This window comes from Marvinbryantia sp., from assembly GCF_047017445.1.
In the GTDB taxonomy this organism is placed as follows: domain Bacteria; phylum Bacillota; class Clostridia; order Lachnospirales; family Lachnospiraceae; genus Marvinbryantia.
Genome location: NZ_JBKXTT010000015.1, coordinates 56,627 through 107,904, shown reverse-complemented (window position 1 = coordinate 107,904; position 51,278 = coordinate 56,627). Strand labels below are relative to the sequence as shown.

51 protein-coding genes and 1 tRNA gene (1 of these 52 cut by a window edge) are annotated in these 51,278 nt (G+C 52.7%); 39 read left to right on the top strand and 13 right to left on the bottom strand.

Annotated features, from left to right (window positions below; all coding sequences use genetic code 11):
* Positions 1-88: 88 nt before the first annotated feature.
* A complete protein-coding gene (locus ACLU9Q_RS15890) occupies positions 89-1,828 on the bottom strand; it encodes an NFACT family protein (RefSeq protein ID WP_296907047.1) in 1,740 nt (579 codons plus the stop codon).
* Between the two features lie 240 nt (positions 1,829-2,068).
* On the opposite strand from ACLU9Q_RS15890, the gene ACLU9Q_RS15885 reads away from it, so the two are divergent.
* The 8 genes from ACLU9Q_RS15885 to ACLU9Q_RS15850 all read left to right on the top strand — a co-directional run bounded on the left by ACLU9Q_RS15885 (position 2,069) and on the right by ACLU9Q_RS15850 (position 8,089).
* A complete protein-coding gene (locus ACLU9Q_RS15885) occupies positions 2,069-2,947 on the top strand; it encodes a YicC/YloC family endoribonuclease (RefSeq protein WP_296907042.1) in 879 nt (292 codons plus the stop codon).
* 12 nt (positions 2,948-2,959) lie between these two features.
* Positions 2,960-3,232 (top strand): DUF370 domain-containing protein, encoded by a 273-nt coding sequence (locus tag ACLU9Q_RS15880; protein ID WP_296907039.1) that lies wholly within the window; start codon positions 2,960-2,962, stop codon positions 3,230-3,232.
* A complete protein-coding gene (gene gmk / locus ACLU9Q_RS15875) occupies positions 3,222-3,845 on the top strand; it encodes a guanylate kinase (RefSeq protein ID WP_296907036.1) in 624 nt (207 codons plus the stop codon). Before ACLU9Q_RS15880 ends, gmk begins: the two co-directional genes overlap by 11 nt.
* A gap of 63 nt (positions 3,846-3,908) precedes the next feature.
* On the top strand, positions 3,909-4,277 hold the full coding sequence (rpoZ, locus tag ACLU9Q_RS15870) for a DNA-directed RNA polymerase subunit omega (RefSeq protein ID WP_412625611.1): 369 nt from the start codon (positions 3,909-3,911) through the stop codon (positions 4,275-4,277).
* A gap of 32 nt (positions 4,278-4,309) precedes the next feature.
* The gene (locus ACLU9Q_RS15865; RefSeq protein ID WP_296834181.1) at positions 4,310-4,969 is read left to right on the top strand and encodes an HdeD family acid-resistance protein; all 660 of its coding nucleotides are present in this window, start codon (positions 4,310-4,312) and stop codon (positions 4,967-4,969) included.
* Positions 4,970-4,971: 2 nt separating this feature from the next.
* A complete protein-coding gene (gene rimO / locus ACLU9Q_RS15860; protein ID WP_296907028.1) occupies positions 4,972-6,309 on the top strand; it encodes a 30S ribosomal protein S12 methylthiotransferase RimO in 1,338 nt (445 codons plus the stop codon).
* A complete protein-coding gene (pgsA, locus tag ACLU9Q_RS15855; RefSeq protein ID WP_296907025.1) occupies positions 6,293-6,829 on the top strand; it encodes a CDP-diacylglycerol--glycerol-3-phosphate 3-phosphatidyltransferase in 537 nt (178 codons plus the stop codon). The genes rimO and pgsA overlap by 17 nt, the downstream gene beginning before the upstream one ends.
* Positions 6,830-6,844: 15 nt before the next feature.
* Entirely contained in the window at positions 6,845-8,089 is a 1,245-nt protein-coding gene (locus tag ACLU9Q_RS15850) for a competence/damage-inducible protein A (RefSeq protein ID WP_296907022.1), read from the top strand.
* Here ACLU9Q_RS15850 and ACLU9Q_RS15845 read toward each other — a convergent pair.
* Together ACLU9Q_RS15845 and ACLU9Q_RS15840 are read right to left on the bottom strand one after the other, a co-directional pair.
* Positions 8,086-8,376 (bottom strand): hypothetical protein, encoded by a 291-nt coding sequence (locus tag ACLU9Q_RS15845; RefSeq protein WP_296834171.1) that lies wholly within the window; start codon positions 8,374-8,376, stop codon positions 8,086-8,088. The genes ACLU9Q_RS15850 and ACLU9Q_RS15845 overlap by 4 nt on opposite strands.
* Positions 8,377-8,385: 9 nt before the next feature.
* The gene (locus ACLU9Q_RS15840) at positions 8,386-8,709 is read right to left on the bottom strand and encodes a hypothetical protein (RefSeq protein ID WP_296907019.1); all 324 of its coding nucleotides are present in this window, start codon (positions 8,707-8,709) and stop codon (positions 8,386-8,388) included.
* A gap of 121 nt (positions 8,710-8,830) precedes the next feature.
* Between ACLU9Q_RS15840 and ACLU9Q_RS15835 the strand changes: the two genes are divergently transcribed.
* Positions 8,831-8,998: a hypothetical protein gene (locus tag ACLU9Q_RS15835; protein WP_296907016.1), complete on the top strand. Its 168-nt coding sequence runs from the start codon at positions 8,831-8,833 to the stop codon at positions 8,996-8,998.
* 143 nt (positions 8,999-9,141) lie between these two features.
* Here the strand turns inward: ACLU9Q_RS15835 and ACLU9Q_RS15830 are convergent, their stop codons facing one another.
* Positions 9,142-9,411 carry a chorion class high-cysteine HCB protein 13 gene (locus ACLU9Q_RS15830; protein WP_296907014.1) on the bottom strand — a complete coding sequence of 90 codons (270 nt, stop codon included), beginning with the start codon at positions 9,409-9,411 and terminating at the stop codon, positions 9,142-9,144.
* Between the two features lie 58 nt (positions 9,412-9,469).
* Entirely contained in the window at positions 9,470-11,185 is a 1,716-nt protein-coding gene (locus ACLU9Q_RS15825) for a S8 family peptidase (protein ID WP_296907011.1), read from the bottom strand.
* A gap of 211 nt (positions 11,186-11,396) precedes the next feature.
* On the opposite strand from ACLU9Q_RS15825, the gene ACLU9Q_RS15820 reads away from it, so the two are divergent.
* Together ACLU9Q_RS15820 and ACLU9Q_RS15815 are read left to right on the top strand one after the other, a co-directional pair.
* The gene (locus ACLU9Q_RS15820) at positions 11,397-12,281 is read left to right on the top strand and encodes a S8 family peptidase (RefSeq protein ID WP_296907008.1); all 885 of its coding nucleotides are present in this window, start codon (positions 11,397-11,399) and stop codon (positions 12,279-12,281) included.
* A 58-nt stretch (positions 12,282-12,339) separates the two neighbouring features.
* The gene (locus ACLU9Q_RS15815) at positions 12,340-13,431 is read left to right on the top strand and encodes a lactonase family protein (protein WP_296834257.1); all 1,092 of its coding nucleotides are present in this window, start codon (positions 12,340-12,342) and stop codon (positions 13,429-13,431) included.
* A 91-nt stretch (positions 13,432-13,522) separates the two neighbouring features.
* Here ACLU9Q_RS15815 and aroC read toward each other — a convergent pair whose 3' ends face one another.
* A complete protein-coding gene (gene aroC, locus ACLU9Q_RS15810) occupies positions 13,523-14,626 on the bottom strand; it encodes a chorismate synthase (RefSeq protein ID WP_296907004.1) in 1,104 nt (367 codons plus the stop codon).
* A 142-nt stretch (positions 14,627-14,768) separates the two neighbouring features.
* On the opposite strand from aroC, the gene ACLU9Q_RS15805 reads away from it, so the two are divergent.
* The 4 genes from ACLU9Q_RS15805 (at position 14,769) to nagA (ending at position 19,485) form a co-directional block, all read left to right on the top strand.
* Positions 14,769-15,623 carry a hypothetical protein gene (locus ACLU9Q_RS15805; RefSeq protein ID WP_296841252.1) on the top strand — a complete coding sequence of 285 codons (855 nt, stop codon included), beginning with the start codon at positions 14,769-14,771 and terminating at the stop codon, positions 15,621-15,623.
* A gap of 29 nt (positions 15,624-15,652) precedes the next feature.
* On the top strand, positions 15,653-17,500 hold the full coding sequence (locus tag ACLU9Q_RS15800; RefSeq protein ID WP_298514780.1) for an LTA synthase family protein: 1,848 nt from the start codon (positions 15,653-15,655) through the stop codon (positions 17,498-17,500).
* A 77-nt stretch (positions 17,501-17,577) separates the two neighbouring features.
* Entirely contained in the window at positions 17,578-18,315 is a 738-nt protein-coding gene (gene nagB / locus ACLU9Q_RS15795; RefSeq protein ID WP_302225800.1) for a glucosamine-6-phosphate deaminase, read from the top strand.
* Between the two features lie 36 nt (positions 18,316-18,351).
* Positions 18,352-19,485: an N-acetylglucosamine-6-phosphate deacetylase gene (gene nagA, locus ACLU9Q_RS15790; RefSeq protein ID WP_302225803.1), complete on the top strand. Its 1,134-nt coding sequence runs from the start codon at positions 18,352-18,354 to the stop codon at positions 19,483-19,485.
* A gap of 93 nt (positions 19,486-19,578) precedes the next feature.
* On the opposite strand, the gene ACLU9Q_RS15785 is transcribed toward nagA, so the two are convergent.
* The gene (locus ACLU9Q_RS15785) at positions 19,579-20,226 is read right to left on the bottom strand and encodes a YczE/YyaS/YitT family protein (RefSeq protein WP_302225805.1); all 648 of its coding nucleotides are present in this window, start codon (positions 20,224-20,226) and stop codon (positions 19,579-19,581) included.
* 274 nt (positions 20,227-20,500) lie between these two features.
* Here ACLU9Q_RS15785 and ACLU9Q_RS15780 point away from each other — a divergent pair, with 274 nt between their 5' ends.
* Positions 20,501-21,784: an O-acetylhomoserine aminocarboxypropyltransferase/cysteine synthase family protein gene (locus ACLU9Q_RS15780; RefSeq protein WP_302225806.1), complete on the top strand. Its 1,284-nt coding sequence runs from the start codon at positions 20,501-20,503 to the stop codon at positions 21,782-21,784.
* A 74-nt stretch (positions 21,785-21,858) separates the two neighbouring features.
* Positions 21,859-21,941: transfer RNA gene (locus ACLU9Q_RS15775), tRNA-Leu, on the top strand.
* A gap of 73 nt (positions 21,942-22,014) precedes the next feature.
* Here the strand turns inward: ACLU9Q_RS15775 and ACLU9Q_RS15770 are convergent.
* Both ACLU9Q_RS15770 and ACLU9Q_RS15765 read right to left on the bottom strand, forming a co-directional pair.
* Positions 22,015-22,407, bottom strand: a complete 393-nt coding sequence (locus ACLU9Q_RS15770; RefSeq protein ID WP_412625610.1) for a helix-turn-helix transcriptional regulator — start codon at positions 22,405-22,407, stop codon at positions 22,015-22,017.
* A gap of 48 nt (positions 22,408-22,455) precedes the next feature.
* Positions 22,456-22,986 carry a hypothetical protein gene (locus ACLU9Q_RS15765; RefSeq protein WP_412625609.1) on the bottom strand — a complete coding sequence of 177 codons (531 nt, stop codon included), beginning with the start codon at positions 22,984-22,986 and terminating at the stop codon, positions 22,456-22,458.
* Between the two features lie 183 nt (positions 22,987-23,169).
* Here ACLU9Q_RS15765 and ACLU9Q_RS15760 point away from each other — a divergent pair, with 183 nt between their 5' ends.
* From ACLU9Q_RS15760 to ACLU9Q_RS15730, 7 genes are all read left to right on the top strand, one after another.
* Positions 23,170-24,489, top strand: coding sequence for an MATE family efflux transporter (locus ACLU9Q_RS15760; protein ID WP_296906998.1), 1,320 nt, complete (start codon positions 23,170-23,172; stop codon positions 24,487-24,489).
* 62 nt (positions 24,490-24,551) lie between these two features.
* Positions 24,552-25,088, top strand: a complete 537-nt coding sequence (locus ACLU9Q_RS15755; RefSeq protein WP_296840413.1) for a zf-HC2 domain-containing protein — start codon at positions 24,552-24,554, stop codon at positions 25,086-25,088.
* A 9-nt stretch (positions 25,089-25,097) separates the two neighbouring features.
* A complete protein-coding gene (polA, locus tag ACLU9Q_RS15750; RefSeq protein ID WP_296840411.1) occupies positions 25,098-27,740 on the top strand; it encodes a DNA polymerase I in 2,643 nt (880 codons plus the stop codon).
* Positions 27,727-28,341 carry a dephospho-CoA kinase gene (coaE, locus tag ACLU9Q_RS15745; protein WP_296840400.1) on the top strand — a complete coding sequence of 205 codons (615 nt, stop codon included), beginning with the start codon at positions 27,727-27,729 and terminating at the stop codon, positions 28,339-28,341. The genes polA and coaE overlap by 14 nt, the downstream gene beginning before the upstream one ends.
* Positions 28,328-29,125 carry an MBL fold metallo-hydrolase gene (locus ACLU9Q_RS15740; RefSeq protein WP_296840386.1) on the top strand — a complete coding sequence of 266 codons (798 nt, stop codon included), beginning with the start codon at positions 28,328-28,330 and terminating at the stop codon, positions 29,123-29,125. The genes coaE and ACLU9Q_RS15740 overlap by 14 nt, the downstream gene beginning before the upstream one ends.
* Positions 29,126-29,198: 73 nt before the next feature.
* Entirely contained in the window at positions 29,199-29,471 is a 273-nt protein-coding gene (locus ACLU9Q_RS15735; protein ID WP_296906995.1) for an ACT domain-containing protein, read from the top strand.
* A gap of 47 nt (positions 29,472-29,518) precedes the next feature.
* Positions 29,519-30,883 carry a PFL family protein gene (locus tag ACLU9Q_RS15730; protein WP_296907111.1) on the top strand — a complete coding sequence of 455 codons (1,365 nt, stop codon included), beginning with the start codon at positions 29,519-29,521 and terminating at the stop codon, positions 30,881-30,883.
* A 23-nt stretch (positions 30,884-30,906) separates the two neighbouring features.
* Here the strand turns inward: ACLU9Q_RS15730 and ACLU9Q_RS15725 are convergent, their stop codons facing one another.
* Both ACLU9Q_RS15725 and ACLU9Q_RS15720 read right to left on the bottom strand, forming a co-directional pair.
* On the bottom strand, positions 30,907-32,205 hold the full coding sequence (locus ACLU9Q_RS15725; RefSeq protein WP_296906992.1) for a nucleotidyltransferase family protein: 1,299 nt from the start codon (positions 32,203-32,205) through the stop codon (positions 30,907-30,909).
* Positions 32,206-32,225: 20 nt separating this feature from the next.
* Complete coding sequence (locus ACLU9Q_RS15720) at positions 32,226-32,945, bottom strand: DUF554 domain-containing protein (RefSeq protein ID WP_296906990.1); 720 nt, start codon at positions 32,943-32,945, stop codon at positions 32,226-32,228.
* A gap of 170 nt (positions 32,946-33,115) precedes the next feature.
* On the opposite strand from ACLU9Q_RS15720, the gene ACLU9Q_RS15715 reads away from it, so the two are divergent.
* From ACLU9Q_RS15715 to ACLU9Q_RS15695, 5 genes are all read left to right on the top strand, one after another.
* Positions 33,116-34,333: an iron-containing alcohol dehydrogenase gene (locus ACLU9Q_RS15715; protein WP_296906987.1), complete on the top strand. Its 1,218-nt coding sequence runs from the start codon at positions 33,116-33,118 to the stop codon at positions 34,331-34,333.
* Positions 34,330-35,706 (top strand): aldehyde dehydrogenase, encoded by a 1,377-nt coding sequence (locus tag ACLU9Q_RS15710; RefSeq protein ID WP_296906984.1) that lies wholly within the window; start codon positions 34,330-34,332, stop codon positions 35,704-35,706. Before ACLU9Q_RS15715 ends, ACLU9Q_RS15710 begins: the two co-directional genes overlap by 4 nt.
* Positions 35,707-35,816: 110 nt before the next feature.
* A complete protein-coding gene (pta, locus tag ACLU9Q_RS15705; RefSeq protein ID WP_296839862.1) occupies positions 35,817-36,815 on the top strand; it encodes a phosphate acetyltransferase in 999 nt (332 codons plus the stop codon).
* 15 nt (positions 36,816-36,830) lie between these two features.
* Entirely contained in the window at positions 36,831-38,021 is a 1,191-nt protein-coding gene (locus ACLU9Q_RS15700; RefSeq protein WP_296839865.1) for an acetate kinase, read from the top strand.
* A 135-nt stretch (positions 38,022-38,156) separates the two neighbouring features.
* The gene (locus ACLU9Q_RS15695) at positions 38,157-39,542 is read left to right on the top strand and encodes an NCS2 family permease (protein WP_296839868.1); all 1,386 of its coding nucleotides are present in this window, start codon (positions 38,157-38,159) and stop codon (positions 39,540-39,542) included.
* A gap of 286 nt (positions 39,543-39,828) precedes the next feature.
* On the opposite strand, the gene ACLU9Q_RS15690 is transcribed toward ACLU9Q_RS15695, so the two are convergent.
* Both ACLU9Q_RS15690 and ACLU9Q_RS15685 read right to left on the bottom strand, forming a co-directional pair.
* Complete coding sequence (locus ACLU9Q_RS15690) at positions 39,829-40,068, bottom strand: hypothetical protein (RefSeq protein WP_412624486.1); 240 nt, start codon at positions 40,066-40,068, stop codon at positions 39,829-39,831.
* Between the two features lie 51 nt (positions 40,069-40,119).
* Positions 40,120-41,502: an ISNCY family transposase gene (locus tag ACLU9Q_RS15685; RefSeq protein ID WP_412624485.1), complete on the bottom strand. Its 1,383-nt coding sequence runs from the start codon at positions 41,500-41,502 to the stop codon at positions 40,120-40,122.
* Positions 41,503-41,701: 199 nt separating this feature from the next.
* On the opposite strand from ACLU9Q_RS15685, the gene ACLU9Q_RS15680 reads away from it, so the two are divergent.
* The 10 genes from ACLU9Q_RS15680 to ffh all read left to right on the top strand — a co-directional run.
* Positions 41,702-42,229: a YceD family protein gene (locus ACLU9Q_RS15680; RefSeq protein WP_296839871.1), complete on the top strand. Its 528-nt coding sequence runs from the start codon at positions 41,702-41,704 to the stop codon at positions 42,227-42,229.
* 3 nt (positions 42,230-42,232) lie between these two features.
* On the top strand, positions 42,233-42,412 hold the full coding sequence (gene rpmF / locus ACLU9Q_RS15675) for a 50S ribosomal protein L32 (RefSeq protein WP_006861188.1): 180 nt from the start codon (positions 42,233-42,235) through the stop codon (positions 42,410-42,412).
* A gap of 186 nt (positions 42,413-42,598) precedes the next feature.
* Complete coding sequence (gene plsX / locus ACLU9Q_RS15670) at positions 42,599-43,615, top strand: phosphate acyltransferase PlsX (protein WP_296839876.1); 1,017 nt, start codon at positions 42,599-42,601, stop codon at positions 43,613-43,615.
* Between the two features lie 11 nt (positions 43,616-43,626).
* Positions 43,627-43,857 carry an acyl carrier protein gene (gene acpP, locus ACLU9Q_RS15665; protein ID WP_296839879.1) on the top strand — a complete coding sequence of 77 codons (231 nt, stop codon included), beginning with the start codon at positions 43,627-43,629 and terminating at the stop codon, positions 43,855-43,857.
* A 66-nt stretch (positions 43,858-43,923) separates the two neighbouring features.
* Entirely contained in the window at positions 43,924-44,616 is a 693-nt protein-coding gene (gene rnc, locus ACLU9Q_RS15660) for a ribonuclease III (protein ID WP_302225813.1), read from the top strand.
* Positions 44,617-44,619: 3 nt separating this feature from the next.
* Positions 44,620-48,180 carry a chromosome segregation protein SMC gene (smc, locus tag ACLU9Q_RS15655; RefSeq protein WP_296906981.1) on the top strand — a complete coding sequence of 1,187 codons (3,561 nt, stop codon included), beginning with the start codon at positions 44,620-44,622 and terminating at the stop codon, positions 48,178-48,180.
* 51 nt (positions 48,181-48,231) lie between these two features.
* Positions 48,232-49,167, top strand: a complete 936-nt coding sequence (gene ftsY, locus ACLU9Q_RS15650; protein WP_296833364.1) for a signal recognition particle-docking protein FtsY — start codon at positions 48,232-48,234, stop codon at positions 49,165-49,167.
* A gap of 15 nt (positions 49,168-49,182) precedes the next feature.
* Complete coding sequence (ilvA, locus tag ACLU9Q_RS15645; RefSeq protein WP_296833367.1) at positions 49,183-50,394, top strand: threonine ammonia-lyase; 1,212 nt, start codon at positions 49,183-49,185, stop codon at positions 50,392-50,394.
* A 99-nt stretch (positions 50,395-50,493) separates the two neighbouring features.
* Positions 50,494-50,811, top strand: a complete 318-nt coding sequence (ylxM, locus tag ACLU9Q_RS15640; protein ID WP_296833424.1) for a YlxM family DNA-binding protein — start codon at positions 50,494-50,496, stop codon at positions 50,809-50,811.
* Positions 50,812-50,813: 2 nt separating this feature from the next.
* A protein-coding gene (gene ffh / locus ACLU9Q_RS15635; RefSeq protein WP_296833427.1) for a signal recognition particle protein crosses the window boundary here: on the top strand, positions 50,814-51,278 show its start. The gene runs 885 nt beyond the window's last position; only the first 465 of its 1,350 coding nucleotides appear in the window; its start codon is at positions 50,814-50,816; its stop codon lies beyond the right edge, outside the window.

Genomic DNA, 51,278 nt, shown 5'->3' with positions numbered 1-51,278 from the left:
CGGGGAACAATACGCTCACTATCTCGAGTTCGGATATTGAGCGCACAGCTCCATAGAAAAAAACCTTGAGAGATCAAGGTTTTTTTCATTATGCTTTCACTTCTTTTATTCCGCGGATATCCGAATCGATCACCATAGAATAGTTGGTATGATAGATGACAAATCCCGGCTTTGCGCCGTTCACTTTTTTTACATGTTTCTTTTCCACATAGTCGATCTCCACCTTTTCCGCCGCGCGGTTTTTGGAATAGTAGGCGGCAAGGCGCGCCGCTTCCTCGAAGGTAGAGTCGGGCGGCATCTCGTTGTTTGCTTTCACGATGACATGCGAGCCGGGAGCGCCCTTTGCGTGGAACCACCAGTCGTTTCCGGTGGCAAATTTGAAGGTGAGCTCCTCGTTCTGATAATTGTTTTTTCCGACGTAGATATGGAAGCCGTCCGAGGAAATATAGTGGAACGGCTTTGAGGTAATTTTCACGCGCTTCGCTCCGGCGTGGCGGCGGATATATCCGTACTGCACCAGCTCTTCTTTTATCTGTACAAGATCCTCCTCCGAGAGTGCGATGTCGAGAGCGGTCGAGATAGACTCCAGATGAGAGATCTCATCCTCCGTCTCGTGGATCAGTCCGCTTAAATGCTCATAGGTACGCTTCTGCTTGCTGTATTTGTCAAAATATTTCTTGGCGTTTTCCTGTGGAGTTAGTGTCTCGTCAAGCGGGATCGTGACCTCCTCGTTTGTGTAGTAATTCAGCGCCGTGAATTTTTTGACGCCCGGCTCCAGCCCGTAGCCGTAGGTGTTAATCAGCTCGCCGTACACGCGGTATTTGTCGCGCTTTTCCGTGTCCTTCAGCTGCTTTTGCTGCAGGTCGTATTTCTTGCGCTCGCGATCCAGAGAGGTCTGCACAATTTTGCGCAGATCGACTGATTTCTGACGGATGCGCGTGATGGTATTCTTCGCCGCGTAGTAAGTCTCCAGCATTTCGGAAACGCTTTCGCAGGGCGTCCCCGGAAGGTCGCTGTACATCGTGAGCGGCAGTACGGAAAATTCGACCGGCTCGCTTCCGCGGGTGAAGATGCAGGGCGTAAACTCATGCTCCTTCACACTGTCTATTAAAAGCTCAAACTGGCGGAACAGATGCAGCAGCTCGTTTTCAGAAAAGCTGTTCGCGCTGCGGGCGGATTCAAGCGAGGCGCGGTGGCATAGCTCTTCGGCGATCAGCGGGCTGATGCCGGTGAAGGTCGTGTAGATTGCCTTTGCAAGCGGCATCGGTTTGCCGGAAACTGCCTGCGTAAAGGCGTCAAGCGTGACGCTGAAGGGATCAAGCTTGCTCTGGGTATCCGGAATAAAATACCGGCGTCCCGGCAGCACCTCGCGCACGGAGCTGACCTGCGAGGAAATATGCTTGATGCTGTCGATGATCGTCCCGTCCGGGCTGCAGAAGATAATATTGCTGTGCTTGCCCATGATCTCCACAGTGAGCGTTTTCTGGCAGACGTCGCCAAGCTCGTTTAAATGCTCGATATCAAAATGAATGATACGCTCCAGACCAGGCTGGCGGACGTCAAGGATTTTTCCGCCGCTGATATGCTTGCGCAGCAGCATACAGAAATTTGGGGCGGTTAAGGGCCCCGGTTTATTTGTCTCGGTAAAATAGATGAGCGGAAGACTTGCGCCCGCGGAGATCAGCAGACGGTAGTTTTTGCGCTCGTTTTTTATGGTAAGCATCAGCTCGTCCGGCTCAGGCTGGGCGATTTTGCTGATCCTTCCGCCAAGAATGCAGCTTTTAAGCTCCTGCACCATCGCAGAGATTACAATTCCATCTAAAGCCATTTTGATTATCCTTTCTAAATAAAACAGAAGGGGTGGAAGATTTCAAGCCCTTCATCTGCATAAAACTTTCATCTTTATAGTGTCGTTTATTATAGCAGATGCACCGGAAACAAGCAAGTTTTTCGTTTACAAAGGTTTTAGAAATGAATGATGATTAGCGATTGACTGAAAAATCAAATTGCCGTATAATGTTTTAGAGTGGTTATTTATGCCATAATACGTAAAAAGGGTACTAAAAAAATGATAAAAAGCATGACAGGGTTCGGCCGCGGGGAAAATCAGCGGGGCGAACGAAAATTTACAGTGGAGATGAAGGCGGTAAATCACCGGTATTTTGACGTCAGCATTAAAATGCCAAAAAAGCTCAGCTTTTTTGAATCGGCAGTCCGCGGATATCTGAAAAACCATATTCAGAGAGGAAAGGTGGACGTCTTTATTTCCTATGAGGACATGACGGAGGAAAACGTTTCCCTGAAATACAACGAGGGGATTGCCGCGGAATATCTCCGGTACTTCCGGCAGATGTCGGAGGTTTTTGGGCTGGAGGACGATATCAGCGTATCCACGCTTGGCAGATGTCCGGAGGTTCTGACGATGGAGGAGCAGGTGGTGGATGAAAAGGAGCTCTGGGCGATCCTGGAGGGTGCGCTGCAGGAAGCATGCGCACAGTTTTCGGAGAGCCGCATCCGCGAGGGCGAAGCTTTAAAGCGCGACCTTTTCGAAAAGCTGGACGGCATGCAAAGCGACGTCAATGCGGTGGAGACGCGCTTCCCGCAGATCATTGCGGCCTACCGCGAGAAGCTGACCGATAAGGTGCACGAGCTTCTGGGAGATACGCAGATCGAGGAGGGCAGGATCGCCGCCGAGGTGGTGCTGTTTGCGGACAAGATCTGCACGGACGAGGAAACGGTTCGTTTAAAGAGCCATATCGACAGTATGCGCGCAGAGCTGGAGCGCGGCGGAGGAGTCGGCAGAAAGCTTGACTTTATCGCGCAGGAGATGAACCGGGAGGCGAATACCATTTTGTCCAAGGCAAACGACCTGGAGACCTCCAACCTGGCGATTAATTTAAAAACAGAAATTGAAAAAGTGAGAGAACAGATCCAGAACATTGAATAGGTGGGAGAGAAGTTGGCTAGATTAATGAATATTGGTTTTGGAAATGTGATAAATACGGCGAAAATCATTGCCGTAGTCGGTCCGGAGGCGGCGCCGGTGAAGCGTATGGTCCAGAATGCCAGACAGCTTGGCAAGGTGATCGACGCCACGCAGGGAAGGCGCACCAAATCCGTCATTGTCACGGAAAACGATTATATTGTCCTGTCCTCGCTGCAGCCGGAGACGCTGGCGAAGCGGTTTCAGACGATGGGAGACGACGGAAAAGGGGAGAACGATGAAGGCTAGAGGAATATTGCTGGTGATTTCCGGGTTTGCCGGAACAGGAAAGGGGACGCTTGTCTCTGCACTGCTGGAAAAATACGACAATTACGCGCTCTCCGTATCGGCGACCACGCGCAGCCCGCGTCCGGGAGAGGTGGACGGTGTACACTATTTTTTTAAGACAAAAGAGGAATTCCAGGAGATGATCCGGGCGGAGGAGCTGATCGAGTACGCGCAGTATGTGGAGAATTTCTACGGCACGCCGCGCGCCTATGTGGAGCAAAAGCTTGCGGAGGGCAAGGATGTTATCCTGGAGATCGAGATGCAGGGCGCATTAAAGATCAAGGAGAAATTCCCGGATACGCTGCTTCTGTTTGTGGTTCCGCCGGATGCGGACACACTGCAGAAACGGCTTACGGGGCGCGGCACGGAGACACTTGATGTCATAAAGAAGCGCCTGCACCGCGCAGTCGAGGAGACGGATTACATTCTGAAATATGATTATCTGGTGGTCAACGACGATATCGACGAGTGCGTGGAGGAGACGCACGCGATCATCCAGAGCGAGCATTTCCGCGTCGGGCGCAATGAGGAATTTGTGAAAGCGCTTCAGGAGGATATGAAAAAATTTAAGTGATGCCGCAGGGGATCACGGAAAATCATCTAAAATAACAGGATTAATTATGAGGAGGAAAAATTTATGTTACATCCATCTTATGCAGAACTGATCAAGGTAGTCAACAGCGAGGCAACTGAAACGGGAGAAGAGCCGGTAGTAAACAGCCGCTATTCGATCGTTCTGGCGACGGCAAAGAGGGCGAGACAGCTTATCGACGGAAGAAAGCCGCTGTCCATGCCGGCGATCAACAAGCCGCTCAGCATTGCGGTAGATGAGCTGAGCAAGGGACTGATTAAGATCCTTCCAGGGGACGCGGCAGAAGAGCTTGAGATTGCTGAGATGCAGGAGACAGACGAAGCATCCGCGGATGTACAGGACGGGGCAGCAGAGGAAACGGAAACGCCGGCATCAGAAGAGTCAGCCGAGGAAGAGCCGGCAGAGGAGCAGTAGGAAAATCTGAGAAAAGTCCAGGAGGACATATTATGGAACAGGTCAGAGAAGTAAAAAAGAGTTTTTGCGTACTGTCGGCAGCTTACATCGTACTTGGACTGGTGCTGCTGATCTGGCCGGATATTTCGGTAAAAACATTTTGCTACGTTTTTGGCGTCGGTATGATCATTTTCGGCTGTGCGCATCTGATCATGTATTTTGTGAAGGATAAGCTGCAGAGCGTAATGCAGATGGATATGGTATGCGGCATCGTCGGCATCGCCACCGGTGTGTACATCCTTTTGAAAATGGAGTATGTGCTGGAGATCATTCCGTTTGCGCTCGGCATTGTGGCGCTTCTCGGGTCTGTCGTAAAGCTGCAGAATGCCTTTGATCTGAAGCGCTTCGGCTCTCACAGATGGTACATTATGCTGATCTTTGCGCTGGCGCTGCTGGTGATCGGCGCGCTGCTGGTCGCAAATCCGTTTGAGGGGCTGGAGGTGATCGTCGTTCTGATCGGCGTGTCGCTGATCGTGGACGGTGTCGGGAATCTTGCCGGTATTTTCTGGATCGGCTATCTGGTGAAGCATCTTCGCAAGGTGACGGAAGCAGCCCGCTGCGATGTGGCGGATGTCCGGGCGGATGCCGTTGACGTGACCGATGAGATTACCGCAGTTGCTCACGCAGACGGGGAAAATGGCAATGGAGAATAACAATGAAAATATTATTTATATCGCTTGGCTGTGATAAAAATCTGGTGGACTCCGAGGAAATGCTCGGTCTCCTTTCCAGAAAGGGTTACACCATGACGGACGATGAGGAGCAGGCGGATATCATTATCATCAACACCTGCTGCTTCATTAACGATGCAAAGGAAGAAAGCGTCCAGACGATCCTGGAGATGGCGGAGTACCGCAAAAAGGGAACCTGTAAGGCGCTGATCGTCACCGGCTGCTTGGCACAGCGGTATCGCGAGGAGATCACGACGGAGATCGGGGAGGTAGACGCCGTGCTTGGCACTTCTTCCTATGATGAAATCGTGGAGACGGTGGAGAGGGTACTGGCGGGGCAGAAATACCTGCACTTTCAGACGCTGGAGCGGCTGCCGATGCCGGATGCGGGACGGGTAGTCACGACCGGAGGACACTATGCGCACTTGAAGATCGCAGAGGGGTGCGACAAGCACTGCACCTACTGCATCATCCCGAAAATCCGCGGCAATTTCCGCAGCGTACCGATGGAGCGGCTGCTGGCGCAGGCGGAGGAGCTTGCGGCGCAGGGTGTAAAGGAGCTGATCCTGGTAGCGCAGGAGACTACGCTGTACGGCGTGGATCTATACGGGAAAAAAAGCCTGCATCTTCTTTTGAGGGAGCTTTGCAAGATAAAGGGCATCCGCTGGATCCGTGTGCTGTACTGTTACCCGGAAGAAATTTACGACGAGCTGATCGAGACGATCCGGGACGAAAAGAAGGTCTGTCATTATCTTGATCTGCCGATCCAGCACGCAAGCAACCGCATTTTAAAGCGGATGGGACGGCGCACCTCAAAGGAGCAGCTTGTGGAAATCATTACAAAGCTGCGCCGGGAGATTCCGGACATCGCGCTGCGCACCACCCTGATCTCCGGTTTTCCGGGGGAGACGCAGGAGGATCACGAGGAGCTGATGGCATTCGTCGATGAGATGGAGTTTGAACGCCTTGGCGTGTTTACCTACTCCCAGGAGGAGGATACCCCGGCTGCCGCGATGGAGGATCAGATCGCGCAGGAGGTAAAGGAAGCGCGCAGGGACGAGCTGATGGAACTGCAGCAGGAGATTGTATTTGAGAAAAACGACGCCTGCCGCGGCAGAGTAGTCACCGCGATGGTGGAGGGGTATCTTACAGACGAAAATGTCTACGTGGCGAGAACGTATGCCGATGCACCAGGAATAGACGGGTATCTGTTTATCGAGACGCAGGAAACACTGATGAGCGGTGATTTTGCGAGGGTTCGCATTACCGGCGCGCTGGAATACGATTTGATAGGAGAGATAGAAAATGAATTTGCCGAATAAACTGACGACTCTTAGAATGATTCTGATCATTCCCTTTGTAATCTGTATGCTGGTTGGAAAATCAGGGAACCTCCGCTTTCTTGCGCTGGCGATCTTTGTGATCGCAAGCATGACGGACTGGCTGGACGGCTACCTGGCAAGAAAAAATCATCTGGTAACGAATTTTGGAAAATTTATGGATCCGCTGGCAGATAAACTGCTGGTAAGCGCCGCAATGATCTGTCTGGTGGAGCTCGGAAGGCTTCCAGCGTGGATCGTCATTATTATCATCAGTCGTGAGTTTGCGATCAGCGGCTTTCGTCTGATCGCCTCTGACAACGGAATCGTGATCGCGGCTGGCTGGTGGGGGAAATTTAAGACCACGGCACAGATGATCATGATCATCCTGCTGATCGCCGATCTCGGTGGAGTGTTTGCCGTGCTTGAGCAGATTTTTATCTGGCTGGCGCTGGCACTGACGATTATTTCACTGGTTGATTATATCTGGAAAAACAAACAGGTTTTGAGTATGCAGTCATAAGCAGAGGAGAAGAACATGATCGTAGAACTGATTTCCGTTGGCACAGAGATTTTACTTGGAAATATTGTGAACACAAACGCGGCGTATCTTTCCGAAAAATGCGCCCTTCTGGGACTGTCGCTTTATTATGAGACGTCCGTGGGAGATAATGAAAAACGTCTGGAGGAGACCTTAAAAACGGCGCTCGGACGTTCGGACGTCGTGATCCTGTCCGGCGGTCTTGGACCGACGCAGGACGACCTCACAAAGGAGACTGCTGCGCGCGTTATGGGGAAAAAGCTTGTGGAAGATAAGCACTCCCGCGAGCTTATTGAGGAGTATTTTAAAAACAGCTCCATGAAGAAGATCACGGAAAATAACTGGAAGCAGGCGATGGTTCCGGAGGGCTGCATCGTGGTGGATAATCACAACGGCACGGCGCCCGGTATCATCATGGAGGAAAACGGGAAATCCGTGATCCTGCTTCCGGGTCCGCCAAATGAGCTGAAGCCGATGTTTGAGCACGATATTTTCCCCTATCTGAACAGGAAGCGTCCGGAGGTTATCTACTCTGTGATGGTGAAGCTGTGCGGCGTGGGCGAGAGCGCGGTGGAGACACAGATCAAGGATCTGATCGACAGTCAGACAAATCCGACGATCGCCACTTACGCAAAGACCGGAGAGGTGCACCTGCGGGTGACTGCGAGCGCGCCGGATGAAAAAGAAGCAAAGCGGCTGATCAAGCCGATGGTCAAGGAGCTGAAAAACCGCTTTGGCAATGCCATCTACACGATGGATGAACAGGTGACCTTAGAGCAGGCGGTGCTTCAGATGATGCGCGCGCGGGAGCTGACGCTCACAACGGCGGAGTCTGTCACGGGCGGAATGCTGGCGGCGCGGCTGACCAATGTTCCGGGATCCTCCGATGTTTTTAAGCAGGGGCTTGTCACGTACTGCAACCGCGCCAAGAGGAAGCTGCTTGATGTGAAGAAGACGACGCTGAAGGATTACGGTGCAGTCAGCGAAAAAACGGCAAAGGAAATGGCGAAGAACGGCGCGTTCATCACCGGCTCCGACGTCTGTATCTCTCTGACGGGTCTTGCCGGTCCGGCAGCGGAGGAAGATAAACCGGTCGGACTTGTTTATATGGCATGTTCCTATCGTGGAAAGATTACCGTGAAGGAATTCCATTTTAAGGGGGAGCGCGCAAAGATCCGCGAGAGTGCGGTGGTAAAGGCGCTGACGATGCTGCGCGAGTGTATTCTTGAGGAAGAGAGCTAACGCATCTGCTTCATTTTTTGCACGAGTGATACCATTTGCTCGATTTTGGCGGTTTCTTCTGGAGATTTTCCCTGCTTCAGGACCTCCAGGATCAGATTCGTTTCATCATTTGTAAAGGAATTGCCGCTTGATTTTGCCTGAGATGCTGCTGTCATGAGAAATGGCAGCAGCTCTTTTTGTGATTTGCCCTTTCCCTGGTTTGCGAGCGTCATAAGCATCTGCAGCTTCGCCGCATCGATATTTTTCAGCGCCGGATTATTCATCCAGCTAAAATCATTATTTGCCATGGTCTATCCTCACATTTTCTGAATTTCCTGATACATTTTTAAAGTGTTTATTAAGCTTACCGCCTGGTCGATCGTCTGGCGCTGTGCGTCGGTGCAGTACGGAAGAATATCGTTTAAGATCTCCTCCGGGCTTGCGGACGGCGCGCTGCAGGCGTGCACCGGATTATTATAATAGGAAAGAATATTGGAAACCTCCATCATTTTGATATAAACAGAAAAAGCTTTCTGGATGGAACCGGGCAGATAGGGGATTGCCGCTTTTGCCATCTGAAGCCCTTCTCCGTCCGCGATCCGGTCCACGGCAGTCAGCGGCGTTTTTGAAGCGTCTTCCATAGAAAACTCCTAACCTTCTTTTCCACCATGTATATGCCGGTATGGGCAGCTTTATGCCGGAATACACAAATCGGATAAATCGAACATAACGTAGAATAGGAAATCGAAGAAAGGAGCTTATATGAAAAGTCATATTGTGATAGACGGCAATGCGTTTTACGAGGTGGATGAGGAGTGTCTGCTGCGAAAGCAGAAAGGCATGGAAGGCATACAGGCGACAAAAGGGAAACAGATAAAGAGTAAACAAAAAAATACGGTGCGTATGCGCCGGGGCGGCCCGCGGACATAGTGCCGCCCTTTTTCCCGCGAGCACCGACCAAAGTGAAACGCAGACCTGCCGCGAGAGCAGGATGCCTGTGGAATCAACGACGCCATAAAAAGCCCGGCTGTTATGCCGGGCTTTTTGGGGCGTTCACTGAACCTGAGGATAGCTTAGCAGCCGCATCCGCCGAAGCCAAAGCCGTTGCCGTTTCCGCAGAAGAGCAGCAGAAGGATGATGATCCAGCAGCAGTTGTTATTGTTGTCACAGCCGTTGTCGCAGCCGCATCCGCCAAAACCGTTGCCGAAAATGGATAACAGGATCAGAATCCAAAGGATTGAGCATCCGCAGTCTCCGCCGAAAATAGAACGTCCGTTTCCGCAGCCGTTATCACAGCTGTTGTCACATCCGCATCCACAGTTTGTAGCTGTTAAATCACTCATGATAAATCCTCCATGAATTTTCTTTACACTTCAAGATATGCAGATATGCTTTGGTGTGTTACATAAGAGTTTCGAAAATGCGATAAAGATTTAAAGCGCCGTAGCCCCACTCGCGGTTCGGGTAGACGACGCCATTCTGTCGGACGGCTCCGCGCGTCAGATAATCTTTTACCGAGCGGTTGGTGATAAATTGCGGAGAGGGCTGATCCTGATTCCAATTTAAAAGCAGCGCGACCGCACCCGCCGTAATGGCCGCCGCTATGGAGGAGCCGGTACGTCGGATGTAAGGATTTAGGGGCGGCAGATTACTGAAAGGATTTGTTGCCGGACCAAAGACGCCGACGCCCGGCGCGGCGATGTCGGGCTTGATCATGCCGGTGCGCGTGTTGCCGCGGCTGGAATTGATAAACAGGCTGCCCGTGTAGGCGTCGTAGGTGCTCGTCGTGATGACAGCTTCATCTGTCGCCGGAACGGTGAGCGTGGTGTAAGGGTTCGGATTTAAAAAGACTGTGCCGGGGGAGAGAAAGCCGTCTACCGGAAGCCACATATGAAAAGAACCGAGCGGAGTTTGCGCGCTGGAGACGCTGATCCGCCAGATGCCGGGCGTGGGGCGCAGAAAACGCAGGACGATAAGCTGCGCGCCGGAGGTATACTCGGCGATTTCGTAGGAGACCTCCAGAACCGTGCGCTCGGCGATGAAGCTGTAGGTGCTGCGTGTGCCCAGCCTGGGCGGAATGCGCGGGATCGTCTCTCCGAGCGGGGAAGTGATGGAAACGCCGTATAGATCTGGGGAATCCGCCCAGATTTCCAGAAATACGCCGTCGGTGTCCTCGTCTACCAGAAGCTCCGTTGCGGGCGCGGCCGGAGAAGTGGACTGTGCCTGGTAAAAATGATGGGCAAGACCGGCTTCGTTGCCCGCCGCCGTCACGCAGAAGCAGCCAAGATAATCAAGAATAAAGGAGAGATAGCGCTCAAGCGGGGAATTTCCGCTGTGGTCGCCCTGGTTTGTGCCGAGACTGATGCAGATGACGAGCGGAAGATCGTAGCTTACGGCGAGGGAGAGCAGGTAGCGCAGCCCCATCATGATGTCGGATTCCTGGAAGGCGACGGCATCGTCGCGGATGAGAAAAAAATCGCGCAGATTTTGTTTCGCGGGCTTTAGTTTTACCATGGCAATCTGACAGGCTGGCGCAGCGCCGATAAAGCTGCCGGAAACGTCCTCGCTCCCGGCGGCAATGCCTGCTACGAAGGTGCCGTGCCCGTCCTCATCTTTCTGCTGTACAATATCGTAGGGAGCGTCGGAGCGCAGGGCGCGGTTAATATCCTCATAGGTGTATTCCGTTCCGTAGCCGATGTCGAAGGGCGGGCTGTCGGAGGGACGCGTCTGATCCCAGATACCGAGAATGCGCGTATCGCCGGAGGGCGAGCGGAAAGCCTTCAGCGTATAGTCGATGCCCGTATCCAGAAAGCCGAGAATGACGCCCTCGCCCCGGTAGCCGAGAGAGGGCTGCGTCTGCACGCGCAGGATACCGGACACCTCCAGGCTGGTGGTGTCCAGCGGGGTGAAAAGCTTTGGTGTCAGGGAGTAATTGATGCCCTGCGGCAGACTGCCGGGGACATTGCGCAGGTGGATCATGCCGAAGCGCGCGCCAAGGAGCTGCGCGCCGAGATGCGCATAGGTGTCCAGAAAATTCTGGTTGGAAATGGTGACGGGCAGGATCGCGTCAAAATAATCATTCGAATATATTTTATCCTGCAGGGAAGGCTGCGGCATAGGTTGTCTCCTTCATATTTGCTTTCTATATAATAATCTATACGTCCACGCGCGGATTTGGTGACAGCATTTTTTGAACAGTAACGGCTGTCCCGGGCAGAAACAATCGTTTCCCTGCTTCATATAGTAATTTATAGCTCCCACAGACGGCAGCATGCGTTTAAGGGAGCATTGGAAAAGAAACGATGAACTATGCGGGCAGGAGGATTCCATGAACAGAGCGAGAAAGATCATTCATGCGGAGGAAGCGTGGGTGCGGGGGATCACCGGACGGGGAATCACGGCGGCGGTGCTGGATACCGGCGCGGCGCGTCACCCGGATTTTGCCGACCGCCTGGTCTGTTTCCGGGACTTTATTGGCGGACGCACATCGCCGTATGACGACTACGGACATGGAACACATGTGACCGGGATCCTCGCGGGAAATGGCGCACTGTCAAAAAATTACCGGGGCATCGCGCCGGAGACGAGGATCGTGAGTCTGAAGGTGCTGGACCGGAACGGAAACGGCAGGCGGAGTGATGTCATAAATGGCATCCGCTGGGTGATTCGGCATCGGGAAGAGTACGGTATCCGGGTAATGAATATTTCTGTCGGCACGGTAAAGGAGGGCGACAGCAGGGACGCGCTTCTGGTGCAGGCGGTGGAGGAGGCGTGGGACGCCGGGCTGGTGGTCGTGGTAGCCGCCGGAAATATGGGACCGATGCCGCAGACCATCACAGCGCCCGGCAACAGCCGCAAGGTGATCACGGTTGGCTCCTCGGATGATTCCGCGCCGGTATATTCCGGCAGAGGGCCGACAAAAAACTGCGTCTGCAAGCCGGATGTGGTAGCTCCCGGCTCCGGCATCGTCTCCTGCTCTGCCCTGTGGCAGAGAGGGCAGGCGTATTGCAGAAAAAGCGGCACCTCCATGGCGACGCCGATGGTTTCCGGGGCGGCGGCGCTGCTTTTATCGCAGGAGCCATGGCTGACAAATGTGGAGGTAAAAATGCGGCTGATGGAAACCACAGATGATCTCGGACGGCCGCACAGCAGGCAGGGCTGGGGGCTTCTGAATATCGGCAGATTTTGCAGAATCTTCTTAACAAACAGATAAAAATATGTTATATTTATCAAAGGAAGCCGCGCGAAGCGGCGGAAAGGACGGGCGGTTTATGGACAAAGAAAAATATGTGGCGTATGTCGGAACCTACACGCATGGCAGCAGTGTGGGCGTTCATGTATACGATCTGGATGTAGAAAACGGTTACATGACGGAGCGCGATGTCGTTCCGGTGAACAATGCATCGCATCTCACCAAATCAGATAACGGAAAATATTTATACTCCATCGCGGATGAGGGCGTGGAGGTATTAAAGATAGATCCCGAAACGGGTGATCTCACGCCGATCAACAAGGTCGGCATCGACGGCATGAGAGGATGCTTCCTCTCGACGGACCATCGCGGCAAATTCCTGTTTGTGGCGGGTTATCACGACGGCAAGGTGACGGTTGTCCACACACACCGGGACGGCCGTCTGGGCAGCGTGATGGACGGTATCTTCCACAAAGGGCTTTTCAGCGTAGCGGAGCGCAACTTCCGTCCACATATCAGCTGCGTCATGCCGACGCCGGATCAGAAATTCCTCTGTGTAGTGGACTGCGGTATCGACCACATCAATATTTATAAGGTAAACCCAACCAGCGGCAAATTAAAGCTGCTGGATGTGGTGCGCTGTGAGCTGGAATCCGGTCCGCGTCTCATCCGTTTCAGCAAGGACGGCAGATTTGCCTATGTAAACTGCGAGCTGAGCAATGAAATACTGGTGTATTCCTACGACGGAAGCGGGAAAATCCCCAAATTCGAGCTGCTCCAGAAGGAGGATTCCCGTATGGATAAAAAGGAGCTGCGGTGCGCCTGCTCCGGTCTGCGCATTGCGCCGAGCGGAAAATATCTGTACACCTCATCGGCCGGGGACAACAGTGTTTCTATTTTTTCGATCGATCCCGAAAATGGTATGCTCACGAAGGTGCTTTCGCTGCCGATCAGCGGGAAATATCCGAAGGACATCGACGTATTTCCGGATGAAAAGACGCTGGTGACGCTCAATCATGAGTCGAACGAGATACGTTTCTTCACAATCGATTATGAGAGAGGACTGCTTGTGATGAAGGGAAGACCGATCAAGATCGATACGCCGAACTGTATTCTGATTTCTAAGGTGGGAGAGCCGGAGGATGAGACGGCGCAGCAGGAAAACGCATAAAAAAGAACAAAAAAGTGTACCGCCGGTACCATGCCGGCGGTAATTTGCACCCGGGGATGTTATTTCTGAACAGGATTCTCTCTGAAAGCGGTTACTTCCGGTAAAAATCCAGGATGCCGTCCATTCTTGCATACATATTTGCGAAGAGCGCGTCCACGATCGTGATCGCCGCCATGGATTCCGCGACGACGACGGCGCGGGCTGCGATCAGCGGGTCGTGACGTCCCTTTACGCGGACGGTAAGCGGTTCGCCGTTTCGTGATACGGTCTGCTGCGGGACGGAGATGGACGGGGTGGGCTTAAAGCCAATGCGCAGCAGCAGGTCGCTGCCGTCGCTGATGCCGCCGAGCGTTCCGCCGCTGTGGTTGGTGCACTTGCGGATCACGCCGTTTTCCGCTGCGGTGAAGCTGTCGTTATTTTCGCTGCCGCGCGCCCTGGAAGCAGCGATCCCGTCGCCGATCTCAAAGAATTTGACGGCGCCCATGGAGCACATCGCTTTTGCAAGGTTGGCACTCAGCTTTTCAAATACCGGATCGCCAAGTCCGACCGGAAGCTGATGGATGATGCACTCGACAACGCCGCCGGAGGAATCTCCCTCTGCTTTGCAGCCGGAAAGATACGCAGCCGCGCGCTCTGCGGCTTCTGCGTCCGGCATATTGAAGGGATTTCTGGCGATCTCCGTCTCATCGAAGCGCTGCGGATCAATCTCGACGGGACCGATCGAGCGCACGTAGGATGTAAAGGAAATGCCGAGGGACGCAAGGATTTTGCAGGCGACGGCGCCTGCCGCCACTCTGCCGATCGTCTCACGCCCGGAGGAGCGTCCGCCGCCGCGGTAATCGCGGAAGCCATATTTTGCGTCGAAGGTGTAGTCTGCGTGTCCGGGACGGTAGTAGTTTGCAATTTCGCTGTAGTCCGCGGAGCGCTGCGTTTTGTTATAGACAAGCATGGAGATCGGGCATCCGGTCGTTCTGCCCTCAAAGACGCCGGAGAGGATCTCAACTGCATCATCCTCTTTGCGCGGAGTGGTAAACGCATTCTGTCCCGGCTTTCTGCGGTCTAAAAAGCGCTGAATATCGCTCTCCTCAAGTGCAAGACCTGCCGGGCAGCCGTCCACGACGACGCCGAGCGCTTTGCCATGTGATTCGCCCCAGGTGCTGATCTGAAATAATTTGCCGTATGTAGAACCTGCCATTGGTTATGCCTCCTGAAAAAAAGATTAGTAACAGTATATCCAATTATGAAAAGATTGTAAAGTCGTTTGGTTAGATTGACAAATTTTGCGGATAATCCTATACTAAATGAGATAGATGACAACATGGAAAAGGTGTGAAAATATGAAGTGGATTACAAAAATGGAACGAAAATTTGGCAGATATGCTGTTCACAATCTGTCAGCTTACATCATTGCCCTCTATGCGGCGGGGTATCTGATGGAATTGCTCAGTCCGAGTATTTTTAACTGGCTGACGCTTGAGCCTGCCTATATCCTGCGCGGGCAGATCTGGAGACTGGTATCATGGATTCTGGTTCCGCCCGGAAGCCTTGATATTTTCACGATCATCATGCTGTATTTCTACTACTCGGTAGGAAATACGCTGGAGAAGACCTGGGGAGCTTTTCGCTATAACCTTTACATTTTCTCCGGGATTATCTTTACAGTGATCGGCGCATTTATCCTTTACGGTATCCTGCGCGTGAGCTATCCGTCCTCGATCATTCCGGTTTTCGGAGGCACGTTCAGCACATACTATATCAGTATGTCTATTTTGCTTGCGTTTACCGCCACCTACCCGGACGCCCAGGTGCTGCTGTATTTCTTTATTCCTATCAAGATGAAGTGGCTGGGGCTGATCTACGGGTTCTTTATCGTGATCAACTTTATCCAGAGCGGCTGGGCCGGCAGAGTAGTGATTATCGCGTCGCTGCTGAACTTTATCCTGTTTTTCCTTGGCACGCGCAATCTGAAGCGCTACTCGCCGAAGGAGCAGAAGCGCCGCTATGACTTTAAGAAGGCGACGGCTCCTACAAGAGTGAAAAACGGACAGGTCACACGCCACAAATGTGCGGTGTGCGGAAGGACGGAGCTTGACGGCGACGATCTGGAATTCCGTTTCTGTTCGAAGTGCGACGGAAACTATGAATATTGCCAGGATCATCTGTTTTCGCATGAGCATGTCCATCATTCATAGAGCGAGAAAAGTTTTGTGTGAGGCATGAGATGAAGAAGATACTTGGATTTAAAATAAAAGTGGGGTGGGCAAATGCGCTGCTTCTGGTGCTGCTGCCCGCTCTGACGCTGTGCTGTCTGGAATTCTACACGCATGTGCCGTGGGATCTGACAGTGCCCATCTTTTTGTTAAATTTGTTGTTTTATTATCTGTTGTTCGGCATCTGCAGCTTTGTCTTTGGCAGCACGGCGATCGGCTATGCGGTGGCTCCCCTGATTCCGATGCTGTTTGGACTTATCAACTACTTTGTAGTGGATTTCCGGTCGTCACCGATCGTCCCGTGGGATCTTTACTCGCTTTCTACGGCGGCGTCTGTGGCGGGAAATTACGAATATACTATTACTGGCAGGCTGGTGCTGGTGGTGCTCGGTTTTCTGCTGATATCTTTTCTTGGAAGCCGGACGTCAGTTTCAGTAAAAAAGCCTGCTGTGCGTCTGACAGGGGCTGCGGCGCTTATCGTTGCGCTGGTTGTATGGGTGCAGGGGATTGGGACAGATACAGCCGTTTCTCTGTTTGAGCTTGACACCACGCTGTTTACGCCGAATGTGCTTTACCGGAACAACGGGCTGACGGTAGGCTTCCTTGGAAATCTGAAATATATGAAGGTGCAAAAGCCCGAGGGCTACACGCCGCAGATAGCGGAAGAGATCGCAGAGCCTTACGGCGGGGCTGCGGCGGCGTCCGATAGTGAGAAAAGCGAAGAGGAAGCGGTGGAGAAGGATCTGGATACACTCCCGAATGTGATCGTCATTATGAACGAGGCGTTTTCCGACCTGTCCGTATTCGGCGATTTTGACACCGATTATGATTATATGCCCTTTATTCACTCGCTGAAGGACAATGTAATTAAGGGAAACTGCTATGTTTCTGTGAAGGGCGGCAATACGGCAAATTCAGAATATGAATTTCTTACCGGGGACTCGATGGCATTTCTTCCGGCGGGCAGCGTGCCGTATCAGCAGTATTTAAAGAGTACTATGCCGTCGCTGGCAAGCTACCTCGGCGGACTCGGCTATCAGACAACGGCGATCCATCCCTATTACGCCTCCGGCTGGGACAGGGACGATGTCTATCCGCGGCTTGGCTTTGATAATATGCTGTTTAAGGATGATTTTTCTAATCCGCTGCTGATCCGCAATTATGTGAGCGACAGCTCGGCGTTTACGAAAATTATTGAGCTGTATGAGGAAAAGCAGGATACGGATCGGATGTTTGTCTTTGAAGTCACCATGCAGAATCACGGCGGCTACAGCAGGGACGTGGAGGGCTTTGAGGAATCTGTTCATCTGACCGACCTGGAAAATAAGACGACCAGTGTGCGCGCGGCGGAGAAATATCTCACGCTGATGCTGGAGAGCGACCGCGCGTTTGAGATGCTGGTAAATTATTTTGCGGAGCAGGAGGAGGACACGATCATTCTCATGTTTGGGGACCATCAGCCGTCCGACTATATAACGAATACGATCCTGCGTCTGCTCGGGCTGGAGCGCGAAGGTTCGGATGAGGTGTATTTTGACAATTATATTGTCCCCTATATTATGTGGGCAAATTTCGACCTCGGTGAAAATACGGCAGGTGGAGATGTAAGCCTCAACTATCTGGGCGGAGAGCTGCTTGAGAAGGCGGGCGTTCCGCTGACTGGCTATCAGGAGTATTTAAAAGAGCTGCAGACGGAGATACCGGTCATCACAGCGAATATGATCATGACGGAGGACGGCGTGCGGCATCGCTATGATGACGGCGAAGCGCTTGTTTCTTCGCTGCTTGATGGATATCGTATGCTGATGTACAACCATCTTGCGGACAGCAAAAACCGTCTTACGGGATTTTTTGAATAAAGGAATGCGGAAAATGTGGGCTTTATGAGGTGCTTTTTGCCTCAGAAATTATAAATATTTTAAGGAGGATAAGGATTATGAGATTTGTGAAAGCGAGAGACTACGACGACATGAGCCGGAAAGCGGCAAATGTTATCAGTGCGCAGGTGATTTACAAACCGGAGTGCGTGCTTGGACTTGCCACCGGTTCCACGCCGGTTGGGGCATATAAGTGCCTGGTGGAGTGGTACAGAAAGGGAGATCTGGATTTCTCCGGCGTTACCAGCGTGAATCTTGATGAATACAGAGGACTGCAGCACGATAACCCCCAGAGCTACTATTATTTCATGAACGACCATCTTTTTTCACATGTAAACATAGACCCGGCAAATACCCATGTGCCGGACGGAACGATCGCTGATGCGGACGAGGCGTGCCGTCAGTACGATGAGACGGTGAAAAGCACCGGCGGCGTGGATCTGCAGCTTCTCGGCATGGGACATAACGGACACATTGGTTTTAACGAGCCGGACGATGTTTTTGCAAAGGGTACGCACTGCGTAAATCTTGCACAGTCCACGATCGACGCAAATTCCAGATTTTTCGCTTCCCGCGATGAGGTGCCGACGCAGGCGTACACCATGGGAATCCAGACGATTATGTCTGCGAAAAAGATCCTGGTGGTTGTGAGCGGTACGGACAAGGCGGACATTGTGGAAAAAGCGTTTTTCGGACCGATCACGTCGCAGGTTCCGGCTTCTATTCTCCAGCTTCACCCGGAGGTGACGGTTGTGGGAGATGAGGCGGCATTTGCAAAAATTGCAGACCGTATCTGAAGGACAGGCAGCAGCCGGATGGGAGGATGAACGACGATGATCATTAAAAATGGTTTGGTGTATGGGGAGGACGGCTCCTTTTCGAAAGCGGATATAGAAATCAATGCGGAAAGCTTCTGTCAGATTGCGCCGGAGCTTCCGGAAAACGGTGCGGAGCAGGTGATCGACGCGGAAGGGATGTATGTCATCCCGGGGCTGGTGGATATCCATTTTCACGGATGTGCGGGTTATGATTTCTGCGACGGGACGATAGAGGCGTTCGACGCCATCATGCAGTATGAGATGGAGCATGGCGTCACCTCGGTTTCCCCGGCGACGATGACGCTCTCGGAGGGACAGCTCGCCAAGATTTTTGAAAACGCAGGAAAATATGAGAACAATCGCGGAAGCAAGATCCGCGGCATTACAATGGAGGGACCGTTTGTTTCCTCTGCAAAGAAGGGTGCGCAGAACGGAAGCTATATCCATCGCCCGGATATGCGTTTCTTTGAGAAGATGCAGAAGCTCTCCGGCGGGCTGATCCGGCAGGTGGCGGTTGCTCCGGAGGAGGATACCGATTTCGCTTTTATTAAAGAAGTGACAAAGCAGACGCACGCTTCGGTTGCGCATACCACGGCGGATTACGACACGGCAGCGGCAGCGTTTGCGGCCGGTGCAGACCATGTGACGCATCTGTTTAACGCGATGCCGCCGTTTACACACCGCGCTCCCGGCGTGATCGGCGCAGCCTTCGATGCGAAGGAGGTTTCTGTGGAGCTGATCTGCGACGGCATCCATGTGCATCCGTCCGTGGTGCGCGCGGCGTTTGCAATGTTCGGCGCGGACCGCATCTGCATGATCAGCGACAGTATGATGGCGACCGGCATGGAAAACGGAGACTATGCGCTCGGCGGACAGCCGGTAAAGGTAGTCGGAAGACTTGCGACCTTAAAGGACGGCACGATCGCCGGATCCGCGTCGAATCTGCTGGACTGCCTGCGCGTTGCTGTAAAAGAGATGAATATTCCGCTTGCAGACGCGGTAAGGGCATGTACGGCTACACCGGCGAAGGCGCTGGGATTTTACGGGGAATGCGGAAGCATCACCGCGGGCAAATCGGCGGATGCTGTATTGCTTGATAAAGAGATGAATCTTGTGAAGGTGATCTGCAGAGGCAAAGCGGTGAATTAAAGCGTATTTGCCGGAAAAAACTTTTTATCAGCTAAAATTTAATTTATGATAAAAACGCATCTGGAACAACAGCTCCGGATGCGTTTTTTAAAACTATTCTTTTTCGAGAAACGGTTTTGCAAGATGGATATTGAAGTAATCAATGAGCGGTCCCATAAAAAATGCGGTGATAATGGTGCCGAATCCGGCAATCGTGGGAAGCATGGAGAACTTTCCGCCCGCAAGCAGGTAAAGCGTGCAGCCGAGAAGGACACAGGCAAGGTCGGTGGCGATCCGGCAGTATTTAAACGGAGCAACATGCCATTTGTTTGCCAGCACCAGCGCGATCGCATCGTAGGTGGAGACGCCGAGGTCTGCTGTGAAATAAAAGGATGAGCTGATGCAGAGCATGAAGATCGCGATCAGCATAAACAGCAGGCGCAGCGGCAGCGCCGGTTCCGGAAAGAATCTAAGCAGCAGATTATGCGAAAATTCCACCACATACCCAAGCAGAAACAGATTGATAAAGGTGCCAAGATTGATGTAGTGACGGTCTGTAAAGAAAGCAAACAGCAGCAGAACTGCGTTTGTCAGTACATAGAGCGTTCCGAAATGAATCGGGATCAGCTTATCCAGGCCGCTCATCAGCGTCTGAAAGGGATCGACGCCAAATGCCGCCGTCTTAAAAAAGCCGACGCTGACACCGCCCGCAAAGATGCCGAGAACGGTCATTAAAATTCGTTTTCTCATTCGTTTATCCATATCCGATTTTCCTCCAGGCTGCTTGTAAAAAGCATGTTTTTGTGCAATATCCAAAACAACTAGAGTATATCCGGGAATTTGAAAAAAATCAATCCATTTTCTTCAAATTCTGCAGGAAATATGATATAGTTTTCTTAAAGCTTCGCGACAGGTCTGCGCTTCACTTCGGTCGGTGCTAAACGTGCGCCACCGGTACACAGCACCGACAAATGGACATGCAAGCATGTCCACGTGGCTTGTTGCTCGCGGAAATAAAAAAGAAAAGAGGAACGGTATGGAAAATCAATACAGACAGGAAACAAAATGCATTCAGTCGGGCTGGAAGCCGAAGAACGGGGAACCGCGGATTATGCCGATCATCCAGAGCACGACCTTTAAATATGAATCGACAGAGCAGATGGGAAGGCTGTTCGATCTGGAGGAAGACGGCTATTTCTACTCGCGCGTGCAGAACCCGACCAGCGATATGGTGGCGGCAAAGATCGCCGATCTGGAGGGCGGCGTTGCGGCGGTGCTCACCAGCTCCGGGCAGGCGGCGAATTTTTACGCCGTGCTGAATATCTGCGAGGCGGGAGATCATATCGTGGCATCCGCAACCATCTACGGGGGCACCTATAATCTGTTTCATGTCACCTTAAAGAAGCTGGGGATTGAATGCACCTTTGTGGATGCGGACGCAGATGAGGAGACGATCGCGGCGGCGTTCCGACCAAACACCAAGGTGATGTTTGCGGAGACGATCGCGAATCCGGCGCTGGTCGTGCTCGATATCGAAAAGTTTGCGGGGATCGCACATGCGCACCAGGTTCCGCTGATCGTGGACAACACTTTTGCCACACCGATCAATTGCCGTCCGTTTGAGTGGGGCGCGGATATTGTCGTGCACTCTACCACGAAATATATGGACGGACATGCGATGCAGATCGGCGGTGCGATCGTAGACAGCGGCAATTTTGACTGGGATGCTTACGGCAGCAAATTTCATGGTCTGACTGAGCCGGATGAATCCTATCATGGCATTGTATATACAAAGAAATTTGGAAAGGCGGCGTATATTACAAAGGCGACCGTGCAGCTTATGCGCGATCTTGGAGCGGTGCCTTCCCCGATGAACTGCTTCCTTCTGAACGTTGGTCTGGAGACGCTGGCGCTGCGCGTGGAGCGTCACTGCTACAATGCGGGAAGGATCGCGGAATATCTGAATAATCACGAGAAGGTAAGTCACGTCAACTACGCCGGTCTGCCGACCGACAAGTATTATGCGCTTGCGCAGAAATATATGCCGAACGGTACCTGCGGTGTGATTTCCTTTGAGCTGACGGGCGGAAGAGAAGCGGCAGTGCGTTTTATGGATAGTCTGAAGCTGGCGGCGATCGTCACTCACGTGGCGGATGCGCGCACCGGCGTACTCCATCCGGCAAGCCACACGCACCGTCAGATGAACGATCAGCAGCTGAAAGAAGCCGGCGTATCGCCGGGAATGATCCGTCTCTCCGTCGGCATTGAAAATGTGGACGATCTGCTGGCGGACCTTGCGCAGGCGCTGGAAAAAGCGTAAGTGTAAAATTTTGCTTGCAAAACACTGGCAGGTATGATAGAATGTTTTTCGGTCGATAAGATCGGAAAGCATTTGCCGGCGTGTCGGAATGGCAGACGAGGCAGACTCAAAATCTGTTGTGGGCAACCACGTATGGGTTCAAGTCCCATTGCCGGCAGTACAACAAAGCCTTAAAACTCCAGGAAAGCGAGGAGGTTTAAGGCTTTATTTTATGCTGACAGCGTCCTTCCTTAAACGAAGGGTTCAAGAGAACGATATTCTTTCGGCGATACTCCGAATCGTTCCCGGAAGGCGCGGTAAAAAAAGCTGCTGTTGCTGTAGCCGATCGCTTCCATGACGGCATTTGCGGAGAGTGTGGTGTGGGAGAGCAGATAGGATGCCTGCTGAAGCTTCTGCTGCTGCAGGAGCTCCTTGAACGTGTGGCCGGTATATTTTTTCAGCAGACGGCTGACATAATAGGGCGGAAGCTTCAATTCGGCGGAGATGTCGGAGAGCGTCCCGCTTTTATAATGCGTTTCAATATACTTGAGAATACGGAAAATCATATCCTGTTCATAATTTCCCGCGCTGTTTTGCAGTATGGAATCCGCAAAAACGGAAAGGTTCATGAAAATGAGTCCCATGGTCACCTGATTGATCGTGTTGGTGTTGGATTTTTTGTTGATCAGCGTTCAGAGCATATTTTCAATGAGGTTCTGGATGGGCAGGATGTCTTTTGCACGAAATTGCAGATAGGTGATGCGGGATCCGCTGCCGGAAAGGGTGGAGATCAGAAAATCGCGCAGCACATTGTCCCGCTCGATCATGGAGAGCGGGCGGTCAAAAAATTCCGGCAGGATAATAAAATTCACGGCAATATCGTCCTCACCTGCGGGCAGGATCTCCTGGGTGGCAGACTGACTGAGAAAAAGCAGGTCGCCGGCCTCAAGGACGATACGGTCGGTGTCATTGATAATATGCGTAGTGGAACCGGCGCACATATACACCATCTCCACGTAGTTATGGCGGTGTTTTGGAAAATGAGCGAAGCGCGTGTGCGGGCGGATCTCGATCAGACGTCCCTTGGCAAGAAGCCGTTCATTGTCTATCACGAAATCTTTTTTTGAGGTATAAATGCCCTTCTGTATGGAGGTATTTCCCTGCAGGAGGGCTTTTTCCTCGTCTGTGATGGTCCGAAGGCTTGCTAAAAGCTCTGCATTCATGTGGAAGCTCCTTTTTTCTTTTATGATAATACCGGGACGAAAAAAAGTCTATTAAAAAATAAGCAGCAAAAGATATCCGGGCACCTCATAAGAATTTCCGGCTGAAATATTGAAATATGCAATTGAGAATGGTATGATAGGTTCGGTTTCGTTGATTACTTTTTGTACTTCGGGGAGAGAGAAATGTTTACAAATGCACAACTGAAAAAACTGATTTTTCCGCTGGTGATGGAGCAGCTTCTTGCGATCACTGTCGGCATGGCAGACACAATGATGGTATCGCAGGTGGGAGACGCCGCCGTTTCCGGGGTATCCCTGGTGGATATGATCAATGTGCTTCTGATCAATATATTTGCGGCGCTTGCCACCGGCGGGGCGGTGGTGACATCGCAGTATATCGGAAAGCAGCGAAAAGATCTTGCCTGTCAGTCGGTAAACCAGCTTTATATCGTAAGCGGTACGGCGTCGCTTTTGATCATGGCGCTGACCTTACTTTTCCGCAGCAGTATTCTGCATATTTTATTTGGCAGTATTGAGCCGGACGTTATGGAGAATGCGCTGATCTATCTGATCCTGTCGGCGCTTTCCTATCCGTTTCTGGCAATTTACAACAGCGGGGCGGCTATCTTCCGTTCCATGGGCAACTCGAAGATCACCATGCTGATCTCCATGCTCATGAACGCGGTGAATATTGTCGGAAACGCCATTTTGATCTTTGGCTGCGGCATGGGCGCTGCCGGGGCGGCGATCGCGTCGCTGATTTCCCGTATGCTCGCCTGCGTGATCATCACGGCGCTGCTTCTGAATCAGCAAAAGGAGCTGCATCTTCTGCCGCACGGCTGGAAGCCGCAGGGAAATCTTATCAAAAAGATTCTTTATATCGGTATTCCGAGCAGTCTGGAAAACAGTCTGTTCCAGCTTGGGCGCGTGCTTGTGGTCAGTATCATTACTTATTTTGGAACCGTGCAGATCACGGCGAACGCGATCGCAAACAATCTGGATGCCATGGGCATCCTGCCGGGACAGGCGGTGAGCCTTGCGATGATCACGGTGGTCGGGCAGTGCGTCGGAGCCGGGGATTTTGAGCAGGCAAAAAAATATACGGTCAAGCTGCTGAAAATCACGTATGCGATCATGGCGGTGCTGATCATCTGCCTGCTGATCCTGCAGCCGTGGATCCTCAGTATTTACAGGGTGACGGATGAGGCGCGCGCTCTTGCGAAAACGCTGATCTATATCCATAACCTTTGTGCGCTCGTTCTGTGGCCGCTTTCGTTTGTGCTCCCAAATGCGCTGCGTGCGGCGAACGACGTGAAATATACCATGGTGGTTTCTATTTTCTCCATGTGTGCGTTCCGCATCCTGTTCAGCTATATTCTCGGCTATCAGATGGGAATGGGCGCGATCGGCGTGTGGATCGCGATGGTGCTTGACTGGGTGTTCCGCGTTATCATGTTTGTCACGCGATTCCTCGGAAATAAGTGGCAGACGCACAAGATTTAAAATGTCACCCTTTCCATTGAAGGAAGATTGTGGTATGCTAATACCGAAGAAAAGGAGCCGACATGGATTGTAAAACAGCGCAGCAGAAAATCACGCCCTATATAGAGCGGCAGTTAAATGACCGCGAGACGGAAGAATTTATTGAGCATGTCCGCGGGTGCAAGGCTTGCAGCGAGGAGCTGGAGGTCTATTTCACGATTTATTATGCGCTGACGCAGCTCGATAAGGAGGAAAGCGATACCTACAATATCAAGGAGCTGCTGGAGAAGAATCTGAAGCAGGCGGAGGATCGCGTAAAAAAGCACAATATCATGCGGTTTTACCGGCGGCTGCTGATGACGCTGATCGGTATTGTGGCGGGTATCCTTCTGCTCACGGGCGCGCAGACGCTGCTCACAGGTTCCTTTGAATACACAACGCTTTATAATCTGTTCAGCGCGGAGACGGAACCGATCACCTGGATACCGGAGACCGAGGAGGAGAGCTCGACGCAGCCGACAGAGACGACGGAGCGTGAGACGAACCGCAAACGGCAGCCGGTCGTGACGACGCCGGAGACGGAGGCAGCGGTTCCGCTGTCAGAGATATTGACAGAGTAAAGGAGTATTATGCAGGGAAAATTAGTTTTGATAGATGGACACAGTATTTTAAACCGGGCGTATTTCGGGGTGCCGGATCTGACAAACTCGCAGGGACTGCACACGAACGCGGTGTACGGTTTTCTGAATATTATGTTTAAGATCCTGGACGAGGAGCAGCCGGATTATTTTGCGGTCGCTTTTGACCTTCACGCGCCGACCTTCCGGCATAAAATGTACGATGCGTACAAGGGAACGCGCAAGCCGATGCAGGAAGAACTGCGGCAGCAGGTTCCGGTGATGAAGGAGATGCTGACGGCGATGGGCGTGCCGCTGATGATGCTGGAGGGCTATGAGGCGGATGACCTTTTAGGAACGGCGGCGAAAAGAGCGGAGAGCGACGGACTGACGGTTTCGATCATCTCGGGCGACCGCGATCTTCTGCAGCTCGCCACCGACCGCATTAAGGTGCGCATTCCAAAGACAAAGAAAGGCAAGACGGAGATAGAGGATTACAACACGGCGGAGGTCGTGGAAAAATACATGGTGACGCCGCCGCAGATCGTCGATCTGAAGGCGCTGATGGGCGATGCCTCCGACAATATCCCGGGCATTCCGGGCGTGGGCGAGAAAACGGCCGGCAAGATCATTGCCGAGTATGGTTCCATTGAAAACGCCTACGAGCATGTGGAGGAAATCAAGCCGAACAAGGCGCGGGAATCCCTGCGCGATCACTACGATCTGGCGCAGCTCAGCAAAAAGCTGGCAAAAATCAACACGGAGAGCCCCTTTACGCTCGATATGGAGCAGGCAAAGCTGGAAAATCTGTTTACGCAGGAGGCGTTTGAGCTTTGCAAAAAGCTGGAATTCCGCAATATCCTGCCGCGTTTTTCCTGCGACGCTCCGGCAAATCCGGTCAGCGATTTCTTTTTCACGGTGACGGAGCTTTCTGAGGCGGAGGATGTTTTTGCGCGTGCGCAGGAGACGGACGGTATCGGTTTTTCGCTGCTGGCGGAGAGGAGAGAGCTGTTCGGACTGGCACTGGCGCTTGATGCGGAGCATATTTATTTTATCCGGAAGGAGGGCTTTCTGACAGAGGGCTATCTCACGGAGAAATGTGCAGGGCTTCTGCAAAATAACCGCCCGGCATATACGATCGACCTGAAGGAGCAGCTTGCGTTTTTGCGGAGCAGCATAGGAAGCCGCGCGCAGATTGCCGATGCTGCGATCGGGGCGTACCTTTTAAATCCTCTCAAGGGGCAGTATCCCTGTGAGGACATTGCGAAGGACTACGCTTCGCTGATGATGAAGGGAAGGGCGGAGCTGTTCGGCAAAGCGCCGCTTGCAAAGGCGGTGGCGGAGCAGCCAAAGGAAGCGGCGGAGTACGCCTGCTATCTTGCTTACACGGCGCTGACGGCGACGCCGGTCATTTTGGAAAAGCTGCAGGAATTTGATATGATAAGGCTTTTCTGGGATATGGAGATGCCGCTTGTCTACACACTCTATGATATGCAGGAGGTGGGCATCCGCGTAAACGCACAGGAGTTAAAGGCATACGGCGAGGAGCTTTATGTGCGCATCGTGGAGCTGGAAAAAGAGATCTATGCGGACGCCGGGGAGGAATTTAACATCAATTCCCCGAAGCAGCTCGGCGTCATTTTGTTTGAAAAATTAAAGCTCCCGGGAGGAAAGAAAACCAAGAGCGGATTTTCCACGGCGGCGGACGTGCTGGAGAAGCTGGCGCCCAATCACCCGATCGTAGCGAAGATTCTGGAATACCGGCAGCTTGCGAAATTAAAATCGACCTATGCGGACGGACTGGCAAACTTTATAGCGGAGGATGGCAGGATCCATGGAACCTTCAACCAGACGATCACGGCGACCGGTCGCATCAGCAGCACCGATCCTAATCTGCAGAATATTCCGGTGCGCACGGAGCTTGGGCGGCTCCTTCGCAAGGTGTTTATCGCGCGCGAGGGCGGTGTTTTGATCGACGCCGATTATTCACAGATCGAGCTGCGCGTGCTTGCGGCGATGGCGGGTGACGAGACGCTGATCAACGCGTTCCGCGACCATGCGGATATCCACCGGCTGACGGCATCGCAGGTATTTCACATTCCGTATGATGAGGTGACGTCCCTGCAGCGCCGGAACGCAAAGGCGGTAAATTTTGGCATCGTCTATGGGATCAGCGCCTTTGGACTGAGCGAGGATCTGCACATCAGCGTGAAGGAAGCCGGCGAATATATTGAAAAATATTTCCAGACCTATCCGAAGGTGAAGGAATTTCTTGATAAATCAGTGAAGGACGCGAAGGAAAAGGGCTATGTGACGACGCTGTTTCACCGCAGACGTCCGGTGCCGGAACTAAATTCCGGAAACTTTATGCAGCGCTCATTTGGCGAGCGCGTGGCGATGAACTCGCCGATCCAGGGAACGGCGGCGGATATTATCAAGATCGCCATGATCCGGGTAAACGAGCGTCTGCGGGCGGAAAAACGCAAAGCGCGGCTGATCCTGCAGATCCACGACGAGCTTCTGATCGAAGCGGAGCCGTCCGAGGTGGAGGACGTGAAAAAGCTTCTGGCGGAGGAAATGGTAAACGCGGTGAATCTGAGCGTCGCCATGGAGGTAGATATGAATACGGGGAATAATTGGTATGAGGCGCATTAAAGTTCTGGGCATCACCGGCGGCGTCGGCGCCGGGAAGAGCACGGTGCTCGCTTATTTAAAAGAAAAATATCACGCAGAGGTGCTGCAGCTCGACGAGGCAGCGCACAGACTGATGGAGCCGGGGGAGCGGTGCTATGACAAGATCGTCGCTGCTTTCGGCAGAAATATTCTGGCGCCGGACGGAACGATCGACCGCAGAAAGCTTTATCAGAAAGCATTTGTCAGCGAAGAGCAGGTAAAGCGGCTCAATGGGATCGTACATCCGCAGGTGAAGGAGTATGTAAAAGGCTGGATCGCAAAAAAGCAGGCGGAGGGCAGCGCGCCGTTTCTGGTGCTGGAGGCGGCGCTGCTCCTTGACGATCATTACGAGACAATCTGCGATGAAATCTGGTATATTTTTGTGAATGACGCGGTGCGCGCGCAGCGTCTGGCATCATCGCGCGGCTATACGGCGGAAAAGACCGCGCAGATTTTAAAAAATCAGAAATCCGAAGAGCAGTTTCGCGCTGCCTGTCAGTTTACCGTTGACAACAGCAGCGATTTCCTGGAAAATACTTATGAACAGATAGATAAAGGATTGAAAGAACATGAATTTGTGTAGCATTGCAAGCGGAAGCAGCGGAAACTGCATTTTTATCGGGACGGAGCAGACAAGTCTGCTTGTGGATATCGGTATCAGCGCAAAGCAGGCGGAGACGGGCTTACATACCATAGACCGGACACTGAAGGATATCGACGGGATTCTGGTTACGCACGAGCATTCCGATCATATCCGCGGCGTAGGTGTGGCGGCGCGCAAGGCCGGCATCCCGATTTACGGGACGAAGGGCACGCTGGAAGCAATAAAAAACTGTTCCTCGCTTGGGAAAATTGACGAGGGGCTTTACCGGGAGATCAGCCCGGATGAGATATTTCAGGTCGGCGACATGGAGATCGTCCCGTTTCGCATCTCGCACGACGCGGCGGATCCGGTGGCTTACCGGGTAAATTCCGGGGAAAAATCGGCGGCAGTTGTCACGGACCTTGGGGTGTACAACGATTACATTGTCGATCATCTGCAGGGGCTGGACGCGGTGCTTCTGGAGGCGAATCACGACGTGCGTATGCTGCAGGCGGGCGTTTACCCATACTATTTAAAGCAGCGTATCCTGAGCAATCATGGACATCTCTCGAATGAGAACGCCGGACGGTTGCTCTGCCGGATCCTGCACGACAATCTGAAAAGCGTGTTTCTCGGACATCTGAGCAAGGAAAATAATTACGAGGCGCTTGCCTACGAGACGGTATGCACGGAGGTAACGCTTGGCGATAATCCGTATCGCGCGAACGATTTTAAGATACAGGTGGCGCGGCGCAGCGAAGCGTCGGAGCCGGTATATATCTGATTAAAAATCCGGGGACTCATCCGGTGCCAAAGGCGGCACCGGACATCCCTTTAAATCGAAAGGAGAACGCAACATGAAAAAGACAATCATTACTGTAGTAGGAAAGGATACCGTGGGAATCATTGCGAAGGTCTGCACCTTCCTCGCGGAAAACAACGTAAATATTCTCGACATCTCCCAGACCATTGTGGATGGCTTCTTCAACATGATGATGGTAACGGATGCCTCCGCTTCCACAAAGGAATTCGGCGAGCTTTCCACGGAGCTGAAGGTGCTCGGCGAGGTCATCGGCGTTGTCATCAACTGCCAGCATGAGGATATTTTCAACAAGATGCATCGCATATGAATCTCGATGAGCATGGCAATAAAACGCAGAGAAAGGACAGTAACAGTATGATCAATATTTTTGAGGTTAACGAGACAAATAAGATGATCCAGCAGGAAAACCTGGACGTCCGCACGATCACGCTTGGTATCAGCCTTCTGGATTGTGTGGATTCCGATCTGGAGAAGCTGAATCGGAAAATATACGAGAAGATCACGACACTTGCCAGAAATCTGGTGGCGACCGGTGAGGAGATCGAGCGGGAATACGGGATCCCGATCGTCAATAAGCGTATTTCCGTTACGCCGATCGCACTGGTGGGTGCCGGGGCGTGCCGGACGCCGGAGGATTATGTGACGCTGGCGGAAACGCTGGACAGAGCGGCGAAGGAGGTTGGCGTCAATTTTATCGGCGGTTACTCCGCGCTGGTGAGCAAGGGCATGACAAAAAGTGACGAACTGCTGATCCGTTCGATCCCGCAGGCGCTTGCTTCTACGGAGCGTGTGTGCAGCTCGGTGAATGTCGGTTCCACAAAATGCGGCATTGACATGGACGCGGTGCGTCTGCTTGGCGATGTGATCCTGGAGACGGCGGAGCGCACAAAGGAACAGGATTCTCTTGGCTGCGCAAAGCTTGTTGTTTTTTGCAATGCGCCGGATGATAACCCGTTCATGGCAGGTGCTTTCCATGGCGTGACGGAGGGCGACGCGGTCATCAATGTCGGCGTCAGCGGACCGGGCGTGGTAAAGCGTGCGCTGGAAAAAGTGCGCGGAAAGAATTTCGAGGAGCTGTGCGAGACGATCAAAAAGACGGCGTTTAAGGTGACGCGTGTGGGACAGCTTGTGGCGCAGGAGGCTTCCAGAAGAATGAACATTCCGTTTGGCATCATTGACCTGTCGCTTGCGCCGACTCCGGCGGTGGGAGACAGTGTGGCGGATATTCTCTGCGAGATCGGTCTGGAATACGCGGGCGCTCCCGGAACAACGGCGGCGCTGGCTCTTTTGAACGACCAGGTGAAAAAGGGAGGCGTGATGGCGTCCTCCTACGTGGGCGGTTTAAGCGGCGCGTTTATCCCGGTGAGTGAGGACCAGGGAATGATCGACGCGGTGACGGCAGGCGCGCTCTCTTTGGAGAAGCTTGAGGCGATGACCTGCGTCTGCTCGGTAGGTCTTGATATGATCGCGGTTCCGGGCGATACCCCGGCGACGACGCTCTCCGGTATCATTGCGGATGAGATGGCGATCGGCATGGTAAATCAGAAAACCACGGCAGTCCGCGTGATCCCGGTAATCGGAAAGGGCGTCGGCGAAACGGTAGAATTCGGCGGACTTCTCGGCTACGCGCCGATCATGCCGGTAAATCAGTTCTCCTGCGAAAAATTTGTAAATCGCGGCGGCAGAATCCCGGCGCCGATCCACAGCTTCAAAAATTAGGGATACAGGAGTGCTCCGCGCTTTCAGCGTTTCGGAGGGTCCATAGTAAAAATCTGTCGCGTATATTCGCTTGGAGTGGGGCAGCCGAATTTTGCGGTGCAGGCTGCTCCATAAATTTCGCAGGAGCGTATGTCCAGCGTGAGCATCTGCCGGGCACGCTCTGCGGCATCGCCGCAATCGTGATAAAACCGGGAGATTACGCTGCCTGCATCAGCGAGCTTTGAGAGAAGCGGAATTTGTCCGCTTTTTTTTATTTGTCCCAAAAGCGCACCGGAGGACCGGCGAAGTCCGAGGATGCGTGCATAGTAAACGGGGAAGCGCTCCGGATCTGTCTTTTGTGGCTGCGGCAGACAAAGCAGAATATGCAGGAGCGCGCGGCGCACCATGGCTTCTGTGAGATTACGCGTTTTGATAAGCTTCACAAAGGAAGAAAAGTCTGTAAATGCGTAGCGCATCTGGAAAATCCGACGTGCGAGCGTTTCCGGGGTGTCAAAGCAGGAGGCAAGGGATTCCCAGCCTGGCGCTGTCAGCAGGCGGTAATGCAGCATAGCCGAAAAATCGTCCGCGAAAACCGGAAAGGTGCGCTGCCAGTTGGCGGAGAGGATATCGTATACGTCTTTTGGAACCGAAGCGGCAAGCTGTGGCGGGAAAACGCTGTCGGATAGCTCATCCGCGAATGCCCTGCGCAGCGCTGTGGCGGAGCAAAAATTACCGATATCTGTATCATGATAGCCGCTGCCCGCGCGCTGAATCGTGACGGGCTTTATTACACTGCCCGATTTAATGAGCGCCTTTAAGTATTCGACTGCAAGAATATTGTTGGGCTGGGAAAGAAGGGGTGCGGGGGCTTTGCCCGCATTTTTCTGCTCCAGATACCACCCAAGCGCTTCCTGGCGCGCGTTCGGAAAGGAAAGACCCTGCCGCAGAAGCGTCTGCAGCTTTTGCCGGAAAGCATCCGGCTCTGCGGAAAGTATTTGGGCGGCCGTCTGCAAAATATCAAGATTTCCGCATTCACTTCCAAAGCAGAGATAATCTACACAGCCGAGCGCGTTTAAAAGAGCGACGGCGCCTCCGGCAAAATATTCGGCGCTTCCGCAGGCATAGCAGGCAGGCAGCTCCAGCACCAGGTCGGCTCCGCAGCGGATCGCCATCTCGGCGCGCGCGGATTTGCCGATCACCGCGGGCTCTCCGCGCTGCACAAAATCCCCGCTCATTAAAACAAGCAGGAAGTCGGCGCCTGTCAGACGCCGGGCTTCCCGGATATGATACGCATGTCCATTATGAAACGGATTATATTCCGCGATCAAAGCGGTAACGATCATTACAGACCCCTTTCTTCTTTTCACAGCAGCGGCAGAATTACAAGATGATAGATCACGGGACCGAGAATGGCGGGCAGCATATTTGCCAGCCGGATGCCCTTGTTCCAGAGCAGATTAATACCTACGCCGGTAATCAGCACCGAGCCCATCATGGATAGATCGCCGATGAGCGCATCCGACAGAAACGGCTGGATGACGTGCGCAAGCAGCGTGATGCTTCCCTGGTAAATGCCCAGCGGGATGGCGGCGAACGCCGCGCCGATCCCCATCGTGGAGGCAAAAATCAGTGTGATCACGCAATCGAGCGCTGCTTTTGCGGCGAGCATGGAAAAATCGCCTGTCAGACCGTCCTGCAGCGAACCGATAATTGCCATAGCGCCGATGCAGATCACCAGCATATTTGCCATAAAGCTTTCCACAAAACGCGCATCCTTAGAGGCACCGACCGCTTTTTTGATGCGCTCGCCAAGAACAGTGAGGCGCTCCTCGATCCGCAGCAGCTCTCCGATCAGTGTGCCCGGCACCAGTGAAAAAATAATCAGCATCGTTCCGGTGATCGAAAAAGCGCCGTTTTCATACACCAGCATTTCCGAGAGAACGCCGCTGATACCGATAAACAATGTGCAAAGTCCGAGTGCATGCATCAGAGACGCTTCATATTTTTTAATCACCCCGGCGTTTATGAATCTGCCGAGGACGCCGCCCAGTATGACGGCCGCTACATTAATCAGTGTACCCATACATTTCTTTTCCTGTTCTTATTTTCTGTTTCGAATTATACATCAGCAGGCCTCCGATGTAAAGAATCGAATGTAACTCAATCTTGTCATTTCATCTCTTCAATGGTAAAATCAGGCTGTGCCGGATAATTTGCAGTTCTGACCGGCAAAGAAAAGAGGAGAAAGAAAAAATGAATATTTGTGTAAAGGGCGGCTGCCGTATTTTTCAGAAGGTTATGAAATACGGCATGTATGTGATGCCGTGGCGGACGCCGGAGATTATTGAGGGAGAGGACGCGCTGGTGCGTCTTGCCCAAAAGCTGAAGGAAGAGGATTATCACTGTGTGCTGGTGGTGACGGATAAGGGACTTGCGCAGATCGGGCTGCATCTGGAGTTGACAGATGTGCTGGAGATGTACGAGGTGTCGTATGCGCTGTACGAGGATACGATCCCGAATCCGACGATCGCCAACATCGAGGAGGCGCTTGCTTTATATAAAGAAGCGCAGTGCGAGGCGATCGTGGCGATCGGCGGCGGCTCGGCGATGGACTGTGCAAAGGTGGTCGGCGCGCGGGCAGTCAAGCCGCGCCAGCCGGTGCAGAAGATGAAGGGCATCCTGAAGATACATAAAAAGACGCCGCCCCTCTACGCGATCCCGACGACGGCGGGTACCGGCAGCGAGACGACGCTGGCGGCGGTCATCACGGATGAAAAAACACGGCACAAATACCCGATCAACGATTTTCCGCTGATTCCGGATTACGCGGTGCTTAATCCGGAGCTGACGCGAAAGCTGCCCAGAATGATCACGGCAACCACCGGTATGGACGTGCTGACGCACGCTGTGGAGGCGTATATCGGAAACAGCAACACGAAGAAAACCATCGAACAGGCAAAGTGCGCGGTGCGCCTGGTGTTCGATTATCTTTACCGCGCTTATGAAAACGGCGACGATATGGAGGCGCGCGGCTTTATGCAGGAGGCGTCCTTCCAGGCAGGCGCGGCGTTCACACGGGCGTATGTCGGCAACGTACACGCGATGGCGCACGCGCTCGGAGGCGCTTACCGCGTGCCGCACGGGCTGGCGAACGCGGTGATCCTGCCGTATGTTCTGGATTATTATGGGAACGTTGTCTATAAGAAGCTCGCAGAGCTCTCCGAGGTGGCGGGCATCGCCCTGGAGGAAAACACGGAGGAGGAAAACGCGAAGCTTTTTATTGCGGCAGTCCGTGGGCTGAACCGGAAAATGAACATCCCGGAGAAGATCGGCGGTATCCGCCAGAAGGATATTCCGGTGCTTGCGGTTTGGGCGTCGCAGGAGGCAAATCCGCTGTATCCTGTTCCGGTTATTTTTGGGCGTAAGGATTTCCGCGCACTTTATCGTCAGATTATGGAGGAAGAGCAATGAGTACCTTAATAGAAGAAGCAGTCTGCAGGCAGCGCGCCAATTTCCGGAAAGGCGTTACCAGAAGCTATGACTTCCGCGCAGAGCAGCTAAAGAAGCTGCCCGCCTGGATCCACGCGCATGAGCAGGACATTTATGACGCGCTCTATGCGGATTTAAATAAAGCGCCGTTTGAGTGCTATGCGACGGAGATCGGCATTGTGCTTGATGAGGTGCATTATATGCTAAAGCATCTGCAGAAGTGGATGAAGCCGCAGGCGGTGCGAACGCCGATCACGCAGTTCCCGTCAAAGTGCTTCCGCATCAGCGAGCCTTACGGCGTCGTTCTTATTATGGCGCCCTGGAATTATCCGTTCCAGCTTTCCCTGGCTCCGCTTGTCGGCGCGCTTGCTGCCGGAAACTGCGCAGTGATCAAGCCGTCCGCCTATGCGCCGCACACGTCCGCGCTGATCGCCCGCATGGTGCGCGAGCTGTACCCGGACTGGCTGGTGACGGTCGTGGAGGGCGGGAGAGAGGAGAACGCGGCGCTTCTTGAACAGCGCTTCGACTACATCTTTTTCACCGGCGGTGTGAACGTCGGAAAGCTTGTGATGGAATCGGCGGCAAAACACCTGACGCCGGTGACGCTGGAGCTTGGCGGAAAGAGTCCCTGTATCGTGGATGAGACGGCGGATCTGAAACTTGCCGCCCGACGTATCGTCTGGGGGAAATTTTTAAACGCCGGACAGACCTGCGTCGCTCCCGACTATCTGCTGGTGCAGAGCAATGTGAAGGATCGGCTTGTGGAGGCGATGCGCAGGGAAATCCGCAGGCAGTTCGGAAAGGAACCGCTGCAGAATAAGAATTACCCGAAGATCATCAATGAGAAGCATTTTGCGCGCCTCGTCCGTCTGATGGAAGGCTGCGAGGTACTGGCAGGCGGAAAGACGGCGGCGGAGTCTCTTAAAATCGAGCCGACTATCGTCGATCTTGTGCATGGTGAAAGCCCTGTCATGCAGGAGGAGATTTTCGGACCGCTGTTCCCGGTGCTCACCTTTGACACCATCCAGGAGGCAGCAGGCTTTGTGACAAAGCGAGAAAAGCCGCTTGCGCTCTATCTGTTCACAAAGAGCAAGGAGAATGAAAGCTATATTCTGTCGCATACCTCCTATGGCGGCGGATGCATCAACGATACGGTCGTTCACCTGGCAACGCCCTATATGCCGTTTGGCGGCGTTGGAAACAGCGGAATGGGCAGTTATCACGGAAAAGAGAGTTTTACTGCCTTTTCGCATCAAAAGAGTATCATGAAGAAGGCGCTCTGGCTGGACCTGCCGCTTCGCTATGCGCCCTACCGCAGATGGGCGCTCTCTGTTCTAAAAAAAATACAGAAGTAATATCGCGATTACGTGTTGAAAAAATGTATATAAATGGGTATAATGTAACATATCAGAATACGCGAAGCGGATTCCGCCCGCGCCAACACAATGAAAGGAGTCAAAGAATCATGGGATTTATTGACGTAATCAAAGAGAGAGCAAGAAGCAACAAAAAAACGATCGTACTTCCGGAGACAGAGGATCGCAGAACCTACGAGGCCGCTGCACAGATCCTGAAGGAAGGTATCGCAAACATCATCCTGGTAGGCAGTGAGGAAGCGGTAAAGAAGGGCAGCGAAGGTCTGGATCTCACAGGCGCAGTGATCGTTGATCCGGCTACCTCCGATAAGACACCGGGTTACATAGACAAGCTGGTAGAGCTGCGCTCCAAGAAGGGCATGACGCCGGAGCAGGCAAAGGAGATCCTTCTGAACCAGTATCTCTACTACGGCGTAATGATGGTAAAAATGGGCGATGCAGACGGTATGGTATCCGGCGCATGCCACTCCACAGCAGATACCTTAAGACCGTGTCTGCAGATCCTGAAGACAAAACCGGGCACAAAGCTTGTTTCCGCATTCTTCCTTATCGTAGTTCCGGACTGCGAGTACGGTGCAAACGGCGCGTTCGTATTCGGCGACAGCGGACTTGTACAGGATCCGAATCCGGAAGAGCTGGCGGCGATCGCAGCTTCCTCCGCAGAGTCTTTCCGTCTGCTGGTACAGGAAGAGCCGGTTGTTGCAATGCTTTCCCACTCCACCATGGGCAGTGCAAAGCATGCGCTGGTTGATAAGGTAGTTGAGGCTACAAAGATCGCAAAAGAGCAGAATCCGGGCCTTAAGCTGGACGGCGAGCTGCAGCTTGACGCGGCGATCGTTCCGAGCGTAGGTTCCTCCAAGGCTCCGAACAGCGACGTTGCCGGAAAAGCAAACGTCCTGATCTTCCCGAACCTGGATGCCGGAAATATCGGCTATAAGCTGGCGCAGAGACTTGCAAAGGCGGAAGCATACGGACCTGTTACGCAGGGTATCGCAAAACCGGTCAACGACCTCTCCCGCGGATGCTCCGCAGAGGATATCGTCGGCGTTGTTGCAATTACGGCAGTACAGTGCCAGGTTGAGGACTAAGGAGGAAAAATAAAAATGAATGTTTTAGTTATTAACTGCGGAAGCTCATCGCTGAAATACCAGCTTATCAATTCTGACTCCGAGGCAGTGCTTGCAAAAGGTCTCTGCGAGAGAATCGGTATCGACGGAAGACTGGTTTACCAGAAAGCCGGCTGCGACAAGGAAATCACAGAGGCGGCTATGCCGACGCACAAGCAGGCGATCCAGATGGTGCTGGATGCACTTGTAAACGAAAAGACCGGCGCGATCAAATCCCTGAAAGAGGTAGAGGCAGTCGGCCACAGAGTCGTACACGGCGGAGAGAAATTCGCAAGCTCTGTTGTGATCAATGAAGAAGTGCTGAAGGCAATCGAGGAGTGCAACGACCTTGCGCCGCTGCACAACCCGGCAAATCTCATCGGCATCAATGCCTGCGCAGAGCTGATGCCGGGCGTACCGATGGTAGCTGTGTTCGATACCGCTTTCCATCAGACTATGCCGGAGAAGGCATATCTTTATGGACTTCCGTATGAATATTATGAGAAATATGCTGTAAGACGCTACGGCTTCCACGGAACAAGCCACAGCTTTGTTTCCAAACATGCTGCAGAGTTCCTTGGTCTGGATCTGAACGATTCCAAGATCATCGTGGCGCATCTGGGCAACGGCGCTTCCATCAGCGCAGTACAGAACGGCAAATGTGTGGATACCTCTATGGGTCTGACACCGCTTGAGGGTCTTGTGATGGGTACCCGTTCCGGCGATATCGATCCGGCGATCATGGAGTACATCGCAAAGAAGGAAAATCTGGATATCGCAGGTGTGATGAATGTGCTGAACAAGAAATCCGGCGTATTCGGTATTTCCAAAGAGCTGTCCAGCGATTTCCGCGACCTGGAGGATGCGATGAACGACGGAAATAAATATGCGGCGGCGGCTATAGAAGTATTCAGCTACCGTGTGGCAAAATACATCGGCTCCTATGTGGCGGCGATGAACGGCGTGGATGCGATCGCATTTACCGCAGGCATCGGCGAGAACGCAGGACTCGTCCGCGAAAAGGTACTCGGCTATCTTGGCTACCTTGGCATCACGCTGGATGCGGAGGAGAATAAGAAGCGCGGCGAGGACATGGTGATTTCTACCGCAGATTCTAAGGTAAAGGTTGCAGTGATCCCGACAAACGAGGAGCTGGCAATCTGCCGCGAGACGGTAGCGCTTGTATAAAGGCTGCAAAAACAGGGTAAAGTAAGGAAAGGGTTCGATGGCACGAAACAGGTGGGACGAATGCGTGCCGTCGAACCATTTGCTTTTTGGATGCCGCAAAATGCATCCGCCCTTTATAAATGAGGAGAGAGAAAAATGTTAGAGAAACTTTTCAAGCTGAAAGAAAACAATACAAATGTAAAGACAGAGGTGATCGCGGGTATCACCACCTTTATGACGATGGCGTATATCCTGGCGGTAAACCCGAACATCCTTTCCGCGGCCGGCATGGACAGAGGGGCAGTATTTACGGCGACGGCGGCAGCATCCTTCCTCGGTACGCTCTTTATGGCACTTTTTGCAAACTATCCGTTTGCGCTGGCTCCGGGCATGGGATTGAACGCTTACTTTGCCTACACCGTCGTCCTGCAGATGGGCTATTCCTGGCAGGTAGCTCTGGCAGCCGTGTTCATTGAAGGTGTCATCTTTATTCTGCTGTCACTGTGTAACGTGCGCGAGGCGATCTTCAACGCGATCCCCATCAGCTTAAAGCATGCGGTCAGCGTCGGCATTGGTCTGTTTATCGCTTTTATCGGTCTGCAGAATGCAAAGATCGTGCTTGCTAACGGAAGCACGCTGGTAGGGCTTTTCTCTGTGGAGAGCTTCCAGGGGCTCAACGGCGGCGCCGGTTCCTTCAATGATGTGGGGATCACGGTACTGCTTGCGATTATCGGTACGCTGATCACAGCGATCCTGGTTGTAAAAAATGTGAAGGGAAATATCCTCTGGGGCATTCTGATCACCTGGCTGCTCGGCATTGTCTGCCAGCTTTGCGGCATCTATGTGCCGAATGCGGAAATCGGCATGTATTCCCTGCTTCCGGATTTTTCGGCAGGTATCTCAGTGCCGTCTATTGCGCCGATCTTTGCAAAGATGTCCTTCAGCGGCATTTCCATCCTGCAGTTGATCGTAATCGTATTTGCATTTTTGTTTGTCGATCTGTTTGATACGCTTGGAACGCTGATCGGTGTTTCCACAAAAGCAAATATGCTTGACAAGGACGGGAAGCTTCCGCACATCAAGGGCGCGCTGCTTGCAGATGCCTGCGCGACAACGGCGGGCGCTGTGATGGGTACCTCCACCGTTACCACCTTCGTGGAGAGTGCTTCCGGCGTTGCAGAGGGCGGCAGAACCGGTCTTACTTCCGCTGTGACGGCGATCCTGTTCGCGCTGTCGCTTTTGCTTTCCCCGATCTTCCTTGCGATCCCGTCGTTCGCGACGGCTCCGGCGCTGATCATTGTCGGCTTCTATATGCTCAGCAACGTTGGCAGCATTCATTTTACGGATGCAGGAGAGGGTATCCCGGCATTTATCTGCATCGCGGCAATGCCGATGTTTTACAGCATTTCCGAGGGAATCTCCATGGGCGTTATCTCCTACGTGGTGATCAATCTGCTCAGCGGAAAGGCAAAGGAAAAGAAAATCAGCGTGGTAATGTATGTGCTCTGCGCATTGTTTATACTGAAATATTTATTTATTTAAAAATCTGATGTCAAGCATTTTTGAAAATGTCCCGAAAAAACTGAAACATTAGCACCGGTTTTCCGGTGCTGATTTCATATGGCTACGTGGCAGATGTCCTCTGGAAGCTTAGGGCTCTGCCCTAAGAACCCGCAAGGGACCTGTCCCTTGACCCATAATCGGGCCCTGCCCGAACCCGCCCCGCAGGGGGCAGGAGAAAGGGCATATATCCTTTCTCCTTAGAAACAGCGTTTTCCGTGAGGCTTATCTCAAGAGACTTTCGCGGCATAACGGGGCCCCAACCCCATTATTCCACGGTTCTCCTGACAACGCCTCCGCTCCCTGTTCCTTCCGCCTTTTTTCGGGCGATCTCCTCACGGATCAGCCGTTTTACGGCTCCCTGTTTTGACGGCTGTTCCCAAAACCAGCGGATGATATCAAGGTCTGTGCGGAGGTTCAGTTTTAAGTAAATTCCCTGTGTATGTTCTTTATCATATTTTTTCTGTGCTTTTGTATGCGCTTCGATGCAGTCGATCCAGTCCCTCATGTGATCTCTCCTTTCGGTAGGTATATACCTATCATCTTTTTCTGCTGCTTTTTATGCTGGAACGTCATCCATTAGATGGTGCTCCTGTGTCTTTACGAATTTCTGGAAAGTTTTGCTGCGCCAGGGATGGCTCATTGGCGGAATATAATGTCTTTTTGCTTTGGGCGGCTGATAGTCTGCATCCAGATCCCGGGATCTTTCCATATGTTCGGGGATCTCCTCCAGTGCATGGACATCCTTGTCATTGACACAGCAGAAAAGGCTTCCGTCAAAAGCCTGGATAACCATTATTTTTGTGCCTTTGCGGTAATGTACCTGTTTCCCTCTGGCGTCCAGCATCCGGTAATGGCGGTGCCGGAACTGGATCGCATGCCCGCAATCCACGGTCCGTTCTGTCAGGACAGCGAGAACCAGGTTGATTTTTTCATTTTCCGGTTGCGTTTCAAACACAGATTTGATACCATTAAGGGGAAGCGCGAACTTCTCATTGAATTCTTTTATGTATGAGTGGAGGAATTCATTGGCAGCATCTATGGTCGTGATCCCTGCTAATCGTAATTCGATTGGCAGGCGCGACTGTAGTGTCTGGTTGAGGCGTTCTACGCGGCCTTTGGCCTGCGGGACACTGCTGGATTCCAGCTGAACACCAAGCTGCTTGCAGGCATAAGCGAATTGGGTATAGGTATCCTCATCAAGAGATGGGGAGTTTTTCTTTTTATAGGTAAATACCGTACGGCGGTCTGTGAAGATCCTGTAAGGGATGCCGTAGGTGGTCAGGATCTGGTGGAATACGTGATAGTAGCCCTTTAAGGTTTCCTGCGTGTCAAACCAGGCTCCGGTGACCCGGCCGGTAGCATCGTCAATAGCCAGGTGGAGGTGCCATACCTGCCCGGGGATCCATTCATAGGGAGTTGCGTCCATCTGCTGCAGTTCCCCAAAATAAGCACATCTTGGACGTCTTGAATGAGCATCTTCAACCGCTACGAGATTGGTTTGGAGCACAGCGGCTTCTTTCAGGCTGCAGGCACTTTTCTTTTTATCCTGAAGCTCCTTTTCCATACGCTTTTTCTTGGCCTTTGTAACTTTCGGAGAAAGAATATATTTACTTTCCAGGATCTTAGCTACAGAAGAAGGTGAGACGCAGATGTGTTCATGGGCCTCAAGGAGTTCTGAATAATGCTGGAAATTAGCATCAAAATATTTTGTAAGGTAGAGATCGATGATGCGATTGCGGGTCTCGTCAGGGATGCTGGTGGACGGTTTACGTCCCCTATTGCCATGGATAAAGAAAGCCTTTCCTTCTTTGCGGTATCCAGCCAGCATACGGTTGATATGGCGTTTGGTGCAGCCAAGGGTGAGGGCAGCCCTGTCCTTATTCCCATCCGGGTGATCTGCCAGAGATTTGATCACTTCGTATTTTTTCTGTTCATCCATTGTAAGTATTACCTTTCTGATAATGATTTCCTCCAATCTAAAATAGATAGAGGATATTTTACCACATCCGGGACATTTTCATATGTGGTATACTAGGACATTATCATAAATGGCTTATAAAATATTTATTTATTTAAAAATCTGATTGACAAAATCATAGTGGATAGTTATAATAATCAGGTATGGATAGGAGGATGTCATGCTGATAGACTTAAACGAAGTTTTAAAGAACGACGGAAGAGTGATGCAGACGGACGTCATGCCGGATATGAAACAATTTGTTTCAAAAATGGGTGCGTTTCCTATCGTCATGCAGCAGCCGGTTTCCTTAAATATTCGGAACAAAGGAGACAGGGAGCTGCAGATCACGGGGGATACCGTGCTTACGGTGCGTATTCCCTGCGACCGGTGTCTGGAGGATGTCGACGTTACGCTGGATCTGCATTTTGAGAAAGAGGCGGATCTGAAAAAGAGCGAGGCGGAGAGCCAGCGGACGCTGGAAGATCAAGTGTATTTGGAAGGGTACAATCTGGATGTGGATAAACTTGTTTATTCCGAGCTGCTGGTGAATTGGCCGTCCAAAGTGCTTTGCAAAGAAGACTGCAAGGGAATTTGCAGTATCTGCGGAACCAATTTAAATCAGAAGACCTGTGACTGCAGGAAAGATGAAACAGACCTGCGGATGGCGAAAATCCAGGAGATTTTTAACAAATTTAAGGAGGTGTGAACGATGTCTATCTGCCCGAAGAATAAATCTTCCAAAGGAAGAAGGGACAAAAGAAGAGCAAACTGGAAAATGACTGCTCCGAACTTAGTAAAGTGCAGCAAATGCGGTGAGCTGATGATGTCCCACAGAGTCTGCAAGAACTGCGGAACATACAATAAAAAAGAGATTATCGCTCAGGATTAATCGAAACAGCATAAGGCTTCCCGGAAACGGGGAGCCTTTTTTCGGCTGCCATGCATCCGAAGGAAGCTGCCGGTGGCAGGTCCTGTAGGTCATAGTTTGCGAAGGCTGTAACATCTGTAAAATTACATATTGATTTTTAAAACGATGTCTTGTATGATAGGGAATAGAGATAAAGGAGATGATTGGATGGAGGAAAGTGTACGGGTAGTCGTTGACGCCATGGGCGGCGACTATGCTCCGGCTGAGCTGGTTCACGGAGCAGTTGAGGCTGTGCTCGCTGACGAGAGCGTCCGGGTGATCCTTGCCGGACGTCAGGAGGACATCAAGAAAGAATTGGCGAAGTATACCTACCCGAAAGACCGGATAGAAATTGTCCATGCAGAAGAAGTAATCGAAACCGGTGAGCCGCCGGTGAACGCGATCCGCAGAAAGAAGGATTCCTCGATCGCGGTCGGTATGCGTCTGGTAAAGAAGGGAGAGGCGGATGCGTTTGTTTCTTCCGGCAGTACCGGAGCCGTGCTGGTCGGCGGGCAGCTTCTCGTGGGCAGGATCCGGGGTGTGGAGCGTCCGCCTCTGGCTCCGCTCATTCCGACGGCAAACGGCGTGTCGCTACTGATAGACTGCGGCGCAAATGTGGATGCACGGTCGTCCCACCTTGTTCAGTTTGCGAGGATGGGGTCCGTTTATGTGAAAAACGTGCTCGGCATTGAGAATCCGCGCGTTGGTCTTGTCAATATCGGAGTGGAGGAAGAAAAGGGGAATGCCCTGGTAAAAGAGACATATCCTTTATTGAAAGAATGCCCGGATATCAATTTTATCGGCAGTGTGGAAGCGCGGGAGATCCCGGCAGGAGCATGTGATGTCATTGTCTGTGAGGCGTTTGTCGGCAATGTGATCCTGAAGCTTTATGAGGGATTGAGCAGCACGCTGATCAAGAAAATCAAGCAGGGCATGATGACCAGCACACGTGCGAAGCTCGGCGGATTGCTGGTGAAGCCGGCATTAAAGGAGAACGTCAAAAATTTTGACGTCAGTCAGTATGGAGGCGCGCCGATGCTCGGTCTGAACGGGCTGGTGGTAAAGACGCACGGAAGTGCGAAAAGCGGCGAGATCAAAAATGCCGTTATGCAGTGTGTGCAATTTAAAAAGCAGCACATTGATGAAATGATGAAAGAGCTGTTCCGGGAGGAACAGAAAAATTAGGAGGGAATATTATGGAATTGGAAAAACTGCAGAAAATTATTGCGGAAGTGATGAACATGGATGCGGATGAGATTACAACGGATATGACCTTTGTGGATGACATCGGCGCAGATTCTCTGGATGTTTACCAGATCATTATGGGTATCGAGGAAGAATTCGATATTGAGATTCCGGCAGAGGAAGCGGAAAAAATCGTTTCAGTAGGCGATGCCGTGGAAGCAATCAGAAACGCAGTGAATTAATGATTATCTGTTTCGTGGAAGGGCGCCGAAGACAGCGCCCTTCCTGTATGTTAAGGAGTCTGAAAAATGCTAAGAGAAATAAGCGAGCTGGAGCAGATGATCGGCTACTCCTTTGCGGATAAGGAATTGCTGGAAAATGCGCTCCGTCACAGCTCATATGCGAATGAACACAAAAAAAAGAACCTGAAGGATAATGAGAGGCTGGAATTTCTCGGCGACGCCGTGCTGGAGCTTTCGAGCAGCGAATATCTGTATCGTCATTACCCGAAGATGAAGGAGGGAGAAATGACAAAGCTGCGGGCAAGTATTGTGTGTGAGCCAACTCTTGCACAGTGTGCGGCCGAAATCGAGCTTGGTTCCTTCCTGCGGCTGGGCAGAGGAGAGGAGCAGACAGGAGGCAGACACCGCGATTCCGTGGTTTCCGACGCGATGGAGGCCCTGATCGGCGCCATTTTTCTGGATGGTGGTTTTACTAATGCAAAAGAATTTGTAAACAGATTCATCTTACATGGAGTTGAGCACAAAAAACTCTTTTTTGATAGTAAAACTATCCTGCAGGAAATTGTACAGAGTTCTTTCAAGGGCGAAGCAATGTCCTACCGCCTGTTGCGGGAGGAGGGACCGGAGCACGATAAGACCTTTGTGGTACAGCTTTTTATCGGCGACAGGGGCTTTGAGGAAGGCCGCGGAAGGACAAAGAAGAGTGCCGAGCAGGAAGCTGCCTACCGTACAATGATGATCTTGAAAGGACAACAGTAATTTATGTATTTAAAAAGCATCGAGGTGCAGGGGTTCAAGTCCTTTGCAAATAAGATGAAGTTCCAGTTTCACAACGGGATCACCGGTATCGTTGGGCCAAACGGCAGCGGAAAGAGCAATGTGGCGGACGCCGTCCGCTGGGTGCTTGGTGAGCAGAGCGCAAAGCAGCTCCGCGGCTCCAATATGCAGGACGTCATTTTTTCCGGCACGGAAAACCGCAAGCCGCTGGGCTTTGCATCGGTTGCGATCACGCTGGATAACGCCGATCATCAGCTTCCGACCGATTACGATGAGGTGACGGTGACGCGCCGTCTCTACCGCTCCGGCGAGAGCGAATATCTCATCAACGGCACAGCCTGCCGTCTGCGCGATATCCAGGAGTTGTTTTACGACACCGGTATCGGAAAAGAAGGCTATTCCATCATCGGACAGGGGCAGATCGAGAAAATTTTAAGCGGGAAACCGGAGGAGCGCCGCGAGTTGTTTGATGAGGCTGCTGGGATCGTAAAATTCAAGCGGCGCAAGCTGGCTACCCAGAAGAAGCTGGAGGATGAAAATAATAACCTCACGCGTGTGCGCGACATCCTTTCAGAGATTACGCGTCAGATCGGACCTCTGGAGCGGCAGTCGGAGAAGGCAAAGATTTATCTGCAGCGCAGGGAAGAACTGAAAACGCTGGATATCAATATGTTTCTTCTGGAGGACGGGCGCGTTAAGAAACAGCTTGAAGAGGTGACGGAGAAGATCGCGATCTCCGATAACGACCTTGCGCAGGCGGGCGGGCAGCTTGAAGCGGCAAAGCGGGAATATGAGGACGCCGAGCAGCGCCTGGAGAGCCTGAATGCCGCAATTGAGGAGAAGCAGAACCAGCTTCACCAGGCAGAGATCACTCGCCAGCAGCTCGAAAGCCAGATTGGGCTTCTCAGGGAGCAGATCCGCTCGGCGCAGATGAACGACGAGCACTATGAAAGCCGTATTGCTGCTTTGCAGAGAGACATTCTTGCGCGCAGCGGGCAAAAGGAAAAGGAGAATGAGACGCTTCTTGCGCTGCAGAAGGAGACGGCGGCAGCCAGGGCAAAGGAGCAGGAGCACGAGCAGTTCCTGGAGCAGCTTATAAAGGAGGTTTCCGCTCTGGAGACGGAAATCTCACAGGGGCAGTCCGGGCTGATCACGCTGATCAACCAGCGAAGCACTACAAAGACAAATCTTCAGCGATATGAAACGATGCTGGAGCAGACGCAGATCCGCAAGGCGGAGCTGACGGGACGGCTTCTGACTGCGAAGGGCGAGGAGGAGGATCTCTCGAAGAACCGCGCAGAGCTGCAGGTGGAGTACGACGAGACGCAGGCAGTCATTGAGCGGATGATCGCGGACAACAGCGTGGTGGAACAGAATATCCAGAGGATGCAGGAAGCGCTTGCAGTGCGCAGCCGTGAGCTGGAGGAGGCAAAGACGGCGTACCATCGCGAGGCTTCCCGCCTGGAGTCGCTGCGCAATATCACGGAGCGCTATGACGGCTACGGTATCAGTATCCGCAAGGTCATGGAGCAGAAATCTGTGCAGAGCGGTCTGCACGGAGTAGTCGCCGATCTGATCAGGACGCAGAAAAAGTATGAGACGGCGATAGAGACAGCGCTTGGAGGAAGCATCCAGAACATTGTCACGGACAATGAGGAGACGGCAAAGAGCATGATCGCCTTCTTAAAACGCAACCGCTACGGGCGCGCGACCTTCCTTCCGCTGACGGCTATCCGCAGGCGCGGCGGCCTGGCGAGGGAGCAGGCGCTCTACGAGCCGGGAGCGATCGGCGTGGCAAGCACGCTCGCCGAGGCGGACGAGATCTACGATAATCTTGTAGAATATCTGCTCGGGCAGACGCTGGTGGTGGATACGATCGATCATGCGATCGCGATCGCCCGGAAGTATAAGCAGAGCCTGCGCATTGTCACGCTGGAGGGCGATCTTTTAAGTCCGGGCGGCTCGATGTCCGGCGGAGCCTTCAAAAATTCCAGCAATCTGCTTGGAAGAAGGCGCGAGACGGAGGAGCTGGAAAAGAGTGTAAAGGAAAAAAGCGACGCGGTCAGCCAGGCAGAGAGGGATATCGGCGAGCTGCGTGAAAAGCGGCAGGAATACCGGCAGGAGCTGATGAAGCGCACAGAGAAGCTGCAGCAGCAGTATCTGCTGCAGAATACCGCCAGACTGAAGCTGGAGGAGATCGACGGGCAGAGGCAGAAAACGCAGACCGGCAACGAGCAGCTATTGCGCGAGGCCGCGGAGCTGGATTCCCAGATAACGGAGATCGGGGAACAGAAGACGGCGCTTCTATCTGAGCTTGCAGATTCGCAGGAGCGCGAACGCAAGCTGGAGGCGGAGATTACGGAACGCCGGGAGGCGCTGGAGGAAAAGCGCCGCCTGCAGGAGGCGCAGAACGATCTGACGGCGAAAGCGCGCACGCGGTCTGCGGAGCTTGCACAGCGGGAAACGTTTGCCGGCGATAATGTGGAGCGGCTGGAGCGCGAGATAAAGAGCTTTCGGGAGGAAGAGGCGCAGCTTCAGGCTGACCGGCAGGGCTCCGGCGACGAGGTTTCGCAGAAGACGGAGCAGATCACACAGATAGAGGAAACGATAGCGCATGCGTCGCTTGCCCGGCAGGAGACACAGACGCAGATAGAAGCGCTTGCGAAGGAGCGGCAGGAGGTGTCCGCCGCGCATAAGAATTTCTTTGAGAAGCGCGAGGCGCTTTCCGGGCAGATGAGCAGCCTGGATAAGGAGCGCTACCGTCTGGAAAGCCAGAAGGAGCGCCTGGAGGACTATCGCGAGCGTCAGATCAATTATATGTGGGAGGAATACGGTCTGACGGCGAGCGAGGCTGCCGCTTTCGAGGATAAGGCGCATGAGAATCCGGCGCAGCTAAAGAAACGCATCTCCGAGTTAAAAGGTGAGATCAAGGCGCTTGGTCCGGTCAATGTGAATGCGATTGAGGAGTATAAAGAGACCGCCGAGCGGCACAAATTTTTGACGGAGCAGCACGACGATCTTGTAAAGGCGGGAGAGGCGCTTAAAGATATCATCAAAGAGCTGGATACCGGAATGCGCAAACAGTTTGCGGAGAAATTTGCAATTATGCAGACGGAGTTTTCCAAGTCGTTTAAGGAGCTTTTCGGCGGCGGTCACGGCACGCTGGAGCTTGTGGAGGACGAGGATATCCTGGAGGCGGGTATCCGCATTATCGCGCAGCCGCCCGGAAAGAAGCTGCAGAATATGATGCAGATGTCCGGCGGAGAAAAGGCGCTCACGGCGATCGCCCTGCTGTTTGCGATCCAGAACATGAAGCCTTCGCCGTTCTGTCTGCTGGACGAGATCGAGGCTGCGCTTGATGAAAACAATGTGGCGCGTTATGCGGGATATCTGAAAAAGTTGACAAAAAATACACAGTTTATTATTATTACTCATAGAAGGGGTACAATGGCGGCGGCGGACCGCCTCTACGGGATCACCATGCAGGAGAAGGGCGTTTCCACGCAGGTTTCCGTCAATATGGTAGAAGAGGAACTTGATAAATAGGATAAGGACAGCCTGCGAAAGGGCGCTTCTGTCCTGGAAAGGAGGAGTTTTATGGAAGAAAAGAAAGGATTTTTCAGGAGACTGGCGGAGGGACTTTCCAAGACGAGAGATAATATTGTGTCCGGCATCGACAGCATCTTCAGCGGCTTTTCCAGTATCGACGAGGATTTTTACGAGGAGATCGAGGAAACGCTGATCATGGGCGATCTCGGCATTAACGCGACGACCGCGATCATTGAGGATTTAAAAGAAAAGGTAAAGGAAAACCATATCAAGGAGCCGTCGGAGTGCAAGCGGTATCTCATCGAGAGCATCCGTCAGCAGATGGAGGTCGGCGAGATGGCCTACGAGTTTGAACACCGCACCTCCGTCGTTCTGGTGATCGGCGTAAACGGCGTCGGCAAGACGACGAGTGTCGGAAAGCTTGCCGGGAAGCTGAAGGATCAGGGGAAAAAGGTGGTGCTTGCAGCCGCCGATACCTTCCGGGCAGCCGCCGGGGAACAGCTCTCCGAGTGGGCCAATCGGGCAGGCGTTGAGATCATTTCCGGACAGGAGGGCAGCGACCCGGCGTCAGTGGTCTATGATGCGGTAGCGGCGGCGAAGGCGCGCCATGCGGACGTGTTGCTCTGCGATACGGCAGGCAGGCTTCACAATAAAAAGAATCTGATGAACGAGCTTGGCAAGATCAACCGCATCCTGGAAAAGGAGTACCCGGAGGCGTACCGCGAGACGCTTGTCGTACTGGACGGAACGACCGGGCAGAATGCACTTGTGCAGGCGCGCGAGTTTGCGGAGGTTGCCGATATCACCGGCATCATTCTGACGAAGCTGGACGGAACGGCAAAGGGCGGCATCGCGATCGCGATTCACTCAGAGCTGGGCATTCCGGTGAAATATATCGGGGTCGGCGAGAGTATTGAGGATCTGCAGAAGTTTAATGCGGAAGAATTTGTGAATGCACTGTTTTTAACAGATGAAAAGGAATAAAGGGGAATCAGAATTATGCTGACATTAGAGAGTTTTGAAGAGGCATCGGAGGTTGTAAAAAGGGTCACGCAGGAGACAAAGCTGGTATACAGCAAGTACTTCAGCGACCAGACCGGGAACCGCGTTTATTTAAAGCCGGAAAACATGCAGATTACCGGCGCCTATAAGATCCGCGGCGCGTATTACAGCATTTCTACCCTCTCGAAAGAGGAGCAGGAGAGAGGACTGATCACGGCGTCTGCAGGAAATCACGCCCAGGGCGTTGCATACGCGGCAAAGGAGCTGGGCGTAAAGGCTGTGGTTGTCATGCCGGTGACGACGCCGCTTATGAAGGTGAACCGCACGAAAAGCTACGGCGCGGAGGTGATCCTGCACGGCGAGGTTTACGATGAGGCGTGCGAGTACGCCTACCAGCTTGCCGAGGAGAACGGCTACACCTTTATCCATCCGTTTGACGATCTTGCTGTTGCCACCGGGCAGGGCACGATTGCGATGGAGATCGTAAAGGAGCTGCCGCTTGTGGACTATATTCTTGTTCCGGTGGGCGGCGGCGGACTGGCAACCGGCGTCTCTACGCTCGCAAAGATGCTGAATCCGAATATCAGGGTGATCGGTGTGGAGCCGGCGGGGGCAAACTGCCTGCAGGCGTCCCTGGAGGCGGGCGAGGTTGTGACGCTTCCGACGATCAACACCATTGCCGACGGCACTGCGGTAAAGCGTCCGGGCGAGAAGATTTTCCCGTATCTGCAGAAGAATCTGGACGACATCATCACCATCCAGGACGACGAGCTGATCGTCGCTTTCCTCGATATGGTAGAAAATCATAAGATGATCGTCGAGAATTCCGGTCTGCTTACCGTGGCGGCGCTGAAGCATATGAATGTGAAGAATAAAAAGATCGTCGCTATCCTGAGCGGCGGAAATATGGATGTGATCACCATGTCCTCCGTCGTGCAGTTCGGACTGATCCAGCGTGACCGTATCTTTACGGTGTCTGTGCTGCTTCCCGATACGCCGGGCGAGCTGGTGCGCGTTTCCACCGTGGTCGCCGAGATGCAGGGCAACGTTATCAAGCTTGACCATAACCAGTTCGTCAGCACCAACCGCAGCAAGGCGGTGGAGCTGAAGATCACCATGGAGGCATTCGGCACCGAGCACAAAAACCAGATCGTGCACGCGCTGGAAGAGCACGGCTTCAAGCCGCGCGTCATCCGCACAAGCCTTTAGAGGAAATTTACGTCGATAAGACAGGAATTTTAAACGGTGTCAAGAAAAAATACTTGACACCGTATTTTTTTTGTATTATGATAGCGAAGGTGATGAGAGATGGAACGGATCGTAGAGCAGACGCTGCTGTTTGATTTTTACGGCGAGCTTCTGACAGAGCATCAGAGGAATGTGTATGAGGATGTGGTTCTGAACGACTGCTCCTATGCGGAGGCGGCAGAGCAGTATCAGATCAGCCGCCAGGGTGTACACGATCTGATCAAGCGCTGCAACCGTATCCTGGAGGATTACGAGGCAAAGCTTCACCTGGTGAAAAAGTTTTTGTCCATCCGCGAGAAAATCGAACAGATCCATGTGCTTGCAGAAGGGCATGAAGAGATAAGGAAAATTGCAGGCGAGATTTTAGAGGAGTTGTAAAGATGGCATTTGAAAGCCTTTCCGATAAATTGCAGAATGTGTTTAAGAACCTGCGGAGCAAGGGCCGCCTGACGGAGGCGGATGTAAAGGCTGCCTTAAAGGAAGTCAAGATGGCGCTTCTGGAGGCGGACGTCAGCTTCAAGGTGGTTAAACAGTTTATGAAATCCGTGCAGGAGCGCGCGGTCGGCACCGACGTCATGACAGGCTTGAATCCCGGACAGATGGTCATTAAGATCGTCAACGAAGAGATGGTTAAGCTGATGGGCTCCGAGACTACGGAAATTGCGTTGCGTCCGGCGAGCGAGATTACTGTCATCATGATGGCAGGTCTGCAGGGTGCGGGCAAGACGACGACGACGGCAAAGCTTGCGGGCAAGCTGAAGTCGAAGGGCAGGGTTCCTCTGTTGGCGGCGTGCGACGTTTACCGTCCGGCGGCGATCCAGCAGCTTCAGATAAACGGTGAAAAG

Excerpts from the sequence above, each read along its gene's own strand:
- ACLU9Q_RS15765 (WP_412625609.1), bottom strand. The coding sequence starts at position 22,986 with ATGAATGCAGAGCTTTTAGCAAGCCTTCGGACCATCACAGACGAGGAA.
- ACLU9Q_RS15695 (WP_296839868.1), top strand. The coding sequence starts at position 38,157 with ATGTTAGAGAAACTTTTCAAGCTGAAAGAAAACAATACAAATGTAAAG.
- rpoZ (WP_412625611.1), top strand. The coding sequence starts at position 3,909 with ATGTTACATCCATCTTATGCAGAACTGATCAAGGTAGTCAACAGCGAG.
- ACLU9Q_RS15825 (WP_296907011.1), bottom strand. The coding sequence starts at position 11,185 with ATGCCGCAGCCTTCCCTGCAGGATAAAATATATTCGAATGATTATTTT.
- ACLU9Q_RS15845 (WP_296834171.1), bottom strand. The coding sequence starts at position 8,376 with ATGGCAAATAATGATTTTAGCTGGATGAATAATCCGGCGCTGAAAAAT.
- ACLU9Q_RS15770 (WP_412625610.1), bottom strand. The coding sequence starts at position 22,407 with ATGGGACTCATTTTCATGAACCTTTCCGTTTTTGCGGATTCCATACTG.
- ACLU9Q_RS15760 (WP_296906998.1), top strand. The coding sequence starts at position 23,170 with ATGTTTACAAATGCACAACTGAAAAAACTGATTTTTCCGCTGGTGATG.
- aroC (WP_296907004.1), bottom strand. The coding sequence starts at position 14,626 with ATGGCAGGTTCTACATACGGCAAATTATTTCAGATCAGCACCTGGGGC.
- ACLU9Q_RS15865 (WP_296834181.1), top strand. The coding sequence starts at position 4,310 with ATGGAACAGGTCAGAGAAGTAAAAAAGAGTTTTTGCGTACTGTCGGCA.
- rpmF (WP_006861188.1), top strand. The coding sequence starts at position 42,233 with ATGTCTATCTGCCCGAAGAATAAATCTTCCAAAGGAAGAAGGGACAAA.
- nagA (WP_302225803.1), top strand. The coding sequence starts at position 18,352 with ATGATCATTAAAAATGGTTTGGTGTATGGGGAGGACGGCTCCTTTTCG.
- coaE (WP_296840400.1), top strand. The coding sequence starts at position 27,727 with ATGAGGCGCATTAAAGTTCTGGGCATCACCGGCGGCGTCGGCGCCGGG.
- ACLU9Q_RS15820 (WP_296907008.1), top strand. The coding sequence starts at position 11,397 with ATGAACAGAGCGAGAAAGATCATTCATGCGGAGGAAGCGTGGGTGCGG.
- smc (WP_296906981.1), top strand. The coding sequence starts at position 44,620 with ATGTATTTAAAAAGCATCGAGGTGCAGGGGTTCAAGTCCTTTGCAAAT.
- nagB (WP_302225800.1), top strand. The coding sequence starts at position 17,578 with ATGAGATTTGTGAAAGCGAGAGACTACGACGACATGAGCCGGAAAGCG.
- ACLU9Q_RS15850 (WP_296907022.1), top strand. The coding sequence starts at position 6,845 with ATGATCGTAGAACTGATTTCCGTTGGCACAGAGATTTTACTTGGAAAT.
- rimO (WP_296907028.1), top strand. The coding sequence starts at position 4,972 with ATGAAAATATTATTTATATCGCTTGGCTGTGATAAAAATCTGGTGGAC.
- ACLU9Q_RS15740 (WP_296840386.1), top strand. The coding sequence starts at position 28,328 with ATGAATTTGTGTAGCATTGCAAGCGGAAGCAGCGGAAACTGCATTTTT.
- ACLU9Q_RS15710 (WP_296906984.1), top strand. The coding sequence starts at position 34,330 with ATGAGTACCTTAATAGAAGAAGCAGTCTGCAGGCAGCGCGCCAATTTC.
- ACLU9Q_RS15725 (WP_296906992.1), bottom strand. The coding sequence starts at position 32,205 with ATGATCGTTACCGCTTTGATCGCGGAATATAATCCGTTTCATAATGGA.
- ACLU9Q_RS15780 (WP_302225806.1), top strand. The coding sequence starts at position 20,501 with ATGGAAAATCAATACAGACAGGAAACAAAATGCATTCAGTCGGGCTGG.
- pgsA (WP_296907025.1), top strand. The coding sequence starts at position 6,293 with ATGAATTTGCCGAATAAACTGACGACTCTTAGAATGATTCTGATCATT.
- ACLU9Q_RS15730 (WP_296907111.1), top strand. The coding sequence starts at position 29,519 with ATGATCAATATTTTTGAGGTTAACGAGACAAATAAGATGATCCAGCAG.
- ACLU9Q_RS15715 (WP_296906987.1), top strand. The coding sequence starts at position 33,116 with ATGAATATTTGTGTAAAGGGCGGCTGCCGTATTTTTCAGAAGGTTATG.
- ACLU9Q_RS15755 (WP_296840413.1), top strand. The coding sequence starts at position 24,552 with ATGGATTGTAAAACAGCGCAGCAGAAAATCACGCCCTATATAGAGCGG.
- ACLU9Q_RS15785 (WP_302225805.1), bottom strand. The coding sequence starts at position 20,226 with ATGGATAAACGAATGAGAAAACGAATTTTAATGACCGTTCTCGGCATC.
- ACLU9Q_RS15815 (WP_296834257.1), top strand. The coding sequence starts at position 12,340 with ATGGACAAAGAAAAATATGTGGCGTATGTCGGAACCTACACGCATGGC.
- ACLU9Q_RS15835 (WP_296907016.1), top strand. The coding sequence starts at position 8,831 with ATGAAAAGTCATATTGTGATAGACGGCAATGCGTTTTACGAGGTGGAT.
- rnc (WP_302225813.1), top strand. The coding sequence starts at position 43,924 with ATGCTAAGAGAAATAAGCGAGCTGGAGCAGATGATCGGCTACTCCTTT.
- ylxM (WP_296833424.1), top strand. The coding sequence starts at position 50,494 with ATGGAACGGATCGTAGAGCAGACGCTGCTGTTTGATTTTTACGGCGAG.
- ACLU9Q_RS15680 (WP_296839871.1), top strand. The coding sequence starts at position 41,702 with ATGCTGATAGACTTAAACGAAGTTTTAAAGAACGACGGAAGAGTGATG.
- ACLU9Q_RS15735 (WP_296906995.1), top strand. The coding sequence starts at position 29,199 with ATGAAAAAGACAATCATTACTGTAGTAGGAAAGGATACCGTGGGAATC.
- ACLU9Q_RS15720 (WP_296906990.1), bottom strand. The coding sequence starts at position 32,945 with ATGGGTACACTGATTAATGTAGCGGCCGTCATACTGGGCGGCGTCCTC.
- ACLU9Q_RS15885 (WP_296907042.1), top strand. The coding sequence starts at position 2,069 with ATGATAAAAAGCATGACAGGGTTCGGCCGCGGGGAAAATCAGCGGGGC.
- ACLU9Q_RS15840 (WP_296907019.1), bottom strand. The coding sequence starts at position 8,709 with ATGGAAGACGCTTCAAAAACGCCGCTGACTGCCGTGGACCGGATCGCG.
- ACLU9Q_RS15800 (WP_298514780.1), top strand. The coding sequence starts at position 15,653 with ATGAAGAAGATACTTGGATTTAAAATAAAAGTGGGGTGGGCAAATGCG.
- ACLU9Q_RS15685 (WP_412624485.1), bottom strand. The coding sequence starts at position 41,502 with ATGGATGAACAGAAAAAATACGAAGTGATCAAATCTCTGGCAGATCAC.
- plsX (WP_296839876.1), top strand. The coding sequence starts at position 42,599 with ATGGAGGAAAGTGTACGGGTAGTCGTTGACGCCATGGGCGGCGACTAT.
- gmk (WP_296907036.1), top strand. The coding sequence starts at position 3,222 with ATGAAGGCTAGAGGAATATTGCTGGTGATTTCCGGGTTTGCCGGAACA.
- pta (WP_296839862.1), top strand. The coding sequence starts at position 35,817 with ATGGGATTTATTGACGTAATCAAAGAGAGAGCAAGAAGCAACAAAAAA.
- ACLU9Q_RS15690 (WP_412624486.1), bottom strand. The coding sequence starts at position 40,068 with ATGAGGGACTGGATCGACTGCATCGAAGCGCATACAAAAGCACAGAAA.
- ilvA (WP_296833367.1), top strand. The coding sequence starts at position 49,183 with ATGCTGACATTAGAGAGTTTTGAAGAGGCATCGGAGGTTGTAAAAAGG.
- ACLU9Q_RS15700 (WP_296839865.1), top strand. The coding sequence starts at position 36,831 with ATGAATGTTTTAGTTATTAACTGCGGAAGCTCATCGCTGAAATACCAG.
- ACLU9Q_RS15830 (WP_296907014.1), bottom strand. The coding sequence starts at position 9,411 with ATGAGTGATTTAACAGCTACAAACTGTGGATGCGGATGTGACAACAGC.
- acpP (WP_296839879.1), top strand. The coding sequence starts at position 43,627 with ATGGAATTGGAAAAACTGCAGAAAATTATTGCGGAAGTGATGAACATG.
- ftsY (WP_296833364.1), top strand. The coding sequence starts at position 48,232 with ATGGAAGAAAAGAAAGGATTTTTCAGGAGACTGGCGGAGGGACTTTCC.
- ACLU9Q_RS15805 (WP_296841252.1), top strand. The coding sequence starts at position 14,769 with ATGAAGTGGATTACAAAAATGGAACGAAAATTTGGCAGATATGCTGTT.
- polA (WP_296840411.1), top strand. The coding sequence starts at position 25,098 with ATGCAGGGAAAATTAGTTTTGATAGATGGACACAGTATTTTAAACCGG.
- ACLU9Q_RS15890 (WP_296907047.1), bottom strand. The coding sequence starts at position 1,828 with ATGGCTTTAGATGGAATTGTAATCTCTGCGATGGTGCAGGAGCTTAAA.